General features: G+C 69.0%; 52 protein-coding genes. 43 read left to right on the top strand and 9 right to left on the bottom strand.

Translation table 11 applies throughout. The features are described 5' to 3' along the window. The first annotated feature begins 73 nt into the window (after positions 1-73). The 8 genes from hemB (at position 74) to EIZ44_RS39950 (ending at position 6,243) form a co-directional block, all read left to right on the top strand. The gene (gene hemB, locus EIZ44_RS39985) at positions 74-1,045 is read left to right on the top strand and encodes a porphobilinogen synthase (RefSeq protein WP_134734119.1); all 972 of its coding nucleotides are present in this window, start codon (positions 74-76) and stop codon (positions 1,043-1,045) included. Positions 1,046-1,065: 20 nt separating this feature from the next. Further along, positions 1,066-1,638: a hypothetical protein gene (locus EIZ44_RS39980; RefSeq protein ID WP_134663673.1), complete on the top strand. Its 573-nt coding sequence runs from the start codon at positions 1,066-1,068 to the stop codon at positions 1,636-1,638. Beyond that, a complete protein-coding gene (mce1N, locus tag EIZ44_RS39975; protein ID WP_037818844.1) occupies positions 1,638-2,108 on the top strand; it encodes a transport-regulating membrane protein Mce1N in 471 nt (156 codons plus the stop codon). The genes EIZ44_RS39980 and mce1N overlap by 1 nt, the downstream gene beginning before the upstream one ends. Positions 2,109-2,157: 49 nt before the next feature. Beyond that, the gene (locus tag EIZ44_RS39970) at positions 2,158-2,496 is read left to right on the top strand and encodes a hypothetical protein (RefSeq protein WP_037818917.1); all 339 of its coding nucleotides are present in this window, start codon (positions 2,158-2,160) and stop codon (positions 2,494-2,496) included. A 64-nt stretch (positions 2,497-2,560) separates the two neighbouring features. Beyond that, the gene (locus EIZ44_RS39965) at positions 2,561-3,808 is read left to right on the top strand and encodes an efflux RND transporter periplasmic adaptor subunit (protein WP_134734118.1); all 1,248 of its coding nucleotides are present in this window, start codon (positions 2,561-2,563) and stop codon (positions 3,806-3,808) included. Beyond that, entirely contained in the window at positions 3,805-4,503 is a 699-nt protein-coding gene (locus EIZ44_RS39960) for an ABC transporter ATP-binding protein (protein ID WP_037818846.1), read from the top strand. The genes EIZ44_RS39965 and EIZ44_RS39960 overlap by 4 nt, the downstream gene beginning before the upstream one ends. Further along, positions 4,500-5,702 carry an ABC transporter permease gene (locus tag EIZ44_RS39955; RefSeq protein ID WP_134734117.1) on the top strand — a complete coding sequence of 401 codons (1,203 nt, stop codon included), beginning with the start codon at positions 4,500-4,502 and terminating at the stop codon, positions 5,700-5,702. The genes EIZ44_RS39960 and EIZ44_RS39955 overlap by 4 nt, the downstream gene beginning before the upstream one ends. Positions 5,703-5,709: 7 nt before the next feature. Continuing rightward, on the top strand, positions 5,710-6,243 hold the full coding sequence (locus EIZ44_RS39950) for a DUF5666 domain-containing protein (protein WP_134663677.1): 534 nt from the start codon (positions 5,710-5,712) through the stop codon (positions 6,241-6,243). Here EIZ44_RS39950 and EIZ44_RS39945 read toward each other — a convergent pair. Beyond that, positions 6,240-6,725: a TspO/MBR family protein gene (locus tag EIZ44_RS39945; protein WP_370318148.1), complete on the bottom strand. Its 486-nt coding sequence runs from the start codon at positions 6,723-6,725 to the stop codon at positions 6,240-6,242. The two genes, EIZ44_RS39950 and EIZ44_RS39945, sit on opposite strands and share 4 nt — an antisense overlap. Before the next feature lie 130 nt (positions 6,726-6,855). Here EIZ44_RS39945 and hemL point away from each other — a divergent pair, with 130 nt between their 5' ends. From hemL to EIZ44_RS39910, 7 genes are all read left to right on the top strand, one after another. Continuing rightward, on the top strand, positions 6,856-8,160 hold the full coding sequence (gene hemL / locus EIZ44_RS39940) for a glutamate-1-semialdehyde 2,1-aminomutase (protein ID WP_037818849.1): 1,305 nt from the start codon (positions 6,856-6,858) through the stop codon (positions 8,158-8,160). Continuing rightward, on the top strand, positions 8,157-8,783 hold the full coding sequence (locus EIZ44_RS39935) for a histidine phosphatase family protein (RefSeq protein ID WP_009071997.1): 627 nt from the start codon (positions 8,157-8,159) through the stop codon (positions 8,781-8,783). Before hemL ends, EIZ44_RS39935 begins: the two co-directional genes overlap by 4 nt. Further along, the gene (locus tag EIZ44_RS39930; protein ID WP_037818850.1) at positions 8,780-9,361 is read left to right on the top strand and encodes a TlpA family protein disulfide reductase; all 582 of its coding nucleotides are present in this window, start codon (positions 8,780-8,782) and stop codon (positions 9,359-9,361) included. The genes EIZ44_RS39935 and EIZ44_RS39930 overlap by 4 nt, the downstream gene beginning before the upstream one ends. Positions 9,362-9,944: 583 nt before the next feature. Then, positions 9,945-10,718: a cytochrome c biogenesis CcdA family protein gene (locus EIZ44_RS39925; RefSeq protein ID WP_134663678.1), complete on the top strand. Its 774-nt coding sequence runs from the start codon at positions 9,945-9,947 to the stop codon at positions 10,716-10,718. Beyond that, the gene (gene resB / locus EIZ44_RS39920) at positions 10,715-12,319 is read left to right on the top strand and encodes a cytochrome c biogenesis protein ResB (protein WP_134734115.1); all 1,605 of its coding nucleotides are present in this window, start codon (positions 10,715-10,717) and stop codon (positions 12,317-12,319) included. The genes EIZ44_RS39925 and resB overlap by 4 nt, the downstream gene beginning before the upstream one ends. Before the next feature lie 3 nt (positions 12,320-12,322). Beyond that, complete coding sequence (ccsB, locus tag EIZ44_RS39915) at positions 12,323-13,315, top strand: c-type cytochrome biogenesis protein CcsB (RefSeq protein ID WP_134734113.1); 993 nt, start codon at positions 12,323-12,325, stop codon at positions 13,313-13,315. 85 nt (positions 13,316-13,400) lie between these two features. Further along, complete coding sequence (locus tag EIZ44_RS39910; protein ID WP_043836155.1) at positions 13,401-14,684, top strand: MinD/ParA family ATP-binding protein; 1,284 nt, start codon at positions 13,401-13,403, stop codon at positions 14,682-14,684. A 143-nt stretch (positions 14,685-14,827) separates the two neighbouring features. On the opposite strand, the gene EIZ44_RS39905 is transcribed toward EIZ44_RS39910, so the two are convergent. Both EIZ44_RS39905 and EIZ44_RS39900 read right to left on the bottom strand, forming a co-directional pair. Further along, complete coding sequence (locus EIZ44_RS39905) at positions 14,828-15,010, bottom strand: hypothetical protein (RefSeq protein WP_037818857.1); 183 nt, start codon at positions 15,008-15,010, stop codon at positions 14,828-14,830. Between the two features lie 172 nt (positions 15,011-15,182). Beyond that, on the bottom strand, positions 15,183-15,395 hold the full coding sequence (locus EIZ44_RS39900; RefSeq protein WP_009072010.1) for a BldC family transcriptional regulator: 213 nt from the start codon (positions 15,393-15,395) through the stop codon (positions 15,183-15,185). Between the two features lie 362 nt (positions 15,396-15,757). Between EIZ44_RS39900 and EIZ44_RS39895 the strand changes: the two genes are divergently transcribed. The 3 genes from EIZ44_RS39895 to cds1 are packed head-to-tail and all read left to right on the top strand — an operon-like array spanning position 15,758 to position 17,606. Further along, a complete protein-coding gene (locus EIZ44_RS39895; RefSeq protein ID WP_009072012.1) occupies positions 15,758-16,231 on the top strand; it encodes an Lrp/AsnC family transcriptional regulator in 474 nt (157 codons plus the stop codon). A gap of 11 nt (positions 16,232-16,242) precedes the next feature. After that, positions 16,243-16,533, top strand: a complete 291-nt coding sequence (locus EIZ44_RS39890) for a DUF4229 domain-containing protein (RefSeq protein ID WP_037818858.1) — start codon at positions 16,243-16,245, stop codon at positions 16,531-16,533. Then, positions 16,530-17,606 carry an L-cysteine desulfhydrase Cds1 gene (gene cds1 / locus EIZ44_RS39885; protein WP_037818859.1) on the top strand — a complete coding sequence of 359 codons (1,077 nt, stop codon included), beginning with the start codon at positions 16,530-16,532 and terminating at the stop codon, positions 17,604-17,606. The genes EIZ44_RS39890 and cds1 overlap by 4 nt, the downstream gene beginning before the upstream one ends. Here the strand turns inward: cds1 and EIZ44_RS39880 are convergent. Beyond that, positions 17,584-18,231, bottom strand: a complete 648-nt coding sequence (locus EIZ44_RS39880) for a TetR family transcriptional regulator (RefSeq protein WP_205669978.1) — start codon at positions 18,229-18,231, stop codon at positions 17,584-17,586. The two genes, cds1 and EIZ44_RS39880, sit on opposite strands and share 23 nt — an antisense overlap. Positions 18,232-18,335: 104 nt before the next feature. Here EIZ44_RS39880 and EIZ44_RS39875 point away from each other — a divergent pair, with 104 nt between their 5' ends. Next, positions 18,336-19,775: an aldehyde dehydrogenase gene (locus EIZ44_RS39875; protein WP_134734112.1), complete on the top strand. Its 1,440-nt coding sequence runs from the start codon at positions 18,336-18,338 to the stop codon at positions 19,773-19,775. Positions 19,776-19,913: 138 nt separating this feature from the next. On the opposite strand, the gene EIZ44_RS39870 is transcribed toward EIZ44_RS39875, so the two are convergent. From EIZ44_RS39870 to EIZ44_RS39860, 3 genes are read right to left on the bottom strand one after another with little or no spacing between them, the layout of a single operon-like run. Next, positions 19,914-20,783, bottom strand: a complete 870-nt coding sequence (locus EIZ44_RS39870) for a 1,4-dihydroxy-2-naphthoate polyprenyltransferase (RefSeq protein WP_134663683.1) — start codon at positions 20,781-20,783, stop codon at positions 19,914-19,916. Positions 20,784-20,830: 47 nt separating this feature from the next. Then, on the bottom strand, positions 20,831-21,970 hold the full coding sequence (gene menE / locus EIZ44_RS39865; RefSeq protein WP_134663684.1) for an o-succinylbenzoate--CoA ligase: 1,140 nt from the start codon (positions 21,968-21,970) through the stop codon (positions 20,831-20,833). 14 nt (positions 21,971-21,984) lie between these two features. Then, positions 21,985-22,908, bottom strand: a complete 924-nt coding sequence (locus EIZ44_RS39860) for a 1,4-dihydroxy-2-naphthoyl-CoA synthase (protein WP_037818864.1) — start codon at positions 22,906-22,908, stop codon at positions 21,985-21,987. A gap of 93 nt (positions 22,909-23,001) precedes the next feature. Between EIZ44_RS39860 and menD the strand changes: the two genes are divergently transcribed. The 5 genes from menD to EIZ44_RS39835 all read left to right on the top strand — a co-directional run bounded on the left by menD (position 23,002) and on the right by EIZ44_RS39835 (position 27,868). Then, the gene (menD, locus tag EIZ44_RS39855) at positions 23,002-24,678 is read left to right on the top strand and encodes a 2-succinyl-5-enolpyruvyl-6-hydroxy-3-cyclohexene-1-carboxylic-acid synthase (protein ID WP_037818922.1); all 1,677 of its coding nucleotides are present in this window, start codon (positions 23,002-23,004) and stop codon (positions 24,676-24,678) included. 31 nt (positions 24,679-24,709) lie between these two features. Beyond that, a complete protein-coding gene (locus EIZ44_RS39850; protein ID WP_200864430.1) occupies positions 24,710-25,054 on the top strand; it encodes a hypothetical protein in 345 nt (114 codons plus the stop codon). A 91-nt stretch (positions 25,055-25,145) separates the two neighbouring features. After that, positions 25,146-26,663 (top strand): M1 family metallopeptidase, encoded by a 1,518-nt coding sequence (locus EIZ44_RS39845; protein ID WP_134734111.1) that lies wholly within the window; start codon positions 25,146-25,148, stop codon positions 26,661-26,663. A gap of 56 nt (positions 26,664-26,719) precedes the next feature. After that, on the top strand, positions 26,720-27,394 hold the full coding sequence (locus tag EIZ44_RS39840; RefSeq protein WP_134734109.1) for a hypothetical protein: 675 nt from the start codon (positions 26,720-26,722) through the stop codon (positions 27,392-27,394). 9 nt (positions 27,395-27,403) lie between these two features. Further along, complete coding sequence (locus EIZ44_RS39835) at positions 27,404-27,868, top strand: DUF3592 domain-containing protein (RefSeq protein ID WP_037818868.1); 465 nt, start codon at positions 27,404-27,406, stop codon at positions 27,866-27,868. Here the strand turns inward: EIZ44_RS39835 and EIZ44_RS39830 are convergent, their stop codons facing one another. Continuing rightward, the gene (locus EIZ44_RS39830; protein WP_037818869.1) at positions 27,869-28,702 is read right to left on the bottom strand and encodes an inositol monophosphatase family protein; all 834 of its coding nucleotides are present in this window, start codon (positions 28,700-28,702) and stop codon (positions 27,869-27,871) included. Between the two features lie 224 nt (positions 28,703-28,926). Here EIZ44_RS39830 and EIZ44_RS39825 point away from each other — a divergent pair, with 224 nt between their 5' ends. Both EIZ44_RS39825 and EIZ44_RS39820 read left to right on the top strand, forming a co-directional pair. Continuing rightward, the gene (locus EIZ44_RS39825) at positions 28,927-29,997 is read left to right on the top strand and encodes a glycosyltransferase family 4 protein (protein WP_276323903.1); all 1,071 of its coding nucleotides are present in this window, start codon (positions 28,927-28,929) and stop codon (positions 29,995-29,997) included. A gap of 3 nt (positions 29,998-30,000) precedes the next feature. Next, the gene (locus EIZ44_RS39820) at positions 30,001-31,104 is read left to right on the top strand and encodes a glycosyltransferase (protein ID WP_134734108.1); all 1,104 of its coding nucleotides are present in this window, start codon (positions 30,001-30,003) and stop codon (positions 31,102-31,104) included. Between the two features lie 62 nt (positions 31,105-31,166). On the opposite strand, the gene EIZ44_RS39815 is transcribed toward EIZ44_RS39820, so the two are convergent. Further along, positions 31,167-31,625 (bottom strand): MarR family winged helix-turn-helix transcriptional regulator, encoded by a 459-nt coding sequence (locus EIZ44_RS39815; protein ID WP_167754427.1) that lies wholly within the window; start codon positions 31,623-31,625, stop codon positions 31,167-31,169. 81 nt (positions 31,626-31,706) lie between these two features. On the opposite strand from EIZ44_RS39815, the gene EIZ44_RS39810 reads away from it, so the two are divergent. The 17 genes from EIZ44_RS39810 to nuoN all read left to right on the top strand — a co-directional run bounded on the left by EIZ44_RS39810 (position 31,707) and on the right by nuoN (position 50,724). After that, positions 31,707-32,360, top strand: a complete 654-nt coding sequence (locus tag EIZ44_RS39810; protein ID WP_134734102.1) for a DUF4386 domain-containing protein — start codon at positions 31,707-31,709, stop codon at positions 32,358-32,360. Positions 32,361-32,370: 10 nt separating this feature from the next. Next, positions 32,371-33,060, top strand: coding sequence for a demethylmenaquinone methyltransferase (locus EIZ44_RS39805; protein ID WP_037818876.1), 690 nt, complete (start codon positions 32,371-32,373; stop codon positions 33,058-33,060). A gap of 10 nt (positions 33,061-33,070) precedes the next feature. Further along, a complete protein-coding gene (locus EIZ44_RS39800) occupies positions 33,071-34,366 on the top strand; it encodes a geranylgeranyl reductase family protein (protein ID WP_167754426.1) in 1,296 nt (431 codons plus the stop codon). A gap of 602 nt (positions 34,367-34,968) precedes the next feature. Beyond that, complete coding sequence (locus EIZ44_RS39795; RefSeq protein ID WP_037818926.1) at positions 34,969-35,379, top strand: NADH-quinone oxidoreductase subunit A; 411 nt, start codon at positions 34,969-34,971, stop codon at positions 35,377-35,379. A gap of 4 nt (positions 35,380-35,383) precedes the next feature. Further along, positions 35,384-35,932 (top strand): NuoB/complex I 20 kDa subunit family protein, encoded by a 549-nt coding sequence (locus tag EIZ44_RS39790; protein WP_009072052.1) that lies wholly within the window; start codon positions 35,384-35,386, stop codon positions 35,930-35,932. Positions 35,933-35,938: 6 nt separating this feature from the next. Then, positions 35,939-36,700 (top strand): NADH-quinone oxidoreductase subunit C, encoded by a 762-nt coding sequence (locus EIZ44_RS39785; protein ID WP_134734101.1) that lies wholly within the window; start codon positions 35,939-35,941, stop codon positions 36,698-36,700. Further along, a complete protein-coding gene (locus EIZ44_RS39780; protein ID WP_037818884.1) occupies positions 36,697-38,028 on the top strand; it encodes an NADH-quinone oxidoreductase subunit D in 1,332 nt (443 codons plus the stop codon). The genes EIZ44_RS39785 and EIZ44_RS39780 overlap by 4 nt, the downstream gene beginning before the upstream one ends. After that, entirely contained in the window at positions 38,025-38,888 is an 864-nt protein-coding gene (nuoE, locus tag EIZ44_RS39775; protein ID WP_134734100.1) for an NADH-quinone oxidoreductase subunit NuoE, read from the top strand. Before EIZ44_RS39780 ends, nuoE begins: the two co-directional genes overlap by 4 nt. Beyond that, positions 38,888-40,168 (top strand): NADH-quinone oxidoreductase subunit NuoF, encoded by a 1,281-nt coding sequence (nuoF, locus tag EIZ44_RS39770; protein WP_134663693.1) that lies wholly within the window; start codon positions 38,888-38,890, stop codon positions 40,166-40,168. Before nuoE ends, nuoF begins: the two co-directional genes overlap by 1 nt. Beyond that, positions 40,165-42,627, top strand: coding sequence for an NADH-quinone oxidoreductase subunit G (locus EIZ44_RS39765; RefSeq protein WP_134734099.1), 2,463 nt, complete (start codon positions 40,165-40,167; stop codon positions 42,625-42,627). Before nuoF ends, EIZ44_RS39765 begins: the two co-directional genes overlap by 4 nt. Continuing rightward, entirely contained in the window at positions 42,624-43,970 is a 1,347-nt protein-coding gene (gene nuoH, locus EIZ44_RS39760) for an NADH-quinone oxidoreductase subunit NuoH (protein ID WP_037818889.1), read from the top strand. The genes EIZ44_RS39765 and nuoH overlap by 4 nt, the downstream gene beginning before the upstream one ends. Beyond that, positions 43,957-44,502, top strand: a complete 546-nt coding sequence (nuoI, locus tag EIZ44_RS39755; RefSeq protein WP_037818891.1) for an NADH-quinone oxidoreductase subunit NuoI — start codon at positions 43,957-43,959, stop codon at positions 44,500-44,502. The genes nuoH and nuoI overlap by 14 nt, the downstream gene beginning before the upstream one ends. Next, positions 44,499-45,377 (top strand): NADH-quinone oxidoreductase subunit J, encoded by an 879-nt coding sequence (locus EIZ44_RS39750; protein ID WP_167754425.1) that lies wholly within the window; start codon positions 44,499-44,501, stop codon positions 45,375-45,377. Before nuoI ends, EIZ44_RS39750 begins: the two co-directional genes overlap by 4 nt. Then, positions 45,374-45,673, top strand: a complete 300-nt coding sequence (nuoK, locus tag EIZ44_RS39745) for an NADH-quinone oxidoreductase subunit NuoK (RefSeq protein ID WP_033291119.1) — start codon at positions 45,374-45,376, stop codon at positions 45,671-45,673. Before EIZ44_RS39750 ends, nuoK begins: the two co-directional genes overlap by 4 nt. A 13-nt stretch (positions 45,674-45,686) precedes the next feature. Next, positions 45,687-47,594: an NADH-quinone oxidoreductase subunit L gene (nuoL, locus tag EIZ44_RS39740; protein WP_134663695.1), complete on the top strand. Its 1,908-nt coding sequence runs from the start codon at positions 45,687-45,689 to the stop codon at positions 47,592-47,594. A gap of 1 nt (position 47,595) precedes the next feature. Further along, positions 47,596-49,146 carry an NADH-quinone oxidoreductase subunit M gene (locus EIZ44_RS39735; RefSeq protein WP_037818895.1) on the top strand — a complete coding sequence of 517 codons (1,551 nt, stop codon included), beginning with the start codon at positions 47,596-47,598 and terminating at the stop codon, positions 49,144-49,146. Positions 49,147-49,158: 12 nt separating this feature from the next. After that, positions 49,159-50,724 carry an NADH-quinone oxidoreductase subunit NuoN gene (gene nuoN, locus EIZ44_RS39730; protein ID WP_199818108.1) on the top strand — a complete coding sequence of 522 codons (1,566 nt, stop codon included), beginning with the start codon at positions 49,159-49,161 and terminating at the stop codon, positions 50,722-50,724. The last annotated feature ends 110 nt before the right edge of the window (positions 50,725-50,834 follow it).

Below are 50,834 nucleotides of genomic sequence, written 5' to 3'. Positions count from 1 at the left end.
TCCTTGAGGGAATCAGATTCCCTCAAGGAGCCCTTCACGGCTTTCGGGATGAGTGCGGGAGTACCTTGGATGCGTGTTCCCTGAGCAGCGACCCCGCAGGCTTCGTACTACTCCGGCAATGCGCAGGATGGTCAGTGAGACCACGTTGCGGCCACGGCAGTTGATCCTGCCGATGTTCGTGGCCGAGGGTCTTGACGCACCGCGGCCGATTGCCAGCATGCCGGGCGTCGTTCAGCACACTCGCGACACTCTTCGCAAGGCTGCGGTCGAGGCGGTCAACGCCGGCGTCGGCGGGATCATGCTCTTCGGCGTTCCGGAGAAGCGGGACGCGCAGGGGTCCGGCGCGGTCGACGAGAACGGCATCCTCAACGTCGCGTTGCGGGATCTGCGCAGCGAACTCGGCGACTCCACCGTGCTGATGGCCGACACCTGCCTGGACGAGTTCACCGACCACGGGCACTGCGGCGTTCTCGACGCGGACGGCGTGGTCGACAACGACGCCACGCTCCGGCTGTACGCCGAAATGGGGGTCGCGCAGGCGGAAGCGGGCGCGCACGTGCTCGGGCCGAGCGGGATGATGGACGGGCAGGTCGGCGTGATCCGCCGGGCGCTCGACGAGGTCGGGCACAGCGAGACCGCCATTCTCGCCTATTCGATCAAGTACGCCAGCGCGTTCTACGGTCCCTTCCGCGAGGCCGTCGACTCCCAGCTCAAGGGCGACCGCAAGACCTACCAGCAGGACCTCGGCAACGCCCGCGAGGCGATGCGCGAGCTCGAACTCGACCTGGCCGAGGGCGCGGACATGGTCATGGTCAAGCCTGCACTGTCCTATTTGGACATCATCAAGGCGGCCGCCGACATTTCGCCGGTTCCCGTCGCGGCGTACAACATCTCCGGCGAGTACGCGATGGTCGAGGCGGCCGCGGCGAACGGCTGGATCGAGCGCGAGCGCACGGTGCTCGAGGTGCTCACCTCGATCCGCCGCGCGGGCGCGGACCTGATCCTCACCTACTGGGCGGCCGACGCCGCGACCTGGCTGGACTGAGCCCGGGTAGGGTCTTTCGGGTGGCCGAGAAGGACGAGAACACCCCGAAGCCAGCCAGCGTGACCTCGGACGATCTTTCCGGGCTCACCGACGACGAGCGCCGCAAACGCGGGCGCGCGCCGGATCCGGTGCTGCCGGGGGAGACCGCGCCGAAGGCAACGCCGCCGACGCCGGTGCACGCCGCGTTCGTGCTCGCCATCGTGGGTGCGCTGATCGTGGTGGCCGGGCAGGTCGTCACGGTCTTTCTCAAGCAGCAGCTGGTCGAGCACGCGATCGAGCAGGTTCAGCAGAGCGGCCAGAAGGTCGACGTCGCTCAGGTACAGGCCAACGCCAACACGCTCGTCTGGGCCATGCTGATCGGCTCGCTGTGCTTCGGCGCGCTGCTCGTGTTGTTCGCTTGGAAGGCCCGCGAGGGCACGCGTTCGGCACGCAGCATCGCGACGCTGCTGGCCGTGCTCGGCATCGTGTTCGAACTCGGGGTGATCCGCAGCATCTTCGCGCTCGTCTCTTCGCTGGCGCTGGTCGTCATGCTGATCCTGCTGTACCTGCCGAAGGTCGCGGACTACTTCCCGAAAGTCGGCAAGAAGCTGTAATGGCGGCCAGGACGCTGTACTCCGAGCCGGGCGTCGGCTGGTCGGCGCTGATCTGGGGCCCGCTGTTCGCGCTGCTGGGCGCGCTCGCCGAACTGGCCACCGGCGGGCCGACGCACGTCGTCGGCTGGGTGCTGATCGGCGTCGCGCTGGTCGCGCTGACCCTGCCCTGGGTTTACGCGCGGCGCCGGTTCCTTTCGCTGGAGGTCACCACCGAGGGGCTGCGGCAAGGCCGCGAGACGGTGGCCGCCGAGCGGATCGCCTCGGTGACCGACGTCGGCGCGCCGGTCGGGACGCGCGTGCTCGGCGGCGGCTGGTCGGTGCCGCGCAAGTACGACGAGTTGCCGGTCGAGCTGGACGACGGCACGGTGGTGCTCGCCTGGGCCCGCGACGTCGAAGCGCTGAAAACCGCGCTCGCGGAGCTGGCCGCGAAGAACCAACCCGAGGAGCAGGCCGATGACTCCCGGAACTGAACCCGCACGAGGGACGCGCGACGACGGCGAACCTGAAAGGCTGGATCCCGTGATCGACCTACCCCAGCCGACCGGAGCCGGGCTTTGGCCGCCGGAGGAAACCCAGCCGCAGGCGAAGCTCAACCAGCCGTGGCGCGCGTTCGTCGCGCTCGGCGAGGTCGTGGTGGCCGGATTGGCGCTGTGGGCGGCGTTCGCGCTGTGGCACGCCGGGGTCGTCACGGTCGTCACCACGGCGGGCGACGGCACGCGATTGGCCTCGGAACGGTACTTCGGCGGACATATCGCCGGGGCGCTCGGGCTCGGCACGCTGTCCGCGGTCTTGGTGGTGGACGCGGTCCGCCAATTGCTGCTCGCGGTGCGGGCGCGGCACAAAAAGAAGAAGGACTGATTACACAGCTGTCCCACAGGGAACCAACAGCTCACTGCTAAGCGGGCCCCGCAATCTTGCGGCCATGACGCGGCTGCGCACACGAACCTGGGTGGTCAACGGAGTCCTTGTCGTGCTGCTCGGCGGCGCGGCTTTCGGGATTTACCAAGCCTTTTCGCCGGCCAGTTCGACCGCGCAGGCACAAACCCGGACCACGCCGGTCCGGCGCGCGAACGTCTCCCAGACCGTTTCGGCGGCGGGCACGATCGCGAGCACGTACACCGGTGCCGCGAACTTCACGACGTCCGGCAAGGTCACGAGCATCGACGTGAAGGTCGGCGACGTCGTGAGCGCCGGGCAGAAGCTCGCCACCATCGACTCTTCCCAGGCGAGCAAACAACTTCAGGTCGCTAAGGCCAATCTCGCGGTCGCCGAGGACAACCTCACGACGGCGGAGGACAACCCGCCCGCGAACCAGACCGCGACGCAGGCGCAGAGCAGCACCACGTCGCTGCAGGCCAAAGTGGATCAAGCGCAGCTGGACGTCGACAACGCGGAATCAGCGCTCGCCGCCACGACCTTGACCGCGCCTGGTGCGGGGACGGTGACCGCGATCAACGGGACGGTCGGGCAGCAAACGGGCAGCGGGTCCAATTCCAGCAACAGTTCGGCGGCGGCGTCGTCGAGTTCCAGCTCCAGTTCCGGCTCTGGCGGGCAGTCCGGGCAGCAATCCTCGTCCAGCAGCAGCACGGGCTTTATCGACATCACCGACATGGGCAGTCTTGTCGTCAATACTTCGGTGGCGGAAATTGACGTGAGCAAGGTGAAAACCGGGCAGAAAGCCACCGTGACTTTGAATGCGACGCCGGATCAACCGTTGCAGGCGACCGTTTCCAGCATTGACCTCACGCCGACCACGAGCAGCAACGTCGTCAGTTACGGCGCGAAGCTGACGTTGGCGAATCCGCCGTCGGGGCTGCGGCCCGGACAGTCGGCGAGCGTCGTGATCACGGTCGCGGAAGCCGACGGCGTGCTGAGCGTCCCGGCCGCGGCGGTGCGGACCAGCGGGACGACGAACGTGGTCACCGTGGAGCAGAACGGGCAGCCGGTTTCGCGTCAGGTCGAGGTCGGCGTGCGCGGAGAGTCCACTGTGGAGATCAAGTCCGGGCTCAATGAGGGCGACAGCGTGGTGCTCACCGCCGCGTCGCCGACGACGTCGAGCGGCTCCAACGGCCAGCAGCGGACGGGCGGTCTCGGCGGGTTCGGCGGCGGTCAGCAGGGCGGATTCGGCGGTGGACGCCAGGGCGGCGTCGGCGGCGGGGGCCGGGGATGAAGCCGGTGATCGCGGTCTCCGGACTGCGCAAGACTTACGGCAGCGGGGAAACCGCGGTGCACGCGTTGCGCGGGGTCGATCTGCAGGTGTGGCCGGGCGAGTACGTGGCGATCATGGGCGCGTCCGGATCCGGGAAGTCGACGCTGCTGAACATGCTCGGCTGCCTCGACACGCCCACTTCCGGCCGTTACCTGCTGGACGGGTTCTCCGTCGCCGATCTGAACGAACGCCAGCTTGCCTTGCTGCGCAACCGAAAGATCGGCTTCATCTTCCAGTCCTTCAACCTCGTGCCGCGCACCAGTGCGTTGTCCAATGTGGAATTGCCGATGGTCTACAGCGGACTCAAACGAGGGGAGCGCCGCCGCCGCGCGCTCGCCGCGCTGGAGATGGTCGGGCTGACCGATCGGGCCAAACATCTGCCGAACGAACTGTCCGGCGGACAGCAGCAGCGCGTCGCGGTGGCACGGGCGCTGGTCGGCGGACCGGCGTTGCTGCTCGCCGACGAACCGACCGGAAACCTCGACCACGCAAGCACTGTCGACGTCCTCGGCGTGTTCGACCGGCTCAACGCGCTCGGCCGCACGGTCGTGGTGATCACGCACGAGGACGAGGTCGCGCGGCACGCGCACCGCGTCGTGCGGGTCAGCGACGGACGGATCGTGTCGGACGAGGTCCGCACCGGGGTGGTCGCGTGAACTTCGTGGAGATCATGCGGTTCGCGGTGCGCGGTCTCGCGTCGAACAAACTGCGTTCGGTGCTCACCACGCTCGGCATCACCATCGGGGTCGCGTCGGTGATCTTGTTGGTGGCAGTGGGAAACGGTGCTTCGGCGGCGATCACCGCGAGCATTCAGGGACTCGGCACCGACGTGGTCAACGTGTCGCCGCTTCGGGGCGGCGGGCAGTCCAGCCAGGTCCGGCCGCTCACCGTGCAGGACGCGCACGCGCTGGTCGACCCGGTGGGTGCGCCGGACGTCAAGGCGGCGGCTCCGGTGGTGAACACCAGCGCGACCGCGACGTACGGGCAGACCTCCTACGACGTGTCGAGCGTCGTCGGCACCGAACCCAGCTACTTCACCACCACGAACCGGCAGATCGCCGACGGTCAGCTGTTCAGCGCCGAGGACGTGACACAGGCGCGCAAGGTCGTCGTGCTCGGGCCGACGACCGCGCAGTCGATCTTCGGCACCGCCGAGCCGGTCGGGAAGAACGTGCTGATCAACAGCATCCAGTTCACCGTGATCGGCGTGCTGCAAACGAAGGGCAGCACCGGGCTGCAGAACGCCGACGACGTCGCGATCGCCCCGATCAGCGCGGTGCAGAACTCGCTCGCCGGCTACGGCGGGCTGAATCAGATCGCCGTGCAGGCGACCAATGCCGACGCGATCGGGCTGGCGCAGGCCGAGGTCACCGCGATCCTCGACGCCCGGCACGGCATCCAGGCCTCGGCCAATCCGGACTTCCAGATCCAGAACTCCGCGCAGCTGCTGCAGACCCGGACGTCGGCGATCCAGACGTTCACCGTGCTGCTCGGCGCGGTCGCGGCGATCTCGCTGCTGGTCGGCGGGATCGGCGTCACGAACATCATGCTCGTCACGGTCACCGAGCGGATTCGCGAGATCGGCATCCGCAAGGCGATCGGCGCGCCGCGCTCGGCGATCCTCGGCCAGTTCCTCGCCGAGGCGACCATGCTGAGCCTCTTCGGCGGGTTGCTCGGCGTGCTGATCGGGGTGGTCGGCAGCCGGTTCGCCGTCGCGGGCATCCAGCCGGTCGTGGTGCCGTCGTCGATCGCGCTCGCGTTCGCGGTGTCCGCCCTGATCGGGCTTTTCTTCGGCAGTTTCCCGGCGAACCGGGCTTCGCGGCTGCGGCCGATCGACGCCCTCCGGCACGAGTAGGAGCGTCATGTCCGCGTCGACCACCCAGCCCATCCCGACCCCGCCGGAGGAACCCGCCGCGTCGCGTCCGGAAGACCTCATCGCCGAGCCCGCCGTCCAGGGCGATCTCACTGCCGAGTTGAAGCAGGTCGCCCGGCCGTTCGGCAAGCCGACGCTGGTGCTCGCCGGGTTGCTCGTGCTGGCGCTGGCGTTCGCCGGCGGCGCTTGGACGCACGCGGCGTTCGGCTCGTCGAGCGGCTCATCCAGCGCCCGTACCGCTCCGGCGGACGGACAGCAGCAGGGCGGCGGATTCGGCGGCCGCGCGGGAGGCGGTCGCGGGACGGTCGGCACCGTAGAGAAGGTCGACGGCAGCACGGTCACGGTGAAGACCGTGCAGGGCAGCGAAGTCACAGTGTCCACTTCGGACAGTACGACGGTCGGCGTGACTCAGCCGGGCAAGCTCAGCGACCTCAAACCGGGACAGACGGTGACCGTCCAGGGGCGCACCGGCACGGACGGTTCGGTGACCGCACAGGCGATCGTGGCGCAGCCGGCCCGTTAGGGAACGTCGTTGAGCGCGATGATCGCGACGTTCAGCGCAGTCGTGTAGAGCAGCCACGCCAGGTATGGCACAAGCAACAGCGCGGCGACGCGGGACCGGCGGTAGAACAACGCGATCGTCACGATCACGGTGAAATCGAGCAGCACGATGTCCACGCACGCGACCTGCGTGGAGCCGCCCGCGAAGAACAGCGAGATCCACATCAGGTTGAACAGCAGGCCGATGCCGTACGCGGCGAAGCCCTGGTTCTCGCCGTCGGTGCGCCAATACGTCCAGCCCGCGACGGCGAGCACGATGTACAGGACCGTCCACACCGGACTGAACAGCGACGAGGGCGGGGCCCACTCCGGCAGCACGTACCGGTTGTAGGCGTCCGGCGCGGTCGTCGCCGCCAGCGCGCCTACCAGTGCGATGACGCCGACCAGCCCGAAGAACACCGCGAGCATCAGCCACGGGTTCCGGCGGTGTGTGGGCGCCGTCACGTCTCCTCCATGGCTCGCCCCGTCCATGCGCGCCCATCCTAAGAGGAGTGAGGCCGGTGTGCCGGGTGGCAATCGGGTGGCAGCTTGGGCGCCGCCGACACCCGGATGGAGGATTTGCAAGACTGGGACGGTGAGCACTGGCACCGAGCAGTCCAAAGCATGGTTCGCACGCGCCAAGGCGGCCGTTCCGGGCGGGGTGAACTCGCCGGTGCGCGCCTTCAACTCGGTCGGCGGCACGCCGCGGTTCATGGTCCGCGGCGAGGGCCCGTATCTGTGGGACGCCGACGGCAACCGCTACGTCGACCTCGTCTCCTCGTGGGGCCCGATGATCCTCGGGCACGCGCACCCGAAGGTGGTGGCCGCCGCCCGCGCGGCCGCGGAGCACGGGCTGTCCTTCGGCACGCCGACGATCGGCGAGGTCGAACTCGCCGAGGAGATCATCGGCCGGGTCGGCCCGGTCGAGCAGGTCCGGCTGGTCAACTCCGGCACCGAAGCCACGATGAGCGCCATCCGGCTCGCCCGCGGTTTCACCGGCCGCGCCAAGATCGTCAAGTTCGCCGGTTGCTACCACGGGCACGTCGACGCGCTGCTCGCCGAAGCGGGTTCCGGCGTCGCGACGCTCGGCCTGCCGACCTCGCCGGGCGTCACCGGCGCGCAGGCCGCGGACACGATTGTCTTGCCGTACAACGATCTTGACGCGCTGCGGAAGTCCTTCGCGGAGAACGAGGGCCAGATCGCCGCGGTGATCACCGAAGCGGCCGCGGGCAACATGGGCGCGGTGCCGCCGGACGCTGGCTTCAACGCCGCGTTGCGGGACATCGCGCACGAAAACGGCGCGCTGCTGATCATGGACGAAGTGATGACCGGCTTCCGCGTTTCGCGCGCTGGCTGGTTCGGCCTCGAAGGCGTGGCTGGCGACCTGTACACGTTCGGCAAGGTGATGTCGGGCGGACTGCCCGCCGCGGCGTTCGGCGGTCGCGCGGACATCATGGCGAAGCTCGCCCCCGGCGGTCCCGTCTATCAGGCAGGCACGCTGTCCGGGAACCCGGTGGCGGTCGCCGCCGGTCTCACCGCGCTGCGCGAAGCGGACGACGCTGTGTACGCGAAGCTCGACGCCAACGCGAAGCGTCTCGGCGGGCTTTTCGACAAGGCGCTCAGCGAAGCGGGCGTCACGCACACAGTGCAGTTCGCGGGCAACCTGGTGAGCGTCTTCTTCACCGACAAGCCCGTACGCAACTACGCGGACGCGCAGGCCACTGAGACGTGGCGCTTCCCGGCGTTCTTCCACGCGCTCCTCGAAGCGGGCGTGTACCCGCCGCCGAGCGCGTACGAGGCGTGGTTCGTGAACGCCGCGATGGACGACGAAGCGTTCGCTGTGATCGAAGCTGCGTTGCCCGCGGCGGCGCGCGCGGCGGCTGAGGCGGTTCGCCCATGACCACCGTCGTCCACATGCTGCGGCACGGTGAAGTCCACAACCCGGAGAAGATCCTCTACGGGCGGCTGCCGAACTTCCGGCTGTCGGAGCGCGGGCAGCGTCAGGCGCTCACCGTCGCCGAAGCGGTGGCCGGGCACGACCTCGCGTACGTCGTCGCTTCGCCCCTTCAGCGCGCGCAGGAGACCGCGGCGCCCATCGCGGGCGCGCACCGTCTCGACATCGCCACTGACGAAGGTCTCATCGAAGCGGCGAACGTCTTCGAGGGCCAGCGCGTAGCCGTGGGCGACGGCGCGCTGCGGCAGCCGAAAGCGTGGCCGCACCTGGTGAACCCGTTCAAGCCGTCATGGGGCGAGCCGTACGTCGAGATCGCACACCGCATGCTCGGCGCGGTGCACCGTGCGCGCGTAAAGGCCGAAGGGCGCGAAGCGCTGTGCGTGTCGCACCAGCTGCCGATCTGGACGCTTCGCCGCTTCTTGGAAGCGAAGCGACTGTGGCACGACCCGCGGCAGCGGCAGTGCTCGCTGGCGTCGCTCACCAGCCTCGTCTTCGACGGCGAAGAGCTGCTGGAGATCGTTTACAGCGAACCCGCGGGCACTACCGACCCCAAGGTGACCGGCGCATGAAACGGCGGCTGCTCGGGATGCTGATGGCCGCCGCGCTGGTCGTGACGGGCTGCTCGACCGGCAAGGACGCGGTCGTCTCGGGCGGCACCTTCACCTTCGTCTCGCCCGGCGGCAAGGTCGACATCAGCTACCCGGAGAACGAACGGCAGAAGGCCCCGACGCTGGCCGGCGACGACCTCATGCACGAGGGCAAACAGCTCTCGATCGAGGACTTCCCGGGCAAGGCGCTGGTGATCAACCTGTGGGGCCAGTGGTGCGGCCCGTGCCGCGCCGAAGCGCCCGAACTGGAGACCGCGAGCAAGCAGATCGCCCCGCTCGGCGCCCAGGTCATCGGCCTCGACGTCCGCGACCCGGCCCGCGACGTCGCACAGGACTTCGTCCGCGACCGCGGCCTGACGTACCCGTCGATCTGGGACCCGTCCGGCCGCGTGCTGCTGCAGCTGGCCGGGTATCCGCGCAACATCATCCCGTCGACGCTGGTGCTGGACAAACAGCACCGGGTGGCCGCGGTGTTCCTGCGGCAGGTGCTGGCTTCGGACCTGGTTCCCGTGGTGCAGCGGCTCAGTGCGGAGAAGTAGCGGGGGGAAGTAGCGCTCGCCGAACCCCGCGCTCTGCTCGGCCGGGGGCGCTCCGCTCAGCCCGGCGCTCCGCTCAGCCCGGCGCTCGCTCCGCCGCACGCTCCGCGAGAGGGCGCTCCGCTCGGCCCGGGCCCGCTCCGCTCCGCCGGGTGCTCGCTCCGCGCCGGGGAGGTCCGTGAGGGGAACCCTGACGGAATCAGATTCCGTGAGGGGAACCCTCACGACCTCTCGGTTCTGCCGCGGCGCGGACTGCGTTGCAGAGAAGCCCCCAATGCCACATTGGGTGCATGTGACGCACCCAATGTGGCGTTGGGTGCATGTGACGCACCCAATGTGGCGTTCGGTGCGTCCGACGCACCCAAAGTGGCATTGGGGGTCCCCGGCCCGAGCCGTGCAGGAGGCCGTTGCCAGCCCGGCGTCGCGCGTTCTTCTGCGGCCTGGCCTCCTCGTGAGTGCCCATGCCGGTTCTAACCGGCCTAGCCGCTCACGAGCACAGGACCAAGGTCCCACCCCCGTTGTGGCGTAGGTCCTGTGAGCGGGCCCCGCCCGCCTCACGTCCAGCTCACTGCCTACTCTCAAGTGCGTGAACTCCGTGTCCGAGCTGGCGCTCTCCGGGCCGCTGCTGCTCGCCGCGGGTGTCGCGCTGGTGGCCGGGGCCATCTCGTTCGCGTCGCCGTGCGTGGTGCCGCTCGTGCCTGGGTACCTCGCCTACCTCGCGGCTCTCGTCGGCGCAGACGCCCCGGCGGTGCGCGACGGCGAGGAGCGCAAGAAAGGCCGTTACGCCGTGCTGGGCGCGGCGGGGCTGTTCGTGCTCGGGTTCACCGTGGTGTTCGTCGCGACCATGGGCACGCTCGTCTGGCTCGCGAACACCTTGCTGGTCAACGAGGATCTGCTGCAGCGCATCGGCGGCATCCTGACCATCCTCATGAGCCTGGTCTTCATCGGCTGGATCCCGGGGCTGCAGCGCGAGGTCCGCTCGCACCGCGTGCCCGGCGGCGGGCTGTGGGGCGCGCCGGTGCTCGGCGCGGTGTTCGGGCTCGGCTGGACGCCCTGCATCGGACCGACGCTCTCGGCCGTCACCAGTCTCGCCAGCGCCACCGGCGGGGCCGCGGTTCGCGGGTACGTGCTGGTGCTCGTTTACTGCCTCGGCCTCGGCGTCCCGTTCCTGCTGATCGCGCTCGGCGCCCGCTGGGCCGTGCGCGCCACCGACTGGCTTCGCCGCAACGGCCGCCGCGTGCAGATTTTCGGCGGGGTGCTGCTGATGGTGGTCGGCATCCTGCTGGTCACCGGGCTGTGGGGGGACGTCATGGGCTGGCTCCGCAACTCCGTCGCCTCCGATCTCGAGCTGCCGCTGTGACCACTACCGAAGCGCCCCCGAAGAACCCTCAGCCGTACCGGCCGTCCGCCGCCAAGCAGTTCCTGGCTTTCCTGCGCAACACCTGGCGCGGCCTGACATCCATGCGCACCGCGCTGGTGCTGCTGTTCCTGCTGGCGCTCGCCGCGCTGCCCGGCGCGTTGCTGCCGCAGCGGCGGCTGAACGCGCCGAAGGTCGACGAGTACATCAGCGCGCACGGCTGGTGGGGGTCGCTGCTCGACAAGCTGGAGTTCTACGACGTCTACTCCAGCGTCTGGTTCTCCGCGATCTACATCCTGCTGATGATCTCGCTGATCGGCTGTCTCACGCCGCGCAGCTTCGAGTACCTCAAGCAGATGCGCGCGAAGCCGGTGCTGACGCCGCGCAATCTCGCGCGCATGCCGCACCACCGGATCGCCCGCACCGCGCGCACGCCGGAGACGATCCGCGACGACGTGCGCAAGCAGCTGTCCGGCTGGCGGCGCGTCGAGCGCGAGGAGGACGGCGGCGGGTTCAGCGTCTCGGCCGAACGCGGCTACCTGCGCGAGACCGGCAACCTGCTCTTCCACTTCGGCATGCTCGGCCTGATCATTTTCTTCGCGCTCGGCAAGCTCTACAGCTACGAGGGCCAGGTCATCGTGCAGGCCAACGGCGGCCAGTTCTGCAACTCGGGCATCTACAACTACGACTCGTTCGAAGCGGGCCTGCGCGTCGACGGCACCGACCTCGACCCGTTCTGCGTGAAGGTCAACGACTTCACCGCCCGCTACACCGCCACCAACCAGGCCGACTACTACCACTCGCACATCGAGTACCAGTCCGGCCAGGACCTGCAGACCGGTACGTGGAAGCCGTACGACCTCGAGGTCAACGAGCCGCTGCGCACCGTCGGCGACCGGGTTTACCTGCTGGGCAACGGTTATTCGCCGCAGTTCACGGTGACCTTCCCGAACGGCGAGAAGCGCACCCAGAACACCCAGTGGATGTTCACCAACCCGGCGACGATGCTGTCCGAGGGCGCGACGAAGTTCGACCAGCCCGGCGTCACCGACGAGGTCCAGCGGCGCACCAAGCAGCTCGCGATCACCGGCCTCTTCGCGCCGTCCTCGTTCATCCACGGCGGCGTCCTCACCTCGACCGCGCCGCAGCTGAACAACCCGATGGTCGCCGTCGACGTGCTGCGCGGCGACCTCGGTCTCGACGCGGGCCGCGGCCAGTCGGTGTTCTCGGTCGACCAGTCCCGCGTCCAGGACGGCAGGCTCAAGCGGGTCGCCCGCAAGAACCTCGCGGTCGGCCAGGAACTGACGCTCGACGACGGCACCAAGGTGCGCTTCGACGGCGTCAACAAGTGGGTCAACCTGCAGATCTCGCACGATCCGACGCAGGGCTACGTGCTCGGCTTCGCGATCGTGATGTTCGCCGGGCTCGGGGCGTCGCTGCTGGTCAAGCGGCGTCGCGTGTGGGTGCGGGTGCGGCCGGGCAAGGACGAGGGCGCGAGTACCGTGATCGAGGTCGCGGGGCTCGCGCGCACGGATCAAGCCGGATACGGCGAGGAATTCCAGCGGATCAGCGAACGGCTGGTCACGGGCCGGAAGGGCAGCTGAGGCATGGAAATCAACGAGACTCTCTCGCAGTACAGCGACCTGCTGTACACGACGACAGTGGCGATTTACGTGCTGGCGCTGCTGTTCACGCTCTTCGAGCAGGCGTTCGGCGCGAAGGGCCGTCTCGCCGCCGAGCGCAGCCGCAAGCGCGTGCTGGTCGGCGCGGGCGGACCCGACACCGACGACGCCGCGATCGAAAACGGCGACGTCCCGGCCGAGCCCGAGGCCCCGCGTGCGGTCGGCCGCGCGGAGCGGATCGGCCGGATGGGCGCGGCGCTGCTCGTGCTGGGCGCGCTGCTGCAGTTGTCGGCGATCGTGCTGCGCGGACTCGCGGTGCACCGCGCGCCGTGGGGCAACATGTACGAGTACGGCATGGCGGTCACCTTCATCACCGTCGTCGCGTGGCTCGTGGTGATCAAGAAGTTCCCGGTCCGCCACCTCACCGGGTTCCTGCTGCTGCCCGTCGTGATCCTGATGTTCATCAACGGCACGATGCTGTACACGGTCGCCGCGCCGGTCGTGCCCGCGCTGCAGTCGTACTGGCTTTACATCCACGTGTCCGCCGCGATCATCGGCTCCGGCGTGTTCCTGGTGCCGGGCGTGGCGAGCGTGCTGTACCTCTTCCGCACCGCGCACGACCGCAACCCGGCCAAGTTCGCCGGTTTCGGCCCGAAGCTGCCCTCCGCCGACGTCCTCGACCGGATCGCCTACCGCGCCACGATCGTGGCGTTCCCGATCTTCACTTTCGGCGTGCTGTGCGGCGCGGTGTGGGCCGAGGCCGCGTGGGGCCGGTTCTGGGGCTGGGACCCGAAGGAGACCGTCGCGTTCATCGCGTGGGTCGTTTACGCGGCATACCTGCACTCCCGCGCCACCGCGGGCTGGCGCGGGACGCGCGCGGCGGTGATCAACATCGTCGGGTTCTCGGTGACGATCTTCAACCTGTTCTTCGTCAACCTGGTTACCGCCGGACTGCATTCCTACGCCGGAGTGAGCTGAGCCGGGGGTCCACCGCCCGGACCGGGCCTCGGGCGACTACCGTCGTCGCCAGGGGCCCTTCGACGTACCCGGGAGGTTGGCAACGGTGACCGGACCCAGTGAAGAGACTGCCGGCGAACAGCAGTCCGAGCAGGCCCAGGAACCGGCTGCCATGTTCTCCGAGGAACGCACCGACTCGACGCCGCACCCCGGCACCGGGCCGTACGACGCGCAGCCGACGCAGGTCGTCGACCCGCCGCCGCAGGGCGCGTACCAGCCGCTGCCGCAGCCGGGCGGCTACCAGCCGCACTACGACCAGAACCTGCCGCCGCTGCAGCCTCCCGCGCAGCAGCACCAGCCGCAGCACGCCGCCCCGCCGGGATACCAGCAGCAGCCCGTCGCTCCTCCGGGCGTGGCTCCCGTGCCGGGCGCTCCGGCTGGGGCTCAGGGGCTGCCGCAACCGGCGTCCAGCGCGGACGAGCTGGCCACCGCGCACCTGGTCAAACAGCAGAAGCGCACGCCGCAGTCCGGCTGGCGCAAGGCGGTGTACCTGGGCAGCGGCAAGCTGCTCAACCCGGGGGAGAGCCCGGCGGACACGCGCCGGCGCGAGCTGATCGCGCGGGTCAACCAGCCGCTGCGCGGGTGCTACAAGATCGCGATGCTGAGCCTCAAGGGCGGCGTCGGCAAGACCACGACCACGACCACGCTCGGCGCGACGTTCGCGTCCCTGCGCGGCGACCGCGTGGTGGCGGTGGACGCGAACCCGGACCGCGGGACGCTGTCGCAGAAGATCGCCATCGAAACCACCGCGACCGTGCGGCACCTGCTGCGCGACGCGGACAAGATCACGCGCTACAGCGACGTCCGGTCGTACACGTCGCAGGGGTCGAGCCGGCTGGAAATCCTGGCCAGCGAACAGGATCCGGCGGTGTCGGAGGCGTTCTCCGAGAACGACTACCGGCGCACGGTGAACCTGCTCGAGCACTTCTACAACATCGTCCTCACCGACTGCGGCACCGGTTTGATGCACTCGGCGATGAAGGGCGTCCTCGACGTCGCGGACTCGCTGGTGGTGGTGTCCTCAGGTTCGGTCGACGGGGCCCGCAGCGCCTCGGCGACGCTGGACTGGCTCGAGGCGCACGGTTACGGCGACCTGGTGAAACGCTCGGTCGTGGTGATCAACTCGGTGCGCCCGAAGGGCAGTTCGGTCGACCTGGACAAGCTGGCCGCGCACTTCGGCGCGAAGGTGCGTTCGGTGTGCCGGATCCCGTTCGACGCGCACCTGGAAGAGGGCGCGGAAATCGAACTGGAGCGTCTCGGCGGGGACACCCGGCTGGCGCTGCTGGAACTGGCGGCGACCGTGGCGGACGGTTTTAACGGCAGGGCTTAACCAAGCGGCTGCGCTTGATTGACCGTGCGGGCTCCGCAACCACAACCCGAGATCGCGCCGGTTTCTGGACTGAAATCGGGAGGGACGAAACCGGCTTCCCAGCGATCTCGGCGCCCCGGCGGAGCCGGGGCAATCAAACACGCTCAGGAGTCGGTTTCGTCCGGGCGTTTGCGCTGCTGTTCGGAGAGCTTGCGCAGGAATTCGGGATCGTCGTCGGGAGCGACGGCCGGGCGGCGCTGCGGGACGCTGATCCGCTGCGCGCCGAGTGCCCGCCACAACAGAACGGCGATGGTGATCGCGCCCACCGCTGCGAGCAAAGGGATCATGCCCGGGGTCCTTCCGTCGTGCTGGCCCCCCAGATTAGCCGCAATCGGGCCGGACCGGGGGGACGGTGCGCGCGGACCCGCCCCGGAACGCGGCGAAGGGTCGTGACCGGCAAGCGATGCGGGAGGCACCCCTTGCCAGTCACGACCCTTCGGCGTGTTCGAGACCCGCGGATCAGATCTTGCGGGTCGGCTCGCTCGCGTCCGTGGTGAGCTCGGCCAGAAGGTCGTTCACCTCGGACTCGCGGAACCTGCGGTGTCCGCCCGGCGTCCGGATCGAGCCGATGCGACCCGCGGTGGCCCAGCGGGTCACGGTCTTCGGGTCCACCCGGAACAGAGCGGCCACCTCACCCGGGGTGAGCAACCGTCCGCCCATGGTTGCGGTCATTTTCCGCCTCCTTAACGCCCAACTTGCTATACCGGGGGCATCGGGCGATTTCGCCCGTCGCGCCCGGGTGGCCAACGCGGCAATCGTGGCACTTCACCCGTCGGGTACTCGAACGGTTGTCCTTGGGTAAAGAGCCCTTAAAGTGCAAAAGGGACATAACTCAGCAGATTCTCAGGATCGCTCAGCGCCCGTTCGCGCCTCGCTGACCAGGCATTTTCTGACCAGCTGCGCCGAGATTCGGGTAAAGACTGAGCAAAGGCCGCGGCTGGGCGGCGTCCGGCGTCGAGGTTGCTGTGACGCAGGAGACAATCCGGGGCCTACCGGGATGCGCCTCCCGCGCGGGCGCGCCGCATAATGAGCCGGTGGATCAGCTGGACCGGAAGATCATCGCCGAGCTGCGGGCCAACGGCCGGGCTACCTACGCCGACCTCGGCCGGACGGTGGGGCTCTCCGCGTCGTCGGTGCACGAACGCGTCGGGAAGCTCGAGGCGGCGGGCGTGATCACCGGGTACCACGCGATGGTCGACCCGAACACGGTCGGACTCGGCGTCACCGCGCTGGTCGGCATCCATCCCACCGACACCGCCACCGACGAGGACGTCGCCGCTTCGCTCGGCGAACTGCCCGAGGTCGAGAGCTGTTACGCGGTCGCGGGCGACGAGGCCTTCGTAGTAAAGGTGCGGGTTTCGACGGTCGACGAGCTGGAGCTCACTCTCGGCAGGCTGCGCCGCATCCCCGGCGTCGGCCGCACCAACACGACAGTGGTGCTCTCCACCCGGTTCGAGGGCCGCCCCAACAACGCGGGCCTGGACGAGGACCCGGCGAGCGGGGCGTAGCCTGTTTCGGTGTGAGCGAGACACCGGACCACCTTCCCCGTGACCTGACGGTGTACTTGATCGCGCGGTTCGCGCTCGTCGCGGTGGTCGCGGTCGTGCTTTCGCTGGTCGGCGTGCCGCTGCTGGTCTCTTTGCTGATCGGGCTCGTCGTCGGCCTTCCGCTCGGACTGCTGCTCCTGCGCGGGCTGAACCAGCGCGTGACGGCCGGGCTGGCCAAGCGCAACGAATCCCGTGCGCGTGCTCGTGCCCAGCTGCGTTCGCAGCTGCGCGGCGAGACCTCGGCCGACGATTCCGCGGCATGAGCAAACCGCACAGCCGCGCCTGGGTCCGCGAAGCGGTCCGGATCATCGAGGCCGACGCCAACCGCAGCGCCGACACTCACCTGCACGTTTTCCCGCTGCCCCCGGAATGGGGCATCGACCTTTACCTGAAGGACGAGTCGGTGCATCCGACCGGCTCGCTCAAGCACCGCCTCGCGCGCTCGCTGATCCTGTACGGCCTGGTCAACGGGCACATCGGCCCGGACACCGTGCTGGTCGAGGCGTCCAGCGGCTCGACCGCGGTGTCCGAGGCGTACTTCGCGCGCATGCTCGGCCTGCGGTTCGTGACCGTCGTGCCGCGGCGGACGAGCAAGGAAAAGATCGCGCTCATCGAGTTCTACGGCGGCGAGTGCCATTACGTCGACTCGGCGCCGGCGATGTACCCGGAGGCCGAGCGGCTGGCCGCCGAGTGCAACGGGCATTACCTCGACCAGTTCACCTACGCCGAGCGCGCGACGGACTGGCGCGGCAACAACAACATCGCCGAATCGGTGTTCGCGCAGATGCGCGCCGAACGCCATCCGGTGCCGTCGTGGATCGTCGTCGGCGCGGGCACCGGCGGGACGAGCGCGACGTTCGGCCGGTACGTCCGGTACAAGCGGCACACCACGAAGATCTGCGTGGTGGACCCGGAAAACTCGTCGTTCTACGGCGCGTGGGAAACCGGTGCGCCGGACTACGCGACCGGGATGCCGTCGCGGATCGAAGGCATCGGACGGCCGCGTTGCGAACCGTCGTTCGTGCCCGGCGTGATCGACGAGATGTTCCAGGTGCCCGACGCGGGTTCGCTGGCGGCGATCCGGTTGCTGCGGGACCGCACCGGGCACTGGGCGGGCGGCTCGACCGGGACCAACCTGTATGGCGCGTTCCAGCTGATCTCGCGGATGCTGGCGGACGGCCAGGCGGGTTCGGTGGTGACGCTGCTGTGCGACGGCGGGGAGCGGTACGCGAACACGTACTACTCGGACGAATGGCTCGGCGAGCAGGGGATCGACCTCGCGCCGTATCGGGCGCGGTTCGACGAGTTCCTGCTCACTGGCCGATTCGACGCCTAGCTTCCTGGTAGCCCAGCGTCAGCACGACGATCAGGCGGCGCAACCGGTCCTCGAAGTCGAGGCGGGAGCCGGCCAGGCGCGGGTCCTTGATGGCTTCTTGGACGGCTTCGTTCGGGTGCGCCAGCGGCCACATTCCCGCGGTGAACATGAAGATCGCGGACGACAGTTCTTGTGCGGTCTCCGCGGAAAGGCCTGGCAGCGCGGCGTGCAGCAGGTCGGCGGTGCGGGCGTTGTGCTTCGCCGAGCGCAGCTTGTAGTCCCGCGCGATTTCCGTGGAGACATTGCGCTCCAGCACGTTCGCCAGCACGCTGATCAGTTCGCACAGGACCGGTCGCGTCGCGAGTGAGCGGGCGAGGGTCGCGGCGACCTCCGACAGATCGCCGTCGAGGGTGAGCGAGTCGAGCCACGCGCCGCGAGCGCGGTCGAGCACCTCCAGGTAGACGGCCTCCCGCGTGGGGAAGTAGCGCGCGACGTTCGACGCCGACAGGCCTACCCGGCGGGCCAGTTCGCGCATGCTGACCTCGCTGACGGACGACTCCGTCATCAGCTGTTCGGCCACGTCGAGGATCGCCTCGCGGCGGGCTTCCACCTGCTCGGGACTGCGGGCGCGCTGGAAGTCGGTCACGCCTCGGAGTGTAACAGGACACTGCTCTCTTGATAAAAGAACAGCGTCCTGTTAACTTCGAGAACAAGAGAGCAGTGTTCCGTTAACTCTGGCAGGAGATCCCGATGCGTACTTACGACCAGCTCTTCCTCGGCGGCCGCTGGACCGAGCCCGCGACGACCGACACCTTCGAAATCCGTTCGCCGCACGACCGGGCGCTGGTCGGCACCGCGCCAAAGGCCTCGAAGGCGGACGTCGACCGCGCGGTGGCGGCGGCCCGGCGGGCGCTCGAACCGTGGGGGAGAACCCCGCTGGCCGAGCGGCTGCGCCTGGTCGAGCGGTTCAACGAACTGCACGCCGCCCGGGCCGACGAAATCGCCGAGCTGATCACCGCGGAGAACGGCTCGCCGAGCTGGTTCACCGGCTGGACGCAGCACAACCTCCCGGAGCGCACGGCGGCGTGGCTCAAGACCGCGCGCGAGTTCGACTGGGAGGAGACGCTGACCGACGAGGCGGGCAACCGGACGATCGTGCGTGCTGCACCGGTCGGGGTGGTGGCCGCGGTGATCCCGTGGAACTCGCCGCATTCGGCCGCGCTGGTGAAGCTGATTCCGGCTCTGCTGGCGGGCAATCCGGTGCTGCTGAAGGCCGCGCCGGAAACCCCGCTCGACGCGATGCTGCTGGCGGAGATCTTCGCGGAGGCCGGGTTCCCCGAGGGCGTGGTGAGCGTGTTCGCGGCTGACCGCGACGTGAGCGAGTACCTGGTGACGCACCCCGGTGTCGACAAGATCTCGTTCACCGGCTCGACGGCGGCCGGGCGGCGGATCGCGTCGCTGGCGGGAGAGCAGTTCAAGCGCGTCGGGCTGGAACTCGGCGGAAAGTCCGCGGCGATCGTGCTCGCGGACGCGGACCCGAAGACCGTCGCCGAGGGGATCCGGACCGCGACGTTCGCGAACAACGGCGAGATGTGCGTGGCGCACACGCGGATCTTCGCGGCGCGCGAGCGGTACACCGAGGTCGTGGCCGCACTCGCGGAAATGGCCGACGGGCTCGTGGTCGGCGATCCCGCGAAGCCGGACACGTTCGTCGGGCCGATCGTGCGCCGTGACCAGTACGAGCGGGTGCTGTCGTACCTGCGGCTAGGCGTCGAGGAGGGCGCACGGATCGCGGCGGGCGGTGCCGAGCCGCTCGCGAATCCTGAGCTGGCGGACGGGTTTTACGTGCGTCCGACGGTGTTCGCCGATGTTACGAACGACATGCGGATCGCGCGCGAGGAGATCTTTGGTCCGGTGCTCGTGGTGATCCCGTTCGACACCGAGGAGGAGGCGATCCGGCTCGCGAACGACTCCGACTACGGCCTGAGCGGCGGCGTGTGGACCGCCGACGCGGAACACGGCGTCGAACTCGCGCGGGCGGTGCGCACGGGCACGTTCCACGTCAACGGCGCGCCGCGGCATGGGAACGCGCCGTTCGGCGGGTTCAAGGCGAGCGGGGTGGGCCGTGAGTACGGCTCGCACGGGTTGGCGGAGTTCGTGGAGTGGCAGGCGATTGCGGTGGGTCGTTAGAGCGCGAGGGCGAATGCGCTCTGCATCGCCCGGGCGCGGGAACGCTCGGGTCGGTGGGCTCGAAGTGAAGCGGGGTGGGCCGTGGGCGCGGTTGGCCCGGGCGGTGTTTGCGAAATAGCAGGCGATCGCGGTCTGCCGCTAGAGCGCCAGGGCGACCGCGCTCAGCACCGCCCACGCCAGCATCGCCATGCCGGTGTCGCGCAGGGCCGGGATCAGCTCCCGGCCCTTGCCGCCGCCTCCGACGGACTTGATGGGCTTCAGCAGCAGCGGCGCGGTCACGAAGGTGATGAACAGCAGCGGGTGCCAGATCCCCATCAGCACGGTGAGCGCGTACGGGACCGTCACCAGGGTCAGGTAGAGCTTTCGCGTGCCGCCGTCGCCCATGCGGGTCGCGAGGGTGTGCTTGCCGGACTCGAGGTCGGTCGGGATGTCGCGCAGGTTGTTCGCGACCAGCACCGCCATCGAGAACGAGCCGACCGCTACCGCGCAGCCCAGTGCGTCCCAGCTGACCCGGCCGGCCTGGACGTAAACCGTGCCGAGGACGCCCGCCAGTCCGAAGAACACGAAGACCGCGATCTCGCCCAAACCGTAGTAGCCGTAAGGCTTTTTGCCGCCGGTGTAGAACCACGCGCCGAGGATGCACAGCGCGCCCATCGCGAGCAGCCACCAGTATCCGCTCAGCGCGACGAGCGCCAGGCCCAGCACTCCGGCCAAGCCCAGGGAGGTCAGCGCGGCACGCAGGACGGCCTTCGGGTTCGCCGCGCCGGAGCCGACCAGACGCAGCGGACCGACGCGGTTTTCGTCGGTGCCGCGGATGCCGTCGGAGTAGTCGTTGGCGAAGTTCACGCCGATGATCAGCGACAACGCGACCAGCAGAGCGAGCAGCGAACGCCACCAGGAGAACGCGTCGAGCGCGATCGCCGCTCCGACGCCCGCCACGACCGGTGCGATCGCGTTCGGCAGCGTCCTCGGCCGGGCGCCTTCGATCCACTCACTGACTGTCGCCATGGGGTCCATTCAACGCCATGCGATCTTCACCCGTTCGGTGAACCCGCTCAGCGCGTCCGGAGGGCGGCGACCACTGCCTGCCGGTCGATCTTTCCCGGTCCGCGCAACGGCAACTCGCTGACGAACTCGATGCGTTTCGGCGTCGCGGCCGCACCCAGCTCAGCCCGGACCGCGGCTCGCAGCGCGGCCTCGTCCGTCGAACCCGCCACCATCGCCACGACCGCCTCGCCCCACTGCGGATCCGGAATGCCGACGACACAGGCGTCCCGCACCCCGGGCTGCGCGCCGAGCAGCCGTTCGATCGAGGCGGCGGACACCTTGACCCCGCCGGTGTTGATGACGTCGTCCGCGCGTCCGAGCACCTCGATCCGACCGTCGGGCAACCAGCGGCCGCGGTCGGAAGTGCGGAAAGAGCCGTCCCGGAACGACTCCGCGGTCAGTTCCGGAGCGAGACGGTAGCCGTGCGACAGCACAGGACCGGAGATCCACAGTCGCTCGTCGGCGTCGGGCTCCACGCGCACCCCGTCGAGCGGAACGCCGTCGTAGACGCAGCCGCTCGCGGTCTCGCTCATGCCGTACGACGGGACGATCCGCACGCCTTCCTCAGCCGCTTGCGCTCGCAGCGCAGGCGAGGTGGCGGCGGCGCCCAGGATGATGCCGTCGAAGGCCTTCGCGGCGGCCAGGCCAGCGCCGCCGTCGTCGAGCAGGCGGACTAGCTGGGTCGGCACGAGCGCGGTGTAGCGCGAGCCGTTCTCCGCGAGCACCGGCGCGGCCGCGGCGGCGAACTCGTCCGGGCGGAAGCCGGTGCCGGTCAAGAACGCCGGTTTCGTGCCTGCCAGCCGCGCTCGGATCAGGACTTGCAGGCCGCCGATGTAGTGCGCGGGCGTGGCGAGCAGCCAGTGTCCGGGGCCGCCGAGCCGGGCGTGCGTTGCCGTCGCGGACGCGGTGAGCGCACGCGGCGACAGCAGCACTCCCTTCGGCGCCCCGGTGGACCCGGACGTGGCGATCACCACGGCGGTGTCCGGCTCGACCGGCTGCTCCGGGGCCATCGCCTCGAGCAGCGCCGGGGCCGACGGATCCGCCGAGTTCAGCGGCAGCACCGCCGGACCGCCGTCGAGGGCAGCCGCCAGGGCCGCGTCGAGGGCGGTCAGCGCGTCGGCGCTGCCGTCGAGCCACACCACGTGCACGGCGAACGACCTTCTCAGTAGTAGTACGGGTAGTCGGACCAGTCCGGGTCGCGCTTCTCCAGGAACGCGTCGCGGCCCTCGACGGCCTCGTCCTGCATGTACGCCAGCCGGGTGGTTTCGCCGGCGAACAGCTGCTGTCCGACGAGCCCGTCGTCGATCGCGTTGAACGCGTACTTCAGCATCCGCTGCGCGGTCGGCGACTTGCCGATGATCGTCCAGCCCCATTCGAGCGCGACCCGCTCCAGCTCGGCGTGCGGCACGACCTCGTTGACCGCGCCCATCCGGTGCATTTGCTCGGCGGTGTAGTCGCGGCCGAGGAAGAAGATCTCGCGCGCGAACTTCTGCCCGACCTGCCGGGCGAGGCCCGCCGAACCGTAGCCCGCGTCGAACGAGCCGACGTCCGCGTCGGTCTGCTTGAACCGCGCGTGCTCGGCCGAGGCGAGGGTGAGATCGCACACGACGTGCAGCGAATGCCCGCCGCCCGCCGCCCAGCCGGGCACCACGGCGACCACGGGTTTCGGCATGAAACGGATCAATCGCTGCACCTCGAGGATGTGCAGCCGCCCCGCCCGCGCCGGGTCGACCGTGTCCGAGGTCTCCCCGCTCGCGTACTGATACCCGGAGCGTCCGCGAATACGCTGGTCACCGCCGGAACAGAACGCCCAGCCGCCGTCCTTCGGCGACGGGCCGTTCCCGGTGAGCAGGACGCAGCCGACGTCCGAGCTCATCCGGGCGTGGTCGAGCGCCCGGTAGAGCTCGTCGACGGTGTGCGGGCGGAAGGCGTTGCGGACCTCCGGACGGTCGAAAGCGATCCGGACCACCCGTTTGCCGGAGCGGGCATCTCGCGAACGGTGGTAGGTGATGTCGGTGAAGGAGAACCCTTCGACCTCGGACCAGGCGGCGGGGTCGAACAGCTCGGAAACTCGGGCGTCATCCACGTTTGGGAGAATAGGACCTGTGGACATGATCGCTGTGCCTGACGCCGCCCCCGGGGAGTGCCCGTCGGACGGTTCCTTAACGGGGGCCTGCCGGTGAACCCGTCCACCGCGCAGGCCAGGGTCATCGTCGACGAACTCGTCCGCAACACCGTGTCGCACGTCGTGTTGTGTCCAGGATCTCGCAACGCGCCGCTGTCCATCGCGCTCTACGACGCCGCCGCTTCGGGACGGCTGCAGCTGCACGTCCGCATCGACGAGCGCGGCGCGGCGTTCCTCGCGCTCGGCATCGCGGCGCGCACCGGCCGTCCGGCGGCGGTGGTCTGCACCTCCGGCACCGCGGCGGCGAACTTCCACCCGGCCGTGCTGGAGGCCGACCGGGCGGGCGTGCCGCTGATCGTGCTCACCGCCGACCGTCCGCCGGAGCTGCGTTCGGCGGGCGCGAGCCAGGTGATCAACCAGTACGAGCTGTACGGCGACGCGGTCCGCTACTTCGACGAGCTGGCCGTCGCCGAACGCCGGGCCGGGCAGAACTCCTACTGGCGCAGCCAGATCTGCCGCGCGTGGAACGCCGCGTACGGCGAGTGGCGCTGCGGGCCGGTACACCTGAACATCCCGTTCCGCGAGCCGCTCGTGCCGGACCTCGACGATGACGGCGAGTGGTACGAATCGCTCGAAGGCCGCCCGGACGGCGAACGCTGGACCGAGTTGCCGGACTTCGGCGCGCTGCCCTCGTTCGTGGTCCCCTCGGCGCGGCACGGCCTGGTGATCGCGTGCGACACCGGCGCGCAGGCGGCCAGCGAGTGGGCCGAACAGCACGGCTGGCCGGTGGTTTCGGAGACCGGCGGGCTCGGCCTGTCCGGCGCGACCGCGATGTCGTCCGGCGCCTGGCTGCTGGGCGTCGAGGAATTCATCTCGCGGCACCGTCCCGAGCAGGTGCTGTGCCTCGGCCGTCCGACGGTGTTCCGGCAGGTCCAGAAGGTGCTGTCGGACCCGGAGGTAGAGGTGCTGCTGGTGCGTCCGGATTCGGACTGGCCCGCGCCCGCGCACAACGTCCGCCAGGTCGGGCAGTGGTTCGCCGAACCGACGAAGCCCGCGGACCCAGAGTGGCTCGCGAGCTGGCAGCGCGCGGACGCCGCGGCCAGCCAGGCGGTTTCGACGGCGCTGGCCGCCGAGCCGTGGCCGAGCGGCGTACGGGTGGCGACGGAGCTGGTCGACGCGCTGCCGGAAGGCGCGCTGCTGGTGGTCGGCTCCTCGAACCCGACGCGCGATGTCGCGCTCGCTGGACGGCTGCGTCCGGACGTCCTGGTGCACCGCAACCGCGGCGTCGCCGGGATCGACGGCACGGTGTCGACGGCCATCGGCGCGGCCACTGTGCACCGCGCGCCGTCGTACGCGCTGCTTGGCGATCTGACCTTCCTGCACGACGCGTCCGGCCTGCTCACCGGTCCGGCGGAGCAGTTGCCGGACCTGACGATCGTGGTGCTGAACGACGACGGCGGCGGCATTTTCTCGCTGCTGGAGCAGGGCGCGCCGGAACACTCGGCGAGCTTCGAGCGCGTCTTCGGCACGCCGCACGGCGCGGATCTGGGCGCGCTCTGCGCGGGTTACCGGGTGCCGCACGTCCTGGCCGAGACAGTCGAAGAGTTCCGTGCCGCGCTGCGGCCCGCGCCGGGCCTGCGGGTCGTCGAGGTCCGGGTCGACCGGGCGCAGCACCGGAATCTCCACGCGCGGCTGAAGTCCGCGGTCGCGGAAGCGGTGGGGACGGTTTAACCGGCGGGGGCCGGTGAATATGGGGGATTTCGTGAACGAGGCGGACCTGCGCCCGCGAGGCCGGTGGGCCTGGTTCAGCGCGGCGGTGGCGGCGCTGGCACTGATCGGGCTGGTGTGCTCGTATTTTTCGTCGTTTCTGGTGATGGCCAGCGACAACTGCTTCGCCGGGGACAGCAGGGCGATCTGCAGCGCGGCCGGACAGCAGGCGGTCGCGTCGCTGCCGTGGGTCGGCTGGTTCGCGGCGATCGCCGGGTCGTTCGCGATGGCCGGGCTCGCCGTGCGGCGCGGCTGGGGACCGTGGCCGGGGCTGTACGCGGGCCCGATCTTGTACGGCATCCCGATCGCCATCGCGTGGTGGATCGCCGAATCCGGATGATCTTCCCAGTGGGTAAGAACCCGTCGTTCGGACGTACCTGTGGGGTGCTCACGTGGATACGTTCGGTCGCATTGGCCACCTTGGAGGAACCATGCGATCGAGAACTCGGGCCGGAATCGGGGCGGTTGCGGCTGGAGTCGCGACGGTGCTGCTGGCAGGCACCGCCTCGGCAGTGCCGGCACCGGGCGCGCCGGGGGTCGGCGACCCGTACTACCCGAACGCCGGCAACGGCGGCACCGACGTGCAGCACTACGACATCCGCGTGAGCTACCAGCCGGAGACCGACGTCCTGTCGGGCACCACGACGCTGCTGCTCACCGCCACCCAGGACCTGTCGCGCTTCGACCTCGACTTCGCGCTCAAGGCGTCGAAGGTGCTGGTGAACAACCGGCCCGCGCAGTTCACGAACCAGAACGGCGACGGCGAGCTGGTGATCACGCCGGCGCAGCCGCTGCTGAAGGGCCAGTCCGCGACGGTCGTCGTGAGCTACTCCGACAGCCCGTCGACGGAGAAGGTCGGCGGACTGAACACGTGGAAGAAGGGCGCGTTCGGGGCGCTCGGCATCGACGAGCCGCAGAGCGCGCAGTGGTGGTTCCCCTCCAACGACCACCCGACCGACAAAGCGACTTACGACGTGTCGATCGAGGCTCCGGACGGGCTCGCCGCCATCTCGAACGGCACGCTCGTGAAGAAGACCAAGAAGCGGGCCGGCTGGACGCGGTGGAACTGGCGCAGCACCAAACCGCAGGCGACCTACCTGACGTCGTTCATCGTCGGCAAGTACGACGTGGTCCAGTCCACCACGCCGGACGGCAAGCCGTTCATCACCGCCTACGGTTCGGATCTCGGCGATTCGCTCGATGCGGCCAAGGCGAGCGTGGAGCGGACGCCGGAGGTTGACGAGTTCCTGGCGTCGCAGTTCGGGCCGTATCCGTTCGAGGCCGAGGGCGGCGTCGTGACCAGCGGGATCACCTTCTCGCTGGAAAACCAGACCCGGCCGACCTACGGCGCGCGCAACTTCGCCGCTGGCTCCAACACCACGCTGATCGCGCACGAGAACGCACACCAGTGGTTCGGCGACAACGTTTCGCTGGGCAAGTGGAGCGACATCTGGCTGAACGAGGGCTTCGCGTCCTACGCCGAGTACCTGTGGTCCGAGCACCAGGGCGAGGGCACGACCGCGGAACTCGCGCAGTACGCGTACGACTCCTACGCGGCCGACGACCCGTTCTGGCAGGTCCTGCCGGGCGATCCGGGCGAGCCGAACCAGTTCGACCGCGCGGTGTACGACCGGGGCGCGATGGCCGTGCAGGCGTTGCGCACCACGGTCGGCGACCAGGCGTTCTTCTCGATCCTCCAGCAGTGGCAGACCGCCAAGGCCGGTAAAGCGGCGGTGATCCCGGACTTCATCGCGCTCGCGGAGAAGGTGTCGGGAAAGCCGTTGCAGGAACTGTTCCAGACCTGGCTGTTCACCAAGGGGAAGCCCGCCGTCGGTCCTAATGGGACGGTCGCGGCGGCCAAGGCTTTCGCCGCCGTTCCGGCGAAGCCGAAGGCGTGGGACCAGATCCAGGCGAACCACCGCGCGCTGGCGGCGGCTGAGCGGCACTGAAATTCGCTTGCCTGGCCGCGGGATCCTGGAGAGTTCCGCTCCAGGAGGAGGATTTCGTGGCCATGAAAGTGCGGGCGCAGCTCCGCCACGCCCGGCTCGACGGCCGGGAGTGGCGGGTGCTGCGCCCTGATCCCGTTCTGGACACCGCGCTGTTGTTCGAGGTCGCTCCGGGCACGGAGATGTCGCACGTGGAGATGTACGTCGACCGCAGCGCGGCGTACCGGATCGGGGTGCTGTGGCTGCTAGCCTCGCGGTCCCGCCACACGATCATCCACCTGCCGTTGCGCACCGGCCGGATTCCCGAGGAACCGGAGTTCACCGGTCGTCCGCTGGATCTCGTGCTGAGCCAGCACACCGCGCACCTGCGCCCTTCGCAGTGGCCGCGGCTGCGGGCGGCGCTCGGCCCGGCCCGGCCGCATACCGTGCGGGTCCCGGCTGATCGGCGGCCGATCGACTGGCCGGAATGGCCCACCCGGGACCGGCTGCTCGACCGGTTCCACGCGAACACGATGTTCCTGACCGGCAGCCCGGCGGTCTTCCGGCACACCGCCGAGGACTTCTTCGACCTCGCGTTCGGAGCCCCTGGTTCGGCTCCGGGCGAGGAATCGGCGCAGCACAAGTGTTTTCAGCTGCATTGGACGTCTCGGCTGCTGGTGAACTCGTACAACCTGCACGTGCTGTACCGGGCGCACTGGCTGCCGAGTGCCGAGCTGGTCGGCGCACCCGACTAAACTCTGGGTGTGGCAGCCAGGAGTGTGAAGGCACGGCGGATCGCGTGGTTCGCCGTGCTGGGCGTGGCTGTGCTGCTCACGGTGATGTGCGTGAGCCTGGTTTTCGCCGCGTTCCGCAACGACAGCGCGATCGAATCGCACCTGGGCACGGCGAACGCGACGGTCGAGTCGGTGGCCTTCGACCGCACGATCATCCAGTACCAGACCCCGGACGGCATCGTGCACAGCCCGCCGACCGGGGTGCTGTACCCGTCGGGCCTCGCGGCCGGCCAGCTGGTGGCGATCGAGTACGACGCGACCAACCCCGAGCTGACCCGGGTCGCCGGCCGGACCGCGACGTTGACGCTGCTGCCGGTGGGCATGACGGTGCTGATCACGTGGCTGGTGGCGGGCCCGTTGCTGTGGTGGCTGCGCCGGTTGATGAAGCGGGACCGGTCCGCTTCGGTGGCGGAGCCGGTCGCCGCGAAGGTGTGATCAGGTTCCGGCGGTTTCCTGCCACCAGCCGAGTACTTCGTCGGCCACGCCGGGTGCGGCGACCAGCAGTCCGTCGGTAGGCAGGGCAGCGTCCTCGCCATGTTTGTCCAGCACCACCGCGCCCGCCTCGATCGCCATCGCGACTGAGCCCGCGACGTCCCATTCGTGGTAGCTGTGCAGTACCGCCGCGGCCGCGTGTCCGAGGGCGACCTGCGCGATCGACAGTGCGGCCGATCCCAGCACCCGCACCCCGGTGTGGGCGGCTGCCGCTCGTTCGATGAACTCGCCCATTCCCGGCCACGGGCCCTTGCGCGCCAGTTCGGTGCAGACGATCGCTCCGGCAGTGCCCGCGCGGTCGACCAGCTTCAGCGGTTTCCCGTTCGCGCGGGCTCCCCGGCCGCGGGCGGCGGCGTAGATCTGCGCCCGGTACGGGTCGGCGACGACGCCCACCACCGGGCCGCTCGCGTCGACCAGGGCGAGGCTGTAGGCGCACCACGGCACTCCGGCGACGTAGTTCGCGGTGCCGTCCACGGAGTCGACCACCCAGCGGTACTCCGCGACGTCCGCGCCGTGGTCGGCGCCGAATTCGTGGCCTACCACCGGGATTCCGGGGAACTCCGCGGTCAGTACGCGGCGGGTGTGCCGTTCCAGGATCCGATCGGTGTCGGTGACCCAGTCGAACGGCGAATCCAGCGTCGCCGGGTGCGCGCCGCGGCCCGCGGTCGCGGTGATCACGTCGGTGGCGTCGTTCGCCAGCCGCCCCGCGACCTCGAGTGCTCGGGAGAGCAGCCCGGGTTCCACGGGCCGCGACGGCCTGGAGGACAAGAGGGTCATGCCTGCTTAGTCTGGGCGTTCCTGGTGTCCGGGACACGACCGGAAGATGACATGTCGTGGCGAATTCTTCGACGGTCGGCGCCCGGGCGCGGACGCTGCGGAGTGTTTCGCCACCGTTGGCCGGTCGGTTACGCGGGATTGGCCCGCCCTGCCTGCGGTTTTGCGACAGTGACGCCGTGCGAGTCGCCATAGTCACCGAAAGTTTCCTGCCCCAGGTGAACGGCGTGACGAATTCCGTGCTGCGGGTCGTCGAGCACCTGGTCGAATCCGCGCACGACGTGCTGGTCGTCGCGCCCGGACCGGGTCCGGCGAGTTACCGCGGCGCGCCGGTCGTCCGCATTCCGGCGCTGGACTTCCCCGGCGTGAACTCGCTGCCGATCGGCCTGCCGACGCGCACCGTGCTGACCGCGCTGGCCGATTTCGGCCCGGACGTCGTGCACCTGGCCTCGCCGTTCGTGGTCGGCGCGCGCGGGCTCGCCGCGGCCAGACGGCTGCGCGTGCCGTCGATCGCCGTCTACCAGACCGACATCGCCGGGTTCGCCACGTCGTACGGCTTCGGCATCGGCGCGCGGGCGGCCTGGCGCTGGGTGCGCCGCCTGCACTCGCGGGCCGACCGGACGCTCGCGCCGTCGTCGGACTCGATCGAACAGCTGAAACTGCACGGCGTTCCGCGCGTACATCGCTGGGCGCGCGGCGTGGACATCAGCCGGTTTTCCCCAGCGCACGCGGATCCGGCGCTGCGTGCGGAACTCGCGCCGAACGGCGAGCTGCTGGTCGGGTTCGTCGGACGGCTCGCGCCGGAGAAGGAGGTCGACCGGCTGACCGTGCTGGCTGGGATGCCGGGCGTGCGCGTGGTCGTCGTCGGCGACGGACCGGAGCTGCCGTCGTTGCGGGAACGGTTGCCTGGTGCGGCTTTCCTCGGCGCGAAGTACGGCGACGAGCTGTCGGTCGCGTACGCGAGCCTCGACGTTTTCGTGCACACCGGACCGCACGAGACGTTCTGTCAGGCGGTGCAGGAGGCGATGGCGTCCGGACTGCCGGTGCTCGCGCCGGACGCGGGTGGCCCGAAGGATCTCGTCTTGCCAGGCCGTACCGGGTATTTGCTGCCGGCTGACCGGGAGGCGTTCGGCCCGGCGCTGGTTGCCAAGGTCAATGACCTGCGCGACGCGGCGTTGCGGGCCCGGCTCGGCGAGAAGGCGCGGAAAGTGGTCCTGGGCCGGACGTGGCCCGCGGTGTGCCGGGAGCTGGTCGGGCACTACGAAGCGGTACAGGGCCGAGTCGCGCGTGCGGCTTGAGCCATGCACATCGTCCAGCTGGCGAACTTCTACGGACCGCGGTCCGGCGGGCTGCGGACCGCGCTGAACCACCTCGGCGCGGGGTACGTCGCCAGCGGGCATCGGGTGACGCTGGTCGTGCCGGGGCGGCGGTACGCGGTGGAAAGCCTGCCGACCGGGGTGTGCCGGTATTCGTTGCCTGCCTTGCAAATTCCCGGCACCGGCGGGTACCGCGCGGTCGATCCGCAGCGGGTCCGCGCGGTGCTGCGGCGGCTGGAACCGGACCGGCTGGAGGTGTCCGACCGGTTGACCCTGCGCGGGATGGGCGTCTGGGCGAGGCGGAACGGCGTGCCCAGCATGGTCATTTCGCACGAGCGGCTGGACCGGTTGCTGGAACAGTTTTTGCTGCCCGGAGCGATGGCCCGGCACGTCGCGGACGCCGCCAACCGGCGGATGGCGGCGTCGTACGACACGGTGGTGTGCACGACGGCCTTCGCGCACGCGGAGTTCGAGCGGATCGCCGCGCCGAATGTCCGGCGGGTGCCGCTGGGGGTGGATCTGGCTACCTTCGCGCCGTCGATGCGGGATTCGGGATGGCGGAGGGCGTTGGCCAGTGGTGCCGACGCGTTGATTGTCCATTGTGGTCGGTTGTCGCCGGAGAAACATGTTGAGCGGAGCGTGGATACGGTCGCTGAGCTGACTGAGTCCGGCGCGCGGGTGCGGTTGGTGATCGCGGGGGACGGTCCGCGACGACGGGCATTGGAACGGCGGGCCCGGGGCTTGCCGGTGACGTTCCTCGGCTTCTTGGCTGGACGCGGCGAGGTGGCTCGATTGCTGGCCAGCGCGGATGTTTCGCTGGCTCCGGGACCGCATGAGACGTTCGGGTTAGCGGCTTTGGAGGCGCTTGCTTCCGGTACGCCGGTAGTGGTTTCGGCGTCCTCGGCATTGCGGGAGATCGTGCGGCCCGGGTGCGGGGCGGCGGTGGATGACTACGCGCCCGCGTTCGCCAGCGCGGTGACCGGGTTGTTGGACAGTCCCGAAGAGATCCGGCGGGCGGCTGCTCGGGCGCGTGCGGAGGAATTCGCTTGGCCGACCTCGGTGCGGGGAATGCTCGCCGCGCTGGGCTGACAAAGGTCCGTGAAGGGCTCCTTGAGGGAATCTAATTCCCTCAAGGAGCCCTTCACGGACAACTAGCCGCGGTAGCCGGGGTGGACGCCGGGGGTTAGGTCGTGGTCGGCGGCGACTCGGGCCAGCAGGTCGCGCAGCACCGAACGTTCCTCTGTGGACAGTGCGGCCATCATCTCGTCTTCGTGTGCTGCGGCGGCTTTCGCGAGTGCGGCCATCGTTTCTTGGCCTTTGTCGCTCAGGAAAACCGCATAGAGGCGGCGGTCTTGCGGGTTGCGGCGGCGTTCGATCAGGCCCTGCTGCTCCAGGCCGTCGACGAGGGCGACCAGCCGGGTCGGCGGCGTGCCCAGTTCCGCGGCCAGCACCTGCTGACTCTCGCCGGGCCGCCGCGCGATCGCCCGGAGCAGGCCGGTCTGGGGCGGGGTCAGGCCCAGGTCCGCGACGCGTTCGGCGAAGCGCTGGGTCGCGTGTGCGCCCAGCTGGGCCAGCAGGAAAGCGCTGCCGAACTGCGGAGGTCCTTGCATGCCCTGAACCGTATCGCTTGACAATCAATTACACCAGTGTAATCGTTCTAGCAGTGAAACTAATTGACCTGGAGGTTTGCCATGACGACCATGACTCGACAGGGCGGTCCGCCCTTGCTGGCACCGGCGCTGGCGTTCGGGGTGCTGACCGTCGCATCGGCGGTGCTCGGGGCGACGGGGACGCGGCCGGATTCCAGTGCGGCTGAGGTCGCCGCGTATATCGGCGGCAACCAGGGCGTCGTGCAGCTGCTCGCGTTCGCGGTGTTCGGCGCGTCGGTTCCGTTGGCGGTCTGGGCCGCGACGGCTTATCGCAGACAGCGGCGGCTCGGCGTCGCGGCACCGGGCGCGGTGATCGGGCTGACCGGCGGCGTGCTGTCCGCGGCCGCGCTCGCGATGAGCGGGTTGATCACCTGGACCGCTGCGCAGTCCAGTGAGACGCCGGCGGTGGCGCGCGCGTTGACCAGCCTCGCGTTCGCGTCCGGCGGGCCGGGCTTCGTGGTGCCGCTGGCGTTGCTGATCGCCGGGATCGCGGTGCCCGCGCTGTTCCTGAACCTGCTGCCGCGCTGGCTGTCGGTCGCCGGGCTGGTGGTCGCCGCGTCCGCGGTGCTCGCCTCGCTGTCGCTGCTGACCCCGGCGCTGTATCCGCTGATCCCGGTCGGCCGGTTCGGCGGGCTGGCGTGGCTGGTCGCCGCCAGCGTCCTGCTCCCGCGCGACCGCGCGGCACGGACGGACTAATCTCGGACCCATGCCCCGAGCGAGCCTGGACAAGGATCCGCACGAAGTCGCCGCGATGTTCGACGGCGTCGCGTCCGGTTACGACCGGGCGAACTCGTTCATGACGTTCGGGTTCGACCGGCGCTGGCGCACCACCACGGCGCGCGTGCTGGACGCCAAACCCGGGGAGAAGGTGCTCGACCTCGCGGCGGGCACCGGGGTGTCCACCGTCGAGTACGCGCGCGGCGGAGCCTGGTGCCTCGCCGCCGACTTCTCCGTCGGGATGCTCAAGGCGGGCCTGCACCGGAAGGTGCCGATGGTCGCCGCGGACGCGATGTGCCTGCCGTTCGCCGACAACAGCTTCGACGCCGTCACCATCTCCCTCGCGCTGCGGAACTTCGTCGACACCAAGGGCGCGCTCGCCGAGATCCTGCGGGTGGTCAAACCGGGCGGCAGGCTGGTGATCTGCGAGGTGTCGACGCCCACCTTCGCCCCCATCCGGTTCATCTACCGGCGGTTCGTCCTCAAGCTGCTCACCTGGGTCGGCAGCCGGTCCTCGACCAACCCCGAGGCCTACTCCTACCTGGCCGAATCGATGCTCGCCTGGCCCGATCAGCGCGGGCTCGGCGAGATCATCGCGAGCGCCGGATGGACCGAGGTGGAGTGGCTGAACCTCACATTCGGCGTCGTCGCGATCCACCGCGCGCGCAAGCCTGCCTAAACTCGGCGGTATGACGACTTCGCGCCGCCGCAGCCCAGACCACGACGCCGAAGTGATCGTGGTCGGGGCGGGACCGGCTGGTTCGACCGTGGCCACTTACCTCGCGCGCGCCGGGGTGGACGTGCTGCTGCTGGAGAAGACCGTCTTTCCGCGCGAAAAGGTGTGCGGGGACGGGCTCACGCCGCGGGGTGTGAAGCAGTTGATCGACCTCGGTCTGGACACCAGCGAGGAAGCGGGCTGGGTCCGGAGTCGGGGGCTGCGGATTCTCACCGGGGATCTGACGCTGGAGTTCGATTGGCCGGATCTCACTGATTATCCGCCGTACGGGGTCTCCCGGACCCGGCAGGACTTCGATGACCTGCTGGCGAAGACCGCGGTGAAGGCCGGGGCCCGGTTGTACGAGCGGACCACGGTCACTGGGGCGATTACCAATGCTTCCGGCCGGGTCGTGGGGGTCGAGGCGAAGGTCGGGCCGGAGAAGACGCCGGTCAGCTACCGGGCGCCGTTGGTGCTGGCTTGCGACGGGGTGTCGGCGCGGCTCGCCTTGAGCGTGGGGATCGACAAGAACGAGAAGCGGCCGATGGGGGTCGCGGTTAGGCGGTATTACAAGAGCCCCAAGCATGATGACCCGTTCATCGAGGGGCATCTTGAGCTGTGGGACCGGTCTGATCCTCGGGATCCGAAGCTGCTGCCTGGGTACGGGTGGGCGTTTCCGTTGGGGGACGGGACGGTCAACGTCGGGCTGGGGATGCTGTCGACCTCGGCGTCGTTCCGGAACACCGACTATCGCGCGTTGTTGCGGCAGTGGCTTGACGGGACTCCTGAGGAATGGGGGTACCGCGAGGAGAACGCCATCGGCAAGGTCGGCGGGGCCGGGTTGCCGATGGGGTTCAACCGGACGCCGCATTACCGGAACGGGCTGCTGCTTCTCGGCGACGCCGGGGGGATGGTGAGTCCGTTCAACGGCGAGGGGATTTCGGCGGCGATGGAGTCGGCGCAGCTCGCGGCCGAGGCTGTGGTGCAGGCGCTCGCCCGGCCGGAGGGGCCGTCCCGGGAGCGGGCGTTGGAGGGGTATCCCCGTGCTGTCGGTGAGCTGATGGGCGGGTATTACCGGCTGGGGAACGTGTTCGCGAAGTTGATCGGGAAGCCGAAGATCATGCACGCGGCTACCAAGTACGGGTTGCGGGTCAACAAGATTCTTCCCTTGGTGTACAAGGGGCTTTCCGGGTGTTACGACGCTCGTGGGGGCGATGGGGTGGATCGGTTGATCGCTGCGTTGGCTCGGGTTACGCCTCGTCCTCGGTAGTCGGCTCGTCGCCTGGCGGCGACATCGTTTNACCCCGAAGCTTGATTGTGCTGACGGTTCGGGGGTGCTTGTCAAGGCGGGAAAGATGCCTTGACAAGCACCCCCGAACCGCAGGGGAGCTTCGTATCGGGGTGCGGGGGAGGGGCTGGGTGCCTCGCTCGTTGGGCGCATCGGCTGCGGAGTTACCCGGGTGGAGCAATGGGTTGTCCGGCCGGTCAGTGTGATGCGTCACAAGATCGAGTCGGGACTGGGGCTCGGCGCGGTTCTTGAATCGGGCTTTACCGCTGGTCTCGCGATTGTGCGCGGGGGTGGGCCTGGGGGATCGTTCTGTCTAGTTAGGGCTGCCTTAGTCCATAACCCCTCGGGACAAGAGTGTGACTCACGTCCTACACTCCCCCCATGCTTTGTGAATCGCTTCACAACCGCGACTCGTCGCTTGTGAACTATTTCACAAGCAGGTGGTGGGTCGGACACGGGCCGTAAGGGCGCCCTGACCCTCGGCGGTGTGACCCAGCTCCCTTAGGGTGCGCAACCGAGAACTCGGACCACCACCCGAGAACAACCCGCAGCGGCGCGGAAAGGATGGCGAAGACCCCGTGCTGATGGTGCCCGTGCTGGCGCAGGCCGATCCCGGACCGGCGGCGCCCGGACTCAACGTGTATCTGCCGCTCGTTCTGCTTTTCGTGCTCGCGGCGGGGTTCGCCGTGTTCTCCGTGCTGCTCGGTCCGCTCGTCGGACCGAAGCGGTACAACCGCGCGAAGACCGCTGCCTACGAGTGCGGCATCGAACCGTCGCCGCAGCCGCTCGTCGGCGGCGGCCGGATGCCGGTGGCCTACTACATCACGGCCATGCTCTTCATCCTGTTCGACATCGAGATGGTGTTCCTCTACCCGTTCGCGGTGAACGCCAACGCACTCGGTGTCTTCGGCCTGGTGGAGATCGTGCTGTTCATCGTGACGGTCGGGTTCGCGTACGCCTACGTGTGGCGGCGCGGCGGCCTGGATTGGAACTGAACCCATGGGCCTCGAAGAAAAACTCCCCAACGGCATCCTTCTTGCCAGCCTCGAGGGACTGGTCAACTGGGCACGCAAGAACTCGCTGTGGCCCGCCACGTTCGGGCTCGCCTGCTGCGCGTTCGAGATGATGTCGGTCGGCGGTTCGCGCTACGACATCGCGCGGTTCGGCATGGAGCGGTTCTCCGCCACGCCGCGCCAGGCCGACCTGATGATCGTGGCCGGCCGGGTGACCCAGAAGATGGCCCCGGTCCTGCGCCAGATCTACGACCAGATGGCCGAGCCCAAGTGGGTTCTCTCGATGGGCGTCTGCGCGTCGTCCGGCGGGATGTTCAACAACTACGCCGTCGTGCAGGGCGTCGACCACATCGTGCCCGTCGACATGTACCTGCCGGGGTGCCCGCCGCGGCCGGAAATGCTGCTCGACGCGATCCTCAAGCTGCACGCCAAGATCCAGGACGAGCCGATCAACGCCCGCCGCGCCGCGATCCGCGCGGCCAGCGGGGCCCGTACCGAGCTGATCCCGTCCTCGATCAAGTACGCGAAGAAGTGAGCACCGGTGCCTGAGAACCCCGAAGAGACTCCCGAAACCGGCGGCCCGCAGTCCAGCGCGGAGCGGCCCGAAGCAGGCCTCGAAGCGCACGGCCCCGGCGCGGCCGAACCGGTCGTCGCCGGTCGCGAGCGCAAGGGCATGTTCGGTGTCCGCGGCAGCGGGGACACCTCCGGTTACGGCGGCCTGCGGCTGCCCGCCTACAGCCCGCCGCCCGCGGAGCGCCCGTACGGCAGTTGGTTCGACGAGTTCGCCGACGAGTTCATGGCCGCCTTGGCGGACAACAAGATCCCGCCGACCGCGATCCTCCAGACCACTGTGGACCGCGGCGAGATCACCTTCTACGTCAGCCGCGAGCACCTCGTCGACATCGCGAAGGTCCTGCGCAACGACCCGGGCCTGCGGTTCGAGATGCTGCTGGCGGTCACCGGCGTCGACTACGGCGTGGACGTCCCGCAGCGGATGCACACGGTCTACGACTTCCTGTCGATGACCTACCGCCGCCGGATCCGGCTCGAAGTCACCATGGACATGGACAACCTGCATGTCCCGTCCCTGGTCCCGGTCTACCCGACGGCGGACTGGCACGAGCGCGAGGCCTACGACATGTTCGGCATCGTCTTCGACGGCCACCCCGGGCTCACCCGCATCTTCATGCCGGACGACTGGGACGGCCACCCCCAGCGCAAGGACTACCCGCTCGGCGGGATCCCGGTCGAATACAAGGGCGCGGAAATCCCGCCGCCAGACCAGCGGAGGTCGTACTCGTGACCAGCACCAACGAAACGACGGAAGCCGAGTACGCGGAAGTCCGGGACACCACCGAAGGCCCCGTCTACCACGTCTCCGGCGGGGACTGGGACGAAGTTCTCGGCGACGCCCAGCACGACGACCGCATGGTCATCAACATGGGCCCGCAGCACCCGTCGACGCACGGCGTGCTCCGGCTCGTGCTGGAGCTGGAAGGCGAGACGGTCACGCAGCTGCGCGCGGTCGTCGGCTACCTGCACACCGGCATCGAGAAAAGCGCGGAGTTCCGCAACTGGACCCAGGGCGTCACCTTCGTGACCCGCGCGGACTACCTCGCCCCGCTGTCCAACGAGATGTGCTACTGCCTCGGCGTCGAGAAGCTGCTGGGCATCAAGGCCCCGCCGCGTGCGGAACTGCTGCGCGTGCTTCTCCTTGAACTCAACCGGATCACCTCGCACCTGGTGTTCATCGCGACCGGCGGCATGGACCTCGGCGCCACCACCGCGATGACGCTCGGCTTCCGCGAGCGCGAAGAAGCCATGCACCTGCTGGAGTACCTGACCGGCCTGCGGATGAACCACGCGTTCATCCGACCCGGCGGGCTCGCGCAGGACTTCCCCGAGGACTGGACGGAAAAGGTCCTCGACTTCTGCAAGCTCATGGACAAGCGGCTTCCGCTGTACGACAAGATGTTCACCGGTCAGCCGATCTGGCGGAACCGGCTCAAGGACGTCGGCGTGCTGCCGCTGGACGCGTGCCTCGAACTCGGCATCACCGGTCCGGTGCTGCGCGCCGCGGGCCTGCCGTGGGACCTGCGCAAGACCGAGCCGTACTCGCGCTACGACGAGATCGAGTTCGACGTGCCGACCTCGACCGACGCGGACAGCTGGGCGCGGTACCTGCTGCGGCTCGAGGAAATCCACCAGAGCCTGCGGATCATGAAGCAGGTCGCGAAGATGGCCGAGCCGGGCCCGGTCATGGTGGAGGACAAGAAGATCGCCTGGCCCGCGCAGCTGTCCATCGGCAGCGACGGCATGGGCAACTCGCTCGGCCACGTCAAGAAGATCATGGGCCAGTCGATGGAATCCCTGATCCACCACTTCAAGCTCGTCACCGAGGGCTTCCACGTGCCGCCGGGCCAGGTCTACGCGCCGGTCGAATCGCCGCGCGGCGAGATCGGCGCGCACCTGGTGTCCGACGGCGGCACCCGCCCGCTGCGCGTGCACCTGCGGGAGCCGAGTTTCGTGAACATGCAGGCGATGCCCGCGATGGCCGAAGGCGGCCTGGTGGCCGACCTCGTCGTCGTGATCGCTTCGATCGACCCGGTTCTGGGGGGAGTTGACCGATGACGAACCCGACCGCAGTCCCGGAGCCGGGGCCGCACGACGCGACGAAGACGTACGCGGCCGCGGAAGCCGACACCGACGTCGCCGCGATCGCGCCCGACCCGTCCGTCGCCGAGGGAATCCTCGCCGACACGCCGGCCGCGGACGTCTTCGACGCCGACACGCACCGCGAGGCGAAGGAAATCATCGCCCGGTACCCGATGTCGCGTTCGGCGCTGCTGCCGATGTTGCACCTGGTGCAGTCGGTGCAGGGCTACGTGAGCCAGGAAGGCATCGCCTTCTGCGCGCAGCATCTCGACCTGACCGACGCCGAGGTCAGCGCGGTCGCGACGTTCTACACCATGTACAAGCGCCGCCCGTGCGGCGAGCACCTGGTGAGCGTCTGCACCAACACGCTGTGCGCGGCGCTGGGCGGCGACGACATCTACCAGAAGCTCCAGACGCACCTCGGTTCCGCGGAAAAGCCGCTGGGGCACGAGGAAACCGCGGGCACGCCGGGTGAACAGGGCTCGATCACCTTGGAGCACGCGGAATGTCTCGCCGCCTGCGACCTCGGTCCGGTCATCCAGGTGAACTACGAGTACTTCGACAACCAGACGCCGGAACAGGCGGTCGCGCTCGTGGACGCGTTGCAGGCAGGCAAAAAGCCCGCCCCGACGCGCGGTGCGGCGCTGACCGACTTCAAGGGCGCGGAGCGGCAGCTCGCCGGGTTCTGGCCCGAGGACGAGGCCGCTTACCGCAGTGCCGTGGACGGTCCGTCGCAGGCGGTCGAGACTTTGCGCGGCGCGCAGATCGCAGCCGACCGCGGCTGGTCCGCCCCCGGTGCACAGGATGTTCCGCTTCCTGAAGTGGAGAAGAAGTAATGGCTGATCCCATCACTCCGGTCCTCACGAAGCGCTGGCTGTCCCCGGAATCCTGGCGCATCGAAACCTACGAGGCGCTCGAGGGCTACACCGCGGCGCGCAAGGCGCTGGCCGCCACGCCCGAGCAACTCGTGCAGGTGGTCAAGGACTCCGGTCTGCGCGGCCGCGGCGGCGCGGGCTTCCCGGCGGGCGTGAAGTGGTCGTTCATGCCGCCCAACGAGGACAAGCCGCACTACCTGGTGATCAACGCCGACGAGGGCGAACCCGGTACCTGCAAGGACATTCCGCTGATGATGGCGGACCCGCATTCGCTGATCGAGGGCTGCATCATCGCCTCGTACGCGATGCGGTCGCACCACTGCTTCATCTACGTCCGGGGCGAGGCGCTGCACTGCATCCGCCGGCTCAACGCGGCCGCGCGCGAGGCGTACGCGAAGGGCTACCTGGGCAAGAACATCTTCGGCAGCGGCTGGGACCTTGAGCTGACCGTGCACGCCGGGGCCGGCGCGTACATCTGCGGCGAGGAAACCGCGTTGCTGGACTCGCTCGAAGGCCGTCGCGGGCAGCCCCGGCTCAAGCCGCCGTTCCCCGCGGCTGCCGGTCTGTACGCCGCGCCGACGACGGTGAACAACGTCGAGACCATCGCGTCCGCGTCGTACATCATCAACGCCGGTTCGTCGTGGTTCCGCGAGATGGGCCGCGAGAAGTCGCCCGGTCCGAAGATCTACTCGATCTCCGGCCACGTCGAGAAGCCCGGCCAGTACGAATGCCCGCTCGGCACCACGCTGCGCGAGCTCCTGGAGCTGGCCGGCGGCATGAAGGACGGCATCCCGCTCAAGTTCTGGACGCCCGGCGGTTCGTCGACGCCGATGTTCACCGCCGAGCACCTCGACGTCCCGCTCGACTTCGAGGGCGCGGCCGAGGCCGGTTCGATGCTCGGCACCACCGCGGTGCAGGTCTTCAACGAGACCGTTTCGGTGCCGTGGGCGGTCATGAAGTGGACGCAGTTCTACGAGCACGAATCCTGCGGCAAATGCACGCCGTGCCGCGAGGGCACGTACTGGCTGGCGCAGATCCTGGAGCGGATGGTCGAGGGCCACGGCACCGAGGAGGACATCGACACCCTCCTGGACGTGTGCGACAACATCTTCGGCCGCTCGTTCTGCGCGCTCGGCGACGGCGCGGTGTCGCCGATCCAGAGTGGCATCAAGTACTTCCGGGACGAGTTCCTGGCTTTGTGTGAGAGCAACAAGCGAGAACTGGTGGGAGCGCAGGCATGACGATCGCCCCCGACAAGCCCGAAACGGCGGAAACGCCGGTCCCCGAGGGCTACGTGAAGCTGACCATCGACGGCGAAGAGGTCATCGCGCCCAAGGGCGAGCTGCTGATCCGCACCGCCGAGCGGCTCGGCACCAGCATCCCGCGGTTCTGCGACCACCCGCTGCTCGACCCGGCGGGCGCGTGCCGCCAGTGCCTGGTCGAGGTCGAAATGGGCGGCCGTCCGATGCCGAAGCCGCAGGCCTCGTGCACGATGACGGTCGCCGACGGCATGGTGGTCAAGACGCAGCTCACCTCGCCGGTCGCGGACAAGGCGCAGCAGGGCGTGATGGAGCTGCTGCTCATCAACCACCCGCTGGACTGCCCGATCTGCGACAAGGGCGGCGAGTGCCCGCTGCAGAACCAGGCGCTCGCGCACGGCCGCGCGGAATCGCGGTTCGTCGACACGAAGCGCACGTTCCCGAAGCCGCTGCCGATCTCGTCGCAGGTGCTGCTCGACCGGGAACGCTGCGTGCTGTGTCAGCGCTGCACCCGGTTCTCCGACCAGGTCGCCGGCGACCCGTTCATCGCGCTGCTCGAACGCGGCGCGCACCAGCAGATCGGCACCGCGGAAACCGCCGACGTGCTGGATCTGGCCTCGCGCACCACCGGCGGCGAACCGTTCCAGAGCTACTTCTCCGGCAACGTGATCCAGATCTGCCCGGTCGGCGCGCTCACCAGCGCGGCGTACCGGTTCCGGTCGCGGCCGTTCGACCTCGTCTCGTCGCCGAGCGTGTGCGAGCACTGCTCGTCCGGCTGCGCCGAGCGCACCGACTTCCGGCGCGGCAAGGTCCAGCGCAAGCTGGCCGGCGACGACCCGGAGGTGAACGAGGAATGGCTGTGCGACAAGGGCCGGTTCGCGTTCCGCTACGTGCAGGCCGGTGACCGGATCCGCCGTCCGCTCGTCCGCAACGCCGACGGCGAGCTGGAGGAAGCGTCCTGGACCGACGCGCTCCGGACCGCCGCGGAAGGGTTGCTGAAGGCCCGTGAGGGCAAGGGCGGTGCGGTGCTCACCGGCGGCAGGCTGACCGTCGAGGACGCCTACGCGTACTCGAAGTTCGCCCGGATCGCCTTGCGCACCAACGACATCGACTTCCGCACCCGCGCGCACTCGGACGAGGAGCTCGCGTTCCTCGGGTCGACGGTCGTGGGCACCACGCCGGAAACCGGCGTGACGTTCGGCGAGATCGAACGGGCCAAGACGGTGCTGTGCGTGGCGTTCGAGCCCGAGGACGAAGCGCCGATCGTGTTCCTGCGGCTGCGCAAGGCGGCCCGCAAGAACCGCACCCGCGTCGTCCACTTGGGACAGTGGACGACCTCCTCGGTGCGCAAGACCTTCGGCGAACTGCTGGCCTGCGTCCCCGGCGGCGAAGCGGCCGCGGTGGACGGCATCGCGCAGCACGCGGCCGACGTCGACGCGGCGCTCAGCGGCGAGGGCGCGGTGATCCTGGTCGGCGAGCGGGCCGCGGAAATCCCCGGCCTGTTCTCCGCGCTGCTGCGGCTGACCGCCCGCACCGGAGCCCGGCTGGCGTGGATCCCGCGCCGCGCGGGCGACCGGGGCGCGCTCGAAACCGGTTGTGTGCCCACGCTTCTGCCGGGTGGCCGCTCGGTCGCCGACGAGGCGGCCCGCGCCGAGGTCGGCAAGCAGTGGGGCGCCGAGCTTCCGGCCGAACCGGGCCGCGACGTCACCGGCATCCTCCAGGCCGCTTCCGGCGGACAGCTCGACGCGCTGGTGGTCGGCGGCGTCGACCCGAACGACCTGCCCGACCCGGACCTGGCCCGCCGCGCGCTCGACAACGCCGGTTTCGTGGTCAGCCTGGAACTGCGGGCGAGCGAGGTCACCGAACGGGCCGACGTGGTCCTGCCGATCGCCCCGGCGGTCGAGAAGTCCGGCAGCTACCTCAACTGGGAGGGCCGCCGCCGCGAGTTCGACACCACGCTGGAGGGCACCGGTTCCCTTTCCGACGGCCGCGTGCTCGACACCCTGGCCGTCGAAATGGACGCCGACCTGTTCACCCAGACCCCGGCCGCCGCCGCGGGCGACTTCGCGAAGCTCGCGCCGGTCGCCGCCTCGGTGGCCGCGCCGTCGGTCGCCGCCGCGGCGGCCCCGGTCCCGAACGGCAAGGCAGTGCTCGCCACCTGGCGGCAGCTGATCGACAACGGCTCGCTGCAGGACGACGAACCGCACCTCAAGGGCACCCAGCGGCCGCCGGTCGCCCGGCTTTCGGCGAAGACCGCCGAGGGCCTGGGCGGAACGGTCCGGGTGTCGAACGAGCGCGGGTCGATCACCCTGCCGGTCGAGGTCGCCGACCTGCCGGACGGCGTGGTGTGGCTGCCCGGCAACTCCGACGGCTCGGCCGTCCGCGCCGCACTCGCCGCCGGACACGGCGCGCTCGTGCAGATCTCCGGAGGTGACCAGTGAGCCCGCAGCTCACGCAGTTCCTCGCCGCGTACCCGGACGCCGCGGAACGGGCTCGGCTCATCGCCGACGACCCGTGGTGGCTCGTCCTGATCAAGGCGGTCGTGGTCCTGTTGATCGGGCCGGTCCTGACGATCTTCCTGATCGTGTGGGAGCGCAAGGCGATCGGCCGGATGCAGAACCGGCCCGGCCCCAACCGGGTCGGCCCCGGCGGCTACCTGCAGTCGCTCGCCGACGCGATCAAGCTCCCGTTCAAGGAGCAGATCATCCCGGACACCGCCGACCGCAAGGTGTACTTCCTCGCGCCGGTGCTGTCCGCGGTCCCCGCGCTGATCGCGCTGTCGGCCATCCCGTTCGGCCCGGTCGTCTCGATCTTCGGGCACCGGACGGTGCTGCAGCTGATGGACCTGCCAGTCGGCGTGCTGGTGATCCTCGCCTGCTCGTCGGTCGGCGTGTACGGCATCGTGCTGGCGGGCTGGGCTTCCGGTTCGCCGTACCCGCTGTTCGGCGGCATGCGCTCGGCGGCGCAGGTGATCTCCTACGAGATCGCGATGGGCCTCTCGATCGTCGCGGTGATCCTGTACTCCGGTTCGCTGCAGACGTCGGAAATCGTGCAGGCGCAGTCGCACGGCTGGTACTTCTACATGCTCATCCCGAGCTTCGTGATCTACGTGATCTCGATGGTCGGCGAGACGAACCGCGCGCCGTTCGACCTCCCGGAGGCCGAATCCGAGCTGGTCGGCGGCTTCCACACCGAGTACAGCTCGATGAAGTTCGCGATGTTCTTCCTCGCCGAGTACGTCAACATGGTGATCGTCTCCGCGTTCTGCACCACGCTGTTCCTCGGCGGCTGGCGGTTCCCGTTCGTCGGCGACGATTCGGCGCTGAACCAGAACTGGTGGCCGGTCCTCTGGTTCTTCGCCAAGACGTTCATCCTGCTGTTCGGCTTCATCTGGCTGCGCGGCACGCTGCCTCGGCTGCGGTACGACCAGTTCATGCGGCTGGGCTGGAAGGTCCTGGTCCCGGTCAACCTGGTGTGGATCGTGGTCGTGGTCGCGATCAAGACGGTCCAGTGGAGCTGGCCGCAGATCCTCGTCGGCGTCGGCATCGTGCTGGTGGTGCTCGTGCTGCTGAGCCTCGCGCTGCCGGACAAGAAGCTGCCCGAATCGGATTACGTGGACCTGGCCGGAAGCGGCTACCCGCTGCCGCCGCTCGACCTGCGGGTCCCGGACGCGACGCCGCGGCAGAAGGCGCTGGCCAAGGCGGAGGCGAAGGCCGCGCGGCGCAAGCCGGCCGGCGTCACCGCGGCGGCCGCACAGGAAGGAACAGAAGATGGCGGCAACTGACTTCCTCAATCCCATCAAGGGATTCGGCGTCACCTTCGGGATGATGTTCAAGAAGGTCGCGACCGAGGAGTACCCCGAGGCAGGCGCCCCGGCCGCACCCCGCTACCACGGCCGCCACCAGCTCAACCGGCATCCGGACGGGCTGGAGAAGTGCGTCGGCTGCGAGCTGTGCGCGTGGGCGTGCCCGGCGGACGCGATCTTCGTCGAGGGCGGCAACAACACCGAAGAGGCGCGGTACTCGCCCGGCGAGCGGTACGGCGCGGACTACCAGATCAACTACCTGCGCTGCATCGGCTGCGGCCTGTGCATCGAGGCGTGCCCGACCCGGTCGCTGACCATGACCAACTTCTACGAGCTGGCCGACGACGACCGGCAGCGGCTCATCTACACCAAGGAAGACCTGCTCGCCCCGCTGCTGCCGGGCATGGAGCAGCCGCCGCACCCGATGCGGCTCGGCGACAACGAGCAGGACTACTACGTGAACGGCCCCGAGCTGGCCGCGAACGCGCAGCAGCAGGAGGCGAAGAAGTGATCGCCGCCCTTCTCGCGCAGGCGCCGGCGTCCGGCGTCGACGCGTCCGTGACGACCGGCGAGGCCATCGCGTTCTGGATCCTCGGCCCGCTCTCGCTGCTGGGCGCGCTCGGGATGATCTTCTCCCGCAACGCCGTGCACTCGGCGCTGTGGCTGGTGCTCACGATGCTGACGCTCGGCGCGCTGTACATGACGCAGTCCGCGCCGTTCCTCGGGTTCACCCAGATCATCGTCTACACCGGCGCGATCATGATGCTGTTCCTGTTCGTGCTGATGCTGGTCGGCCGGGACAGCTCGGACTCGGTGGTCGAAGTCCTTCGCGGGCAACGGCTCGCCGCCGGGGTGCTCGGCATCGGGCTCGCCGCCTTGATCGCCGCGGGCGTGTTCCGCGCGATGGTGAACGTGACCCCGGCGAAGCCGCTCGACCCGTACCAGCAGACCGGCGGCGGCCCCGGCGGTCTCGGCAGGCTGATCTTCACCCAGTACCTGTTCCCGTTCGAGCTCACCTCGGCGCTGCTGATCACCGCCGCGCTCGGCGCGATGGTGCTGGCCTTCACCGGCCGCAGCGGCAAGAGCAAGCTCTCCCAGCGCGAACTGGTCAAGCTGCGCTTCCGCGGCGAGCACGACCGCCCGTCGCCGCTGCCCGGCCCCGGCGTCTTCGCCACCGCCAGTTCGGTGTCGACCCCGGCGCTGCTGCCGGACGGTTCGGTCGCGCCGGAGTCGCTGTCGGAGATCATCGAATCCACCTCGGCGATCCGGCTCATGCGCGAGCGCAAGCTCATCGCGGACGAGGGCCCCAAGCCCGACGCGCACGCACTGGTCGGCGGCGTCGACAAGGCCGAGCCCGCCGAGGAAGAAGAAGGGGAAGGAAAGTGACCCCGAGCTATTACTTGCTGCTGTCCGCGCTGCTGTTCTGCATCGGCGCGGTGGGCGTGCTGGTCCGCCGCAACGCGATCGTCGTGTTCATGTGCATCGAGCTGATGCTGAACGCGGTGAACCTGACCCTGGTCACCTTCGCCCGCATCAACGGCGGGCTGCACGGCCAGGTGATGGCGTTCTTCGTGATGGTCGTCGCGGCCGCCGAAGTCGTGGTGGGGTTGGCGATCATCATGGCGATCTTCCGCACCCGCCGCTCGGCCTCGGTCGACGACACGAACCTGCTGAAGTACTGAGGGAGACGACCGAGTGACCGCATCATCGTGGCTGCTGGTGGCCCTTCCCGCCCTCGGCGCCCTCGTCCTGCTCCTATCCGGGAAACGCGCGAAAGCGTGGGGGCACCTGCTCGGCTGTGCCACCGTCACGCTCGCCTTCGTGTACGCCGTGATCCTGTTCTTCTCCACCGACAGCGGCTCGGTCACCGACACCAAGGTCTACTCCTGGATCCCGGTGACCCAGCTGCAAGTGGACTTCGGGCTGCGCATCGACGCGCTGTCGCTGACGTTCGTGCTGCTGATCACCGGCGTCGGCATGCTGATCCACTTCTATTCGATCGGCTACATGGCCGACGACGAGGGCCGGTACCGCTTCTTCGCGTACCTGAACCTGTTCGTCGCCTCGATGCTGATCCTGGTGCTGGGCAACAGCTTCGTGACGCTGTACCTCGGCTGGGAGGGCGTGGGTCTCGCCTCGTACCTGCTGATCGGCTGGTATCAGAACCGCCCGTCCGCGGCGACCGCGGCGAAGAAGGCGTTCCTGATGAACCGCGTCGGCGACGTCGGGCTCGCGCTGGCGATCTTCCTGATGTTCAAGTACGTCGGGTCGACTGGCTACGCGCAGGTCTTCGAGGGCGTCGCGCAGGGCAAGATCCCGCCGGGCGCGATCACCGCCATCGCGATCCTGCTGCTGCTGGGCGCCTGCGGTAAGTCGGGCCAGTTCCCGCTGCAGGCGTGGCTGCCGGACGCGATGGAAGGCCCCACTCCGGTGTCGGCGCTCATCCACGCGGCGACGATGGTCACCGCGGGCGTGTACCTGGTGGCCCGCTCCAACGTCATCTTCACCGCGACGCCGGACGGACGGCTGGTCGTCACCCTGGTCGGTGCGGTCACGCTGCTGCTCGGGTGCGTCGTCGGCTGTGCCTACGACGACATCAAGAAGGTGCTCGCGTATTCGACGGTCAGCCAGATCGGCTACATGATGCTGGCGGTCGGCCTCGGGCCGGGCATTTACGCGCTCGGCATCATGCACCTGGTGGCGCACGGCTTCTTCAAGGCCGGACTGTTCCTCGGGGCCGGTTCGGTCATGCACGGCATGAACGACGAGGTCGACATGCGCAAGTTCGGCGGCCTCGCCAAGCGGATGCCGATCACCTTCGTCACCTTCGGCCTCGGCTACCTGGCGATCATCGGCTTCCCGTTCCTCACCGGGTACTACACGAAGGACGCGATCATCGAGGCGGCGTTCGGCCAGGAAGGCTGGCGCGGCTGGGCTTTCGGCCTCGCGACGGTGATCGGCGCCGGGCTCACCGCGTTCTACATGACGCGGCTGATGATGATGACCTTCTTCGGCAAGGAACGCTGGAAGGACATCAAGTCCTCGGACGGACGCGACTTCCACCCGCACGAGTCCAAGCCGGTCATGTGGATCCCGATGGCGATCCTGGCGGTCGGTTCGGTCGGCGCGGGCGCGTTCTTCGCGATCGGCGACCGGTTCGTCGACTGGCTGGCCCCGGTGGTCGGCAAGTTCGAGGAGGCCGAGCACACCCCGATCCCGTCGTGGACGGTCCCGGCGGCGACGCTGGTGCTGGCCGCGCTCGGCGTGCTGCTGGCGGTCTGGCTGTTCCGCCCGTCGCGCGACGTTCCGCTCGAGAAGCCCGAGCGGGTGTCCTGGCCGGTCCGCGCGGCGCGCAAGGACCTGTACGGCAACGCGCTCAACGAAACCCTGGTCGCCCGTCCGGGCACCTGGCTGGCGCGGGCGCTGGTGTACGTGGACAACCGCGGCGTCGACGGCGCGGTGAACGGCCTCGCCGCGGCGCTCGGCGGCGGGTCCGGGCGGCTGCGCCGGACGCAGACCGGATTCGTGCGCTCCTACGCACTGTCCATGCTCGGCGGCACGTTCCTGCTTCTCGCGGCCCTTCTGCTGGTGAGGTTCTCCTGACATGACTTGGCTTCTGGCGCTCATCCTGCTGCCGCTGGCCGGCTCGCTGGTGCTGGCGTTCCTCAAGGGGAACGACCGGGCCGCGGTCGCCACGGCGCTCGCCGTGTCCATTGTGGAGTTCCTGCTGATCATCCCGTTCTGGGCGAGTTACTCGCCCTCGGGCGAGCGCATCCAGCAGGCCACCACGATGGACTGGATCCCGAACTTCGGCATCCACATCTCGTTCGGCACCGACGGCATCTCGCTCATCATGATCGCGGTGATCGCGCTCCTGGTGCCGATCGTCGTCGGCGCGCTCGGGCTCACCGACAAGCTGCCCGCGGGCCGCAGCGCGGGCGGGTTCCTGTCGCTGATCCTGCTGCAGGAGGCGATCACGATCGGCGTCTTCGCGGCGACCGACGTGTTCCTCTTCTACGTGCTGTTCGAGATCATGCTGATCCCGATGTACTTCCTGATCGGCGGCTACGGCGGCGCGAACCGGCAGTACGCGGCGGTGAAGTTCTTCCTGTACTCGTTCCTCGGCGGCCTGATCATGCTGGCGTCGGCGATCGGGGCGTACTCGCTGGCCTCGGACAAGCTCGGCAAGGGCACGTTCGACTGGGCCACGCTGGTGACGGTGGTGCGCGACGCGCCGACCGGCACGCAGATCTGGCTGTTCCTCGGCTTCTTCCTCGCGTTCGCGATCAAGGCCCCGCTGGTCCCGTTCCACACCTGGCTGCCGGACGCCGCCGGCCAGGCCCCGATCGGCGTCGCGGTGCTTCTCGTCGGCGTGCTGGACAAGGTCGGCACGTTCGGGTTCCTGCGGTACTGCCTGCCGATGTTCCCGGAGGGCAGCAAGGCGCTCGCGCCGCTGGTGCTGATCCTGTCGGTGATCGGCGTGCTGTACGGCTCGATCCTCGCGGCGGGGCAGCGCGACATGAAGCGGTTCATCGCCTACGTGTCGATCGCCCACTTCGGGTTCATCGCGCTGGGCATCTTCACCTTCAACGAGCAGGCGATGGTTGGGTCGGTGTCGTACATGCTGAACCACAGCCTGTCGACCGGGATGCTGATCGTGGTGATCGGCCTGATCGTGATGCGCGGCGGGTCGAGCAAGATCTCGGACTACGGCGGCATGGCGAAGGTGACCCCGCTGCTCGGCGGAATGCTGTTGCTGGCCGGTCTTTCCGCGCTGTCGCTGCCCGGAACCAACTCGTTCGTCAGCGAGTTCCTCGTGCTGCTGGGGTCCTTTGTGGACCAGCCGGTGTACACGATCCTCGCGACCGTGGGCATGGTGCTCGCCGCGGCGTACGTGCTGTGGCTGTACCAGCGGATCATGCAAGGCCCGGTCCGCGGCGACGCTCTCGTGGGCGTCGGCGGGGGACCGGGCACCGCGATCGCGCCGGAACTCGGCGCTCGCAAAGCCATTACCGACCTGGGCAAACGCGAGATCGCGATCCTCGCGCCCCTGGTCATCCTGATCATCGGACTGGGCTTCTATCCCAAGCCGATGCTCGACACGATCACCCCGTCGGTGCAGGCGACGCTGTCTGCCGTGCAGGGAGGCAAGTAAACCGTGCTCGACATGTTCCTGGCGCAAGCGCCGGCAGCGCCGCTGGAAGTGCCTTCGGTCGATTACGCGGCCGTGCTGCCGATGCTGATCGTCTTCGGCGTCGCGTGCATCGGCGTGCTGGTGGAAGCGTTCGCGCCGAAGGCCACGCGGTGGGGGATCCAGGTGACGATCTCCCTCGTCGCGATCCTCGCCGCGGGGGTTTCGCTGATCCTGTACGCGACCGGTTCTTCCTCCTCGAAGGCCGGTACGACGACGTTCTCCGGCTCGATCTCGGTGGACCGGCCGTCGCTGTTCCTGTGGGGCACGCTGCTGCTGCTCGGCCTCGGCGCGGTCTTCCTGATCGCGGACCGGAAGGTCGAGGCGGGCGGCGCGTTCGTGGCTCAGGCGGCGATCCGGCCCGGTACGGTCCAGGACCGCGCGCAGTCGGCTACGACGTCGCAGACCGAGGTCTTTCCGCTGACGCTCTTCGCGCTCGGCGGGATGATGACGTTCTGCGCGGCCAATGATCTGCTGACGATGTTCATCGCGTTGGAAGTGCTTTCGCTGCCGCTGTACCTGATGTGCGGGCTGGCTCGGCGGCGTCGGCTGATCTCGCAGGAAGCCGCGGTCAAGTACTTCCTGTTGGGGGCGTTCTCGTCGGCGTTCTTCCTTTACGGGCTGGCGTTGCTGTACGGGTACGCGGACTCGGTGAAGCTGGCTGACATCGCGCACGCGGCTGCTGGGTCGGATCGGTCGGACACACTGTTGTTCGCTGGTCTTGGCTTGCTTGTGGTGGGCCTGTTGTTCAAGGGTTCTGTCGGGCCGTTCCACACATGGACGCCGGACGTCTACCAGGGTGCGCCTACGCCGGTTACCGGGTTTATGGCTGCCTGTACGAAGGTTGCTGCGTTTGGTGCCATCCTGCGCGTGCTCAGTGTCGGGTTTTCCTCGACTAGCTGGGAATGGCGCGGGGTTATGTGGGCGGTGGCCATTATTTCGATGGCGCTCGGGGCGATTCTCGGGCTGACGCAGACGGATGTTAAGCGGATGATCGCTTACTCGTCGGTGGCGCACGCTGGGTTCTTGCTTGTCGGTGCTATTGCGATGACTGAGGACGGGTTGTCCAGCACGTTGTTCTACCTGCTGGCGTATGGGTTTACTACGTTGGCTGCGTTTGGGGTTGTTTCCCTGGTTCGTGATTCCAGTGGGGAGGCTACGCATCTCTCCGCTTGGGCTGGGTTGGCTAAGCGGTCGCCGTTGTTGGCTGGGGTGTTTACGTTCCTCTTGCTGGCGTTGGCTGGGATTCCGTTGACCAGTGGGTTTGTTGGGAAGTTCGTGGTGTTTTCGGCGGCGTTGTCGGATGGGATGGCGCCGTTGGTGGTTGTCGCGCTGGTGTTTAGTGCGGTGGCTGCGTTCTTCTATTTGCGGGTTATTGTTTTGATGTATTTCTCCGAGCCTGCTGCTGATGGGCCTACGGTGACTGTGCCGGGTGGGTTTACTACTGCGGCTATTGCGTTGGGTGTTGTGGTGACCTTGGTGCTTGGGGTTCTTCCGGCCTTTGCGCTCGACTGGGCTGGGGCTGGGGGGTTTGCTTCTTAGGGCTGGGTTGGGCGGCTCGTCGCCTGGCGGCGACATTGCGCCCCGGCGGTGAGGCTTGGCACCCCGATTTTTGATTGTCACTACGGCGCGGGGGTGCTTGTCAAGGCGGG

The organism is Amycolatopsis nivea (genome assembly GCF_004522235.1).
Lineage (GTDB): Bacteria > Actinomycetota > Actinomycetes > Mycobacteriales > Pseudonocardiaceae > Amycolatopsis > Amycolatopsis nivea.
Note: the sequence above shows the minus strand (reverse complement) of the source record. Positions and strands in the feature narration are given on the sequence as shown.

Bases quoted from the DNA above. Each gene is read 5' to 3' on its own strand.
- mce1N (WP_037818844.1), top strand. From the start codon at position 1,638: ATGGCGGCCAGGACGCTGTACTCCGAGCCGGGCGTCGGCTGGTCGGCG.
- EIZ44_RS39965 (WP_134734118.1), top strand. From the start codon at position 2,561: ATGACGCGGCTGCGCACACGAACCTGGGTGGTCAACGGAGTCCTTGTC.
- EIZ44_RS39960 (WP_037818846.1), top strand. From the start codon at position 3,805: ATGAAGCCGGTGATCGCGGTCTCCGGACTGCGCAAGACTTACGGCAGC.
- EIZ44_RS39950 (WP_134663677.1), top strand. From the start codon at position 5,710: ATGTCCGCGTCGACCACCCAGCCCATCCCGACCCCGCCGGAGGAACCC.
- EIZ44_RS39935 (WP_009071997.1), top strand. From the start codon at position 8,157: ATGACCACCGTCGTCCACATGCTGCGGCACGGTGAAGTCCACAACCCG.
- EIZ44_RS39930 (WP_037818850.1), top strand. From the start codon at position 8,780: ATGAAACGGCGGCTGCTCGGGATGCTGATGGCCGCCGCGCTGGTCGTG.
- ccsB (WP_134734113.1), top strand. From the start codon at position 12,323: ATGGAAATCAACGAGACTCTCTCGCAGTACAGCGACCTGCTGTACACG.
- EIZ44_RS39905 (WP_037818857.1), bottom strand. From the start codon at position 15,010: ATGATCCCTTTGCTCGCAGCGGTGGGCGCGATCACCATCGCCGTTCTG.
- EIZ44_RS39900 (WP_009072010.1), bottom strand. From the start codon at position 15,395: ATGACCGCAACCATGGGCGGACGGTTGCTCACCCCGGGTGAGGTGGCC.
- cds1 (WP_037818859.1), top strand. From the start codon at position 16,530: ATGAGCAAACCGCACAGCCGCGCCTGGGTCCGCGAAGCGGTCCGGATC.
- EIZ44_RS39875 (WP_134734112.1), top strand. From the start codon at position 18,336: ATGCGTACTTACGACCAGCTCTTCCTCGGCGGCCGCTGGACCGAGCCC.
- EIZ44_RS39870 (WP_134663683.1), bottom strand. From the start codon at position 20,783: ATGGCGACAGTCAGTGAGTGGATCGAAGGCGCCCGGCCGAGGACGCTG.
- EIZ44_RS39845 (WP_134734111.1), top strand. From the start codon at position 25,146: ATGCGATCGAGAACTCGGGCCGGAATCGGGGCGGTTGCGGCTGGAGTC.
- EIZ44_RS39830 (WP_037818869.1), bottom strand. From the start codon at position 28,702: ATGACCCTCTTGTCCTCCAGGCCGTCGCGGCCCGTGGAACCCGGGCTG.
- EIZ44_RS39820 (WP_134734108.1), top strand. From the start codon at position 30,001: ATGCACATCGTCCAGCTGGCGAACTTCTACGGACCGCGGTCCGGCGGG.
- EIZ44_RS39815 (WP_167754427.1), bottom strand. From the start codon at position 31,625: ATGCAAGGACCTCCGCAGTTCGGCAGCGCTTTCCTGCTGGCCCAGCTG.
- EIZ44_RS39810 (WP_134734102.1), top strand. From the start codon at position 31,707: ATGACGACCATGACTCGACAGGGCGGTCCGCCCTTGCTGGCACCGGCG.
- EIZ44_RS39805 (WP_037818876.1), top strand. From the start codon at position 32,371: ATGCCCCGAGCGAGCCTGGACAAGGATCCGCACGAAGTCGCCGCGATG.
- EIZ44_RS39800 (WP_167754426.1), top strand. From the start codon at position 33,071: ATGACGACTTCGCGCCGCCGCAGCCCAGACCACGACGCCGAAGTGATC.
- EIZ44_RS39795 (WP_037818926.1), top strand. From the start codon at position 34,969: ATGGTGCCCGTGCTGGCGCAGGCCGATCCCGGACCGGCGGCGCCCGGA.
- EIZ44_RS39790 (WP_009072052.1), top strand. From the start codon at position 35,384: ATGGGCCTCGAAGAAAAACTCCCCAACGGCATCCTTCTTGCCAGCCTC.
- nuoE (WP_134734100.1), top strand. From the start codon at position 38,025: ATGACGAACCCGACCGCAGTCCCGGAGCCGGGGCCGCACGACGCGACG.
- nuoF (WP_134663693.1), top strand. From the start codon at position 38,888: ATGGCTGATCCCATCACTCCGGTCCTCACGAAGCGCTGGCTGTCCCCG.
- EIZ44_RS39765 (WP_134734099.1), top strand. From the start codon at position 40,165: ATGACGATCGCCCCCGACAAGCCCGAAACGGCGGAAACGCCGGTCCCC.
- nuoI (WP_037818891.1), top strand. From the start codon at position 43,957: ATGGCGGCAACTGACTTCCTCAATCCCATCAAGGGATTCGGCGTCACC.
- EIZ44_RS39735 (WP_037818895.1), top strand. From the start codon at position 47,596: ATGACTTGGCTTCTGGCGCTCATCCTGCTGCCGCTGGCCGGCTCGCTG.
- nuoN (WP_199818108.1), top strand. From the start codon at position 49,159: ATGTTCCTGGCGCAAGCGCCGGCAGCGCCGCTGGAAGTGCCTTCGGTC.